At 60.3% G+C, this 57,671-nt stretch carries 48 protein-coding genes and 1 pseudogene (1 of these 49 running past the window's edge); 17 read left to right on the plus strand and 32 right to left on the minus strand.

The window, feature by feature from the left end; translation table 11 throughout:
• Positions 1-786 precede the first annotated feature (786 nt).
• The 10 genes from JMA46_RS10860 (at position 787) to JMA46_RS10905 (ending at position 11,973) form a co-directional block, all read left to right on the plus strand.
• On the plus strand, positions 787-1,617 hold the full coding sequence (locus JMA46_RS10860; protein ID WP_207345353.1) for an SDR family NAD(P)-dependent oxidoreductase: 831 nt from the start codon (positions 787-789) through the stop codon (positions 1,615-1,617).
• Positions 1,605-2,246 carry a hypothetical protein gene (locus JMA46_RS10865; protein WP_207345354.1) on the plus strand — a complete coding sequence of 214 codons (642 nt, stop codon included), beginning with the start codon at positions 1,605-1,607 and terminating at the stop codon, positions 2,244-2,246. The genes JMA46_RS10860 and JMA46_RS10865 overlap by 13 nt, the downstream gene beginning before the upstream one ends.
• 1,205 nt (positions 2,247-3,451) lie before the next feature.
• Positions 3,452-3,949: a hypothetical protein gene (locus JMA46_RS10870; protein ID WP_207345355.1), complete on the plus strand. Its 498-nt coding sequence runs from the start codon at positions 3,452-3,454 to the stop codon at positions 3,947-3,949.
• Positions 3,950-4,736: 787 nt separating this feature from the next.
• Entirely contained in the window at positions 4,737-5,213 is a 477-nt protein-coding gene (locus JMA46_RS10875; protein ID WP_207345356.1) for a hypothetical protein, read from the plus strand.
• Positions 5,210-5,851, plus strand: a complete 642-nt coding sequence (locus tag JMA46_RS10880) for a gluconate 2-dehydrogenase subunit 3 family protein (protein WP_207345357.1) — start codon at positions 5,210-5,212, stop codon at positions 5,849-5,851. Before JMA46_RS10875 ends, JMA46_RS10880 begins: the two co-directional genes overlap by 4 nt.
• The gene (locus tag JMA46_RS10885; protein WP_207345358.1) at positions 5,848-7,494 is read left to right on the plus strand and encodes a GMC family oxidoreductase; all 1,647 of its coding nucleotides are present in this window, start codon (positions 5,848-5,850) and stop codon (positions 7,492-7,494) included. The genes JMA46_RS10880 and JMA46_RS10885 overlap by 4 nt, the downstream gene beginning before the upstream one ends.
• Positions 7,491-8,594, plus strand: a complete 1,104-nt coding sequence (locus JMA46_RS10890) for an enolase C-terminal domain-like protein (protein WP_207345359.1) — start codon at positions 7,491-7,493, stop codon at positions 8,592-8,594. The genes JMA46_RS10885 and JMA46_RS10890 overlap by 4 nt, the downstream gene beginning before the upstream one ends.
• Positions 8,595-8,621: 27 nt before the next feature.
• Positions 8,622-9,539, plus strand: a complete 918-nt coding sequence (locus JMA46_RS10895) for an aldose 1-epimerase family protein (RefSeq protein WP_207345360.1) — start codon at positions 8,622-8,624, stop codon at positions 9,537-9,539.
• 84 nt (positions 9,540-9,623) lie between these two features.
• Positions 9,624-10,907 carry a DUF2254 domain-containing protein gene (locus JMA46_RS10900; protein ID WP_207345361.1) on the plus strand — a complete coding sequence of 428 codons (1,284 nt, stop codon included), beginning with the start codon at positions 9,624-9,626 and terminating at the stop codon, positions 10,905-10,907.
• A 55-nt stretch (positions 10,908-10,962) separates the two neighbouring features.
• On the plus strand, positions 10,963-11,973 hold the full coding sequence (locus JMA46_RS10905; protein ID WP_207345362.1) for an SDR family oxidoreductase: 1,011 nt from the start codon (positions 10,963-10,965) through the stop codon (positions 11,971-11,973).
• 119 nt (positions 11,974-12,092) lie between these two features.
• Here the strand turns inward: JMA46_RS10905 and JMA46_RS10910 are convergent, their stop codons facing one another.
• The 5 genes from JMA46_RS10910 to JMA46_RS10930 form a co-directional block, all read right to left on the minus strand.
• Positions 12,093-13,865 carry a glycoside hydrolase family 15 protein gene (locus JMA46_RS10910; protein ID WP_207345363.1) on the minus strand — a complete coding sequence of 591 codons (1,773 nt, stop codon included), beginning with the start codon at positions 13,863-13,865 and terminating at the stop codon, positions 12,093-12,095.
• A gap of 46 nt (positions 13,866-13,911) precedes the next feature.
• The gene (locus JMA46_RS10915) at positions 13,912-15,753 is read right to left on the minus strand and encodes a thiamine pyrophosphate-requiring protein (protein WP_207345364.1); all 1,842 of its coding nucleotides are present in this window, start codon (positions 15,751-15,753) and stop codon (positions 13,912-13,914) included.
• Positions 15,754-16,292: 539 nt separating this feature from the next.
• Positions 16,293-16,661: a hypothetical protein gene (locus tag JMA46_RS10920; protein ID WP_207345365.1), complete on the minus strand. Its 369-nt coding sequence runs from the start codon at positions 16,659-16,661 to the stop codon at positions 16,293-16,295.
• A complete protein-coding gene (locus tag JMA46_RS10925) occupies positions 16,648-17,475 on the minus strand; it encodes a family 1 encapsulin nanocompartment shell protein (RefSeq protein WP_207345366.1) in 828 nt (275 codons plus the stop codon). Before JMA46_RS10925 ends, JMA46_RS10920 begins: the two co-directional genes overlap by 14 nt.
• Entirely contained in the window at positions 17,472-17,864 is a 393-nt protein-coding gene (locus JMA46_RS10930) for a hypothetical protein (RefSeq protein WP_207345367.1), read from the minus strand. Before JMA46_RS10930 ends, JMA46_RS10925 begins: the two co-directional genes overlap by 4 nt.
• 134 nt (positions 17,865-17,998) lie before the next feature.
• On the opposite strand from JMA46_RS10930, the gene JMA46_RS10935 reads away from it, so the two are divergent.
• Positions 17,999-18,157 (plus strand): hypothetical protein, encoded by a 159-nt coding sequence (locus JMA46_RS10935; RefSeq protein WP_207345368.1) that lies wholly within the window; start codon positions 17,999-18,001, stop codon positions 18,155-18,157.
• Here JMA46_RS10935 and JMA46_RS10940 read toward each other — a convergent pair.
• The 6 genes from JMA46_RS10940 to JMA46_RS10965 form a co-directional block, all read right to left on the minus strand.
• Positions 18,154-19,023, minus strand: coding sequence for a GAF and ANTAR domain-containing protein (locus JMA46_RS10940; protein ID WP_207345369.1), 870 nt, complete (start codon positions 19,021-19,023; stop codon positions 18,154-18,156). The genes JMA46_RS10935 and JMA46_RS10940 overlap by 4 nt on opposite strands.
• A 902-nt stretch (positions 19,024-19,925) precedes the next feature.
• On the minus strand, positions 19,926-21,368 hold the full coding sequence (locus JMA46_RS10945; RefSeq protein ID WP_207345370.1) for a glucose-6-phosphate dehydrogenase: 1,443 nt from the start codon (positions 21,366-21,368) through the stop codon (positions 19,926-19,928).
• Positions 21,369-21,670: 302 nt separating this feature from the next.
• Complete coding sequence (locus JMA46_RS10950; protein ID WP_207345371.1) at positions 21,671-23,134, minus strand: sugar porter family MFS transporter; 1,464 nt, start codon at positions 23,132-23,134, stop codon at positions 21,671-21,673.
• Between the two features lie 433 nt (positions 23,135-23,567).
• On the minus strand, positions 23,568-25,958 hold the full coding sequence (locus tag JMA46_RS10955; RefSeq protein WP_207345372.1) for an excinuclease ABC subunit UvrA: 2,391 nt from the start codon (positions 25,956-25,958) through the stop codon (positions 23,568-23,570).
• Between the two features lie 15 nt (positions 25,959-25,973).
• A complete protein-coding gene (locus JMA46_RS10960; RefSeq protein WP_207345373.1) occupies positions 25,974-26,516 on the minus strand; it encodes a GNAT family N-acetyltransferase in 543 nt (180 codons plus the stop codon).
• 134 nt (positions 26,517-26,650) lie between these two features.
• Complete coding sequence (locus tag JMA46_RS10965) at positions 26,651-29,446, minus strand: aconitate hydratase (protein ID WP_282099587.1); 2,796 nt, start codon at positions 29,444-29,446, stop codon at positions 26,651-26,653.
• Between the two features lie 190 nt (positions 29,447-29,636).
• Here JMA46_RS10965 and JMA46_RS10970 point away from each other — a divergent pair, with 190 nt between their 5' ends.
• Together JMA46_RS10970 and JMA46_RS10975 are read left to right on the plus strand one after the other, a co-directional pair.
• Positions 29,637-30,284 carry a peptide deformylase gene (locus JMA46_RS10970; protein WP_207345375.1) on the plus strand — a complete coding sequence of 216 codons (648 nt, stop codon included), beginning with the start codon at positions 29,637-29,639 and terminating at the stop codon, positions 30,282-30,284.
• 54 nt (positions 30,285-30,338) lie between these two features.
• On the plus strand, positions 30,339-31,223 hold the full coding sequence (locus JMA46_RS10975) for a putative RNA methyltransferase (protein ID WP_207345376.1): 885 nt from the start codon (positions 30,339-30,341) through the stop codon (positions 31,221-31,223).
• Positions 31,224-31,257: 34 nt separating this feature from the next.
• On the opposite strand, the gene JMA46_RS10980 is transcribed toward JMA46_RS10975, so the two are convergent.
• Positions 31,258-31,926: a hypothetical protein gene (locus JMA46_RS10980; RefSeq protein WP_207345377.1), complete on the minus strand. Its 669-nt coding sequence runs from the start codon at positions 31,924-31,926 to the stop codon at positions 31,258-31,260.
• A 184-nt stretch (positions 31,927-32,110) separates the two neighbouring features.
• Between JMA46_RS10980 and JMA46_RS10985 the strand changes: the two genes are divergently transcribed.
• The 3 genes from JMA46_RS10985 (at position 32,111) to JMA46_RS10995 (ending at position 34,194) form a co-directional block, all read left to right on the plus strand.
• Positions 32,111-32,596, plus strand: a complete 486-nt coding sequence (locus tag JMA46_RS10985) for an NfeD family protein (protein ID WP_207345378.1) — start codon at positions 32,111-32,113, stop codon at positions 32,594-32,596.
• Between the two features lie 85 nt (positions 32,597-32,681).
• The gene (locus JMA46_RS10990) at positions 32,682-33,617 is read left to right on the plus strand and encodes an SPFH domain-containing protein (protein WP_207345379.1); all 936 of its coding nucleotides are present in this window, start codon (positions 32,682-32,684) and stop codon (positions 33,615-33,617) included.
• A 235-nt stretch (positions 33,618-33,852) separates the two neighbouring features.
• A complete protein-coding gene (locus JMA46_RS10995; protein WP_207345380.1) occupies positions 33,853-34,194 on the plus strand; it encodes an RNA polymerase-binding protein RbpA in 342 nt (113 codons plus the stop codon).
• Positions 34,195-34,256: 62 nt separating this feature from the next.
• On the opposite strand, the gene JMA46_RS11000 is transcribed toward JMA46_RS10995, so the two are convergent.
• The 20 genes and pseudogenes from JMA46_RS11000 to JMA46_RS11095 all read right to left on the minus strand — a co-directional run bounded on the left by JMA46_RS11000 (position 34,257) and on the right by JMA46_RS11095 (position 57,402).
• On the minus strand, positions 34,257-34,988 hold the full coding sequence (locus JMA46_RS11000) for a polyprenol monophosphomannose synthase (protein WP_207345400.1): 732 nt from the start codon (positions 34,986-34,988) through the stop codon (positions 34,257-34,259).
• Positions 34,989-35,407: 419 nt separating this feature from the next.
• A complete protein-coding gene (locus tag JMA46_RS11005; protein WP_207345381.1) occupies positions 35,408-37,093 on the minus strand; it encodes an amidohydrolase family protein in 1,686 nt (561 codons plus the stop codon).
• Between the two features lie 72 nt (positions 37,094-37,165).
• Complete coding sequence (locus JMA46_RS11010; RefSeq protein ID WP_207345382.1) at positions 37,166-40,048, minus strand: DEAD/DEAH box helicase; 2,883 nt, start codon at positions 40,046-40,048, stop codon at positions 37,166-37,168.
• Between the two features lie 19 nt (positions 40,049-40,067).
• Complete coding sequence (gene tatC / locus JMA46_RS11015; RefSeq protein WP_207345383.1) at positions 40,068-40,862, minus strand: twin-arginine translocase subunit TatC; 795 nt, start codon at positions 40,860-40,862, stop codon at positions 40,068-40,070.
• Positions 40,863-40,921: 59 nt separating this feature from the next.
• Complete coding sequence (gene tatA, locus JMA46_RS11020; RefSeq protein ID WP_207345384.1) at positions 40,922-41,233, minus strand: Sec-independent protein translocase subunit TatA; 312 nt, start codon at positions 41,231-41,233, stop codon at positions 40,922-40,924.
• A 21-nt stretch (positions 41,234-41,254) separates the two neighbouring features.
• Positions 41,255-41,626, minus strand: a complete 372-nt coding sequence (locus tag JMA46_RS11025) for a hypothetical protein (protein ID WP_207345385.1) — start codon at positions 41,624-41,626, stop codon at positions 41,255-41,257.
• A 9-nt stretch (positions 41,627-41,635) separates the two neighbouring features.
• On the minus strand, positions 41,636-43,681 hold the full coding sequence (locus JMA46_RS11030) for a WYL domain-containing protein (RefSeq protein WP_207345386.1): 2,046 nt from the start codon (positions 43,679-43,681) through the stop codon (positions 41,636-41,638).
• Between the two features lie 110 nt (positions 43,682-43,791).
• Positions 43,792-44,187: an FKBP-type peptidyl-prolyl cis-trans isomerase gene (locus JMA46_RS11035; protein ID WP_207345387.1), complete on the minus strand. Its 396-nt coding sequence runs from the start codon at positions 44,185-44,187 to the stop codon at positions 43,792-43,794.
• A 41-nt stretch (positions 44,188-44,228) separates the two neighbouring features.
• Positions 44,229-45,203 (minus strand): FKBP-type peptidyl-prolyl cis-trans isomerase, encoded by a 975-nt coding sequence (locus JMA46_RS11040; RefSeq protein WP_207345388.1) that lies wholly within the window; start codon positions 45,201-45,203, stop codon positions 44,229-44,231.
• Between the two features lie 216 nt (positions 45,204-45,419).
• On the minus strand, positions 45,420-46,451 hold the full coding sequence (locus JMA46_RS11045; RefSeq protein WP_207345389.1) for an FKBP-type peptidyl-prolyl cis-trans isomerase: 1,032 nt from the start codon (positions 46,449-46,451) through the stop codon (positions 45,420-45,422).
• A gap of 102 nt (positions 46,452-46,553) precedes the next feature.
• Positions 46,554-47,927 carry a Pup--protein ligase gene (pafA, locus tag JMA46_RS11050; RefSeq protein WP_207345390.1) on the minus strand — a complete coding sequence of 458 codons (1,374 nt, stop codon included), beginning with the start codon at positions 47,925-47,927 and terminating at the stop codon, positions 46,554-46,556.
• Between the two features lie 94 nt (positions 47,928-48,021).
• A complete protein-coding gene (gene prcA / locus JMA46_RS11055; RefSeq protein ID WP_207345391.1) occupies positions 48,022-48,786 on the minus strand; it encodes a proteasome subunit alpha in 765 nt (254 codons plus the stop codon).
• Positions 48,786-49,622 carry a proteasome subunit beta gene (gene prcB / locus JMA46_RS11060; protein ID WP_207345392.1) on the minus strand — a complete coding sequence of 279 codons (837 nt, stop codon included), beginning with the start codon at positions 49,620-49,622 and terminating at the stop codon, positions 48,786-48,788. Before prcB ends, prcA begins: the two co-directional genes overlap by 1 nt.
• Positions 49,623-49,628: 6 nt before the next feature.
• Entirely contained in the window at positions 49,629-49,835 is a 207-nt protein-coding gene (locus JMA46_RS11065; RefSeq protein ID WP_207345393.1) for a ubiquitin-like protein Pup, read from the minus strand.
• A 140-nt stretch (positions 49,836-49,975) separates the two neighbouring features.
• Positions 49,976-50,752, minus strand: a complete 777-nt coding sequence (locus tag JMA46_RS11070) for a hypothetical protein (protein WP_207345394.1) — start codon at positions 50,750-50,752, stop codon at positions 49,976-49,978.
• 37 nt (positions 50,753-50,789) lie between these two features.
• The gene (gene dop, locus JMA46_RS11075) at positions 50,790-52,367 is read right to left on the minus strand and encodes a depupylase/deamidase Dop (RefSeq protein ID WP_207345395.1); all 1,578 of its coding nucleotides are present in this window, start codon (positions 52,365-52,367) and stop codon (positions 50,790-50,792) included.
• Positions 52,368-52,381: 14 nt separating this feature from the next.
• A pseudogene (gene arc / locus JMA46_RS11080) lies at positions 52,382-54,055 on the minus strand (proteasome ATPase); the annotation flags it as partial.
• Positions 54,056-54,293: 238 nt separating this feature from the next.
• Positions 54,294-55,394 carry a tRNA (adenine-N1)-methyltransferase gene (locus JMA46_RS11085; protein WP_207345396.1) on the minus strand — a complete coding sequence of 367 codons (1,101 nt, stop codon included), beginning with the start codon at positions 55,392-55,394 and terminating at the stop codon, positions 54,294-54,296.
• A gap of 107 nt (positions 55,395-55,501) precedes the next feature.
• Positions 55,502-56,668 carry a M50 family metallopeptidase gene (locus tag JMA46_RS11090; RefSeq protein WP_207345397.1) on the minus strand — a complete coding sequence of 389 codons (1,167 nt, stop codon included), beginning with the start codon at positions 56,666-56,668 and terminating at the stop codon, positions 55,502-55,504.
• Positions 56,665-57,402 carry an HAD family phosphatase gene (locus tag JMA46_RS11095; RefSeq protein ID WP_207345398.1) on the minus strand — a complete coding sequence of 246 codons (738 nt, stop codon included), beginning with the start codon at positions 57,400-57,402 and terminating at the stop codon, positions 56,665-56,667. Before JMA46_RS11095 ends, JMA46_RS11090 begins: the two co-directional genes overlap by 4 nt.
• A 143-nt stretch (positions 57,403-57,545) precedes the next feature.
• Between JMA46_RS11095 and JMA46_RS11100 the strand changes: the two genes are divergently transcribed.
• Positions 57,546-57,671: the start of a PAC2 family protein gene (locus JMA46_RS11100; protein ID WP_210768707.1), read on the plus strand. Its footprint extends 720 nt past the window's final position; only the first 126 of its 846 coding nucleotides appear in the window; it begins with the start codon at positions 57,546-57,548; the stop codon falls past the right edge of the window.

The raw sequence follows: 57,671 nt of genomic DNA on the forward strand, positions 1-57,671 counted from the left end.
CTGATTCACCATAGTGAATGGACCCTGGCACTGGTGCAAGGAACGCCCTGCTTCACCGCCCCGTACCTAATCGATCCCACCCAAACACCACGGCGCAACACCTACCACCACGGCCTGAGCAAAAACAGCCCCAACACCCAAAACTGACAACACACCCGATCGGCAGCCAACAAGGCTGAAACCAAAAAAGCTAGACCACTCCGTTGAGAACTGCACGAAATACCAGCGACTTGTTGCCGGGCAAGTATCAGCATTCCTAAAAAGTAAGGGCATTACTGGACTTCGGCACCAAGCTGGTCGGGCAGCCGCCGATGGATCGGTCTTTTAGCAAAGACAGCCTGCATGTCCTGGACAATTTGGGTGAGCGCATGGGGAAGCTCGTAGTTTAGTTGCTGAATCATTTCCCCCGTTGTGATCCATTCAGCTTACGGAAAATGGGTCCAAAAATTGTTGTTTGGCTGTGAGTTCAACTGTGCTAGCGGTTATCTAAACGAAGGAAACTTTTCACGAACCCATCCTTCTTCAGCGAGCTGATGGTCCGAGTCATCGCGGGATGAGGCCCTACTGATCTGGCAGCCAGGTCCCCTACTTTTGAGGTCACTGACACACGTTCGAGGAAAGACCGCGGGAAGAAGCTGCCAAGGATTGGTTCCTGTTTTAGGCAGCTGGACTAGATATCTAGCCAATGGTGTAGGCAGGGCATGAATTACGGAAGTCCAGCTTGTAGTCTGAAAACAATGAACTTGGCTGTGTCTGACACCTACTGGAAGAACATGAAGATATCCCATGGACCAACGCACCATCATTGTCACGGGCGCCAGCAGTGGCATCGGGGAAGCAGCCGCGCGAATGCTGGCACAGACCGGCGACAGGATCGTTGTCATTGGACGTTCGGCGAAGCGGACCCATGCAGTTGCTGCGGACATTGGTGCAGATTGCTTTGTGGCGGACTTTTCGAGTCTGGAGCAAGTACATGTGCTGGCGACAGCACTCAAGGAGACCTATCCGAGGATCGACGTGCTTGTGAACAACGCCGGAGCGATTATGGGTCGCCGAGGGCTGACCGAAGACGGTCATGAAAAGACGTTCCAGATCAACCACCTGGCACCGTACCTGCTGACGAGGCTTCTGGAAAATGTGCTGCTTGCCAGCCACACCAAGATCATCAACACTTCCAGCGTGGCTCACCAAATATACGCGAGACTTGACATTGACGATCTTGAATCTGCCCAAAAATACTCATCCAACCGGGCTTACGGCAACGCGAAGCTCGCCAACATCCTCTTCACAACGGAACTCCACCGCCGCTTCAACACCCGGGGTTTGTCGGCCGCAGCCTTTCATCCAGGCGGGGTGGCCACTAATTTTTCTGCCGGTTCTGGAAGCTACTTGCGCTTTATCTACGGCAGCGGGATGCGTTCTTACATGCTGACTCCAGCTCAGGGCGCCCAAACACTTGTCTGGCTCGCCATTGGCGAACCGGGACTTGACTGGTCATCTGGAGGCTACTATGCCAAAAGCAGGAAGGCCAGAACAAGCCGACAAGCCAAAGACCCCGAATTGGCTTGCCAATTGTGGCAACGTAGCGAGGAAATGTTGGGCACATGGTTGCCGTAACTGGTCACTGGGTGTTTCAGGGGCACATCGCCGGGTTTGACACCGAATCAGGACTGCGCGCAGTGGTGGGAATCTGGGCGGCTTCGCCTTTTGGGGCCTTCGCCGATGCCATGGTCGAATTGCTGTCAGGCCAGAGACTACTTTTGGCTCCGCGACCGGACATCGCTGATTTTATTCAAACGACTTACACCTTCGATGATGTTGTGCTGGAGCCGGTCCAGGCTGCTCTCTTAGCGAACCATGGGGGAGGGCAGCTGTTGACGGTCCAAGCCGGTCCGCTGAGCATCGAGGCTCGGATTGGAGGACCAACCCGACTTGGCCGATTCATGGCCTTGGTGCCGCCCGCACTGGCGGTACACCCCTGGTGGTTGACGCTGATCAATCCCGTGGCGGCTGTATTGAGTCCGGGCGTGAGGACGGCAGGGATGGCCTCGCAGGGACGGCGGGAGTTCTATGGAGTTACAGCTTTGAACACAATCAATACTGCATCCATTGCGTGGAAAGGTTGCGACGCCGGCCAGTTGGCAGATATATCACCCGGAGTACGTTTTGGCTTCAGCAGTGTTCCGGCCACGCCAGCCCTCGCCACGGTACAGACCACCATCACGGGTGTCCACCAGAGGCCCTAGGGCAGTGCGATTGAACCGGGGCCCAGTGTCGAGGGTACTGATTCCCGAGGAACCCCACGCGACCCAATGGTGCCACCGCAGTGGGACGACTTCAGCAGGCTCTCCAAGTCAACCTAGAGGCCTCTTGGGTGCGCATGCCAACTGATAACTGATCCTCCCGTTCATCTAAGTGGACTCGGTGGAGCCTGTCGGTGACAGTTGGCGTTCATCAGGGGGACGCCGATGAAGGGCCCTGCGTTTAACGTGAAACGTGCTGAGAACCTCTCGTGACACAGTGTCCAGGCCAACGGCATGTCCATAGAATCCGTCACAATTCATACACGTATAGCTGATTTCCAGGCTTTCACTGCGGATCAACCAGGCTCGCTCCACCCATTCGATCAAAAGGTATTCATCAGTTGTACATTGACTGCACCAAGGACGATCAGTGACCCTCCTTGCCTCCCGAAACCGGAGGCGAGTGTCTGGTGGGCGAACCACAGCTACACCGCCATCCGGTTTCTTGATTGACCCCACCAAGCATCTCTTGGCCAAGACGCTACCCAGCAAACTGCCAACGGGCCAGTTCGCAGATGCAGGATTGAACACGCAGTCCCTGGACAGCGTTGCTCTTGTCTCCACCACGGAATCAGAAGAGCCATACGATGGCCATTACTGCTATGACGATGACTAATATGTTCATGTTGAACACGAGCCATTTGGTTGTGATGCCGTGACGCAAGCCGTAGGTGCGACTTGGCGCTGGGAGTGAGTGAGCAGCCGATCGTCCGTTCATGGGTTGTCTCGGCAAACACAGCTGTGTCCACAGTCGATATGTTCTTCATGAAGTAGCGAGTGAAACAGATGTCCACGCTGTCACGGGCTGCATGCCGCTCTGGCAACAAGTGCATTGAACCCCCACGTGCGAACCTATCAAGGCGCTACCGGGTCTGGGGCAACAACTGCTGTATCAAAAGTATAAATCTCAATGCCCCACCTTGTCACGGAAAATCTCTCGTTGGAGCTGCAACCGTACCCCTTCCATTCGATTGGAACTATTGCCTCCATGGACGGTGCATCGTACCGTGGAGGGAAGACCTTGGGAGTCGGGCCCGCGAAGCCGGGCCTCAAGATGGGTGTGTGAAAGCAGCTGGCTGAGCAGCATATTATGCCGCTGATTCCGGTCTTTGGACAATGATGTCCGCCGAGTAGATCCGGAGACCGCGATGACAGATTCGAGCAGCAAACCAGTAGAAATCTCTGTGCACTTTGGCCCTGACGAATGGAACGAAACGGGTTTGGCTGCGTTGGTGGCTTCCTATCAGGACATGATCCAAGCCATGGGAGCACCCATGAAGGACACTGTTACACACGTCGACAAACAGGAGGACGGGTCCGTCCGCATTCGCGTCAGCTGGGATCGCCGAGGCACCGTCATACAAACGATGACCGGGAAGGACGCAGCGGGCAGGCTTGTTCCACACGGGAACGAGCCTGGCCTCATCATGTACACGGAAGAAGACGGGGCCACGTACCTGGAGCTTCCGGGCACGCAACCCCCTACCCCACCGATCCCCGTTGTCCCGGCTCCTGGACCTGACCCAGCAAACCACCCGGAGAAGAAGTCTTCGGTTCCTTGGACTTGGTTTGCGGGAATTGTTGCCGGCCTGCTGGCAGCCGTTGGGGGTATTGGCTGGTTCCGACGCAAGACCAAAAACAACTGATCACAGCCCAGCACTACTAGCCTTGACGCGTCTTGATTGCCGGCCCATATTCTCCGATGTGCGCCATGCTTCCTACATTCTCGTGAAGCCCTGTGTGGACTCAACGTTGTTCCTCAACCTATATTCACTCGATAGATCATGAGCGCCCGACTCTACCCAAGGAATACCCCCGCTATCCGAATGCTGCCAACTCGACTTCTTGGCGTTTACTGTGACTTTCCCGGGTGTATGTGGGACATCTAGTTTTTCCCTTGACCGCTTCCTTGGATGTGGCTAGGGTCAAAAATAGGTGCTGAGAGGGGTATGTCTGCCCCGGCCCCAGCAGTGTTGCCTATGGACTTGATACGGCGTAAAGGGGCTTCTGGCATGTATCAACAACAACGACAGGATCTCGTTCCACACCGCGCCCTTCCACACAGCACCGAGAGTCGCAGGTGCCATCTGCACGGTTACGCGTTCCAGGAACGCCCCATGCACCGATCGCCAGACACTGACTGCACCACGGCATTGGAACACTATTCATTGAACGCGGCGAAATCAAATGAACCAGCCACCTCTCCGATCATGATCGATGGCAAGGCCCTTCAGAAATACCCGGGGATTCGACGGCGGTCACTCTGGCCGTGTTGTCGAAAAAGGCATCCCGGCAATCGCCTTGTTCACCCTAAATCGCTTCCGAACCCCAAATTACGTGACGCAGAGGCGCAGACGAACGATCGATTTCCTCAAACAGAGTCTGAGTTTGACTGACGGTGTCCTTGCATGACTAAGCGAAGAAGGATGAAAAATGTTTAAGCGACCACGCAGTGAAGCGGCCAACGATGTTGCGGCCGTTGTCTATGGGATCGACCGGATGGTGAAGAACGTCGAGACGGGGCGCTTCGAGCGGAGTTTGGCGGGCTTGAGCGCTATTGGAGCACTGGTTACCTCAGCCGAGATTTATTTTGAACACGACAGCGCCAGCTTTGGCAACAAGTGGATGTGGGTTCCTGTTGCCCTCGGTCCGGTAGGGGCAGCGGCGGGCTTCGCCGGGGTATTTAGCCGCCGTATGGCAAAGACCGTGCTGCCTGTGGTCTCTGCGATTATCGTTGCCAACGGTCTGCAGGGCACTTATCTGCACGCACGAGGCATCCACCAAAAGCCTGGGGGCTTCAAGAATTTTCGCTACAACATGGAGATGGGGCCACCTTTGATGGCGCCGCTGTTGGTAACCATGGTGGGCGGGATGGGGATTCTGGCGGCGGTTTTGAGGCGGGAAAAGTGAGCAGCCTCCCATTGGACCCCAGTGCCGGGGGAGGACGGTTCCCGGGTTTCGATGTGATGGGCCAGGAAAAGCATTGGGATGAGGTGACAAGCGCCGTCGTCGTTTCGCGGTTGGGCATGCCGCCGGATATCCGCTTCTTTAACGCCGCCGAGGAGGCGACTGCCACGGCCCTGTGCGATCAGTTACTTGACCAGCGCGAACCGCCACGGGTGCCGGTGGTCAACATGGTTGATGCGCGGCTGGCTGAGGATCAGACGGACGGTTGGCACTACGAAGGGATGGCCCCCGATGGGCAATCGTGGCGCGATTCCCTGTCCGCGCTCGACGAGGATGCCATGGCGCACAGCGGTTGTGCCTTTGCTGAGGCTGCGTGGGAGACCCAGACAGCAATTCTTCAGGCAGTCCAAGATTTGGGGTCCGAGGATTGGCATGGAATCCCGGCATCACGGGTGTGGAGTCTGTGGACCCGCTACGCATGCACAGCGTTCTACTCCCACCCGTGGGCGTGGGAAGAGATAGGATTCGCCGGTCCCGCCTATCCGCGCGGCTACAAAAATATCGGCGTGAACAAGCTGGAACCGTTCGAGGTCGCCGACGCCCATCCTGCTCAGGACCCACTGCGAAAGGGAACCTCATGAACCGCGTCCGGGAACGTAACGAATCGGCTTGGCTGCTGCCGGCCGGGCCCGGCATCAACCACCGTCTGCGTGATGACATGCGCATATTTGATGACAGCGACGAGGTTGACGTTGTCATTGTCGGCTGTGGTGCTGGCGGCTCAACGATGGCGCAGCGTCTGGCCCGGGCTGGCTGGAGTGTTGTGGCCATGGACGCTGGCCCGTTTTGGGATCCGGAGAAGGATTGGGTCTCGGACGAAGCAGGTTCCCACCACTTGTATTGGACGGAGCCGCGTGTGATCGGTGGGGCGGATCCGGTGCCGCTGGGGTCCAACAACTCCGGCCGTGGGGTGGGCGGTTCGATGATTCATTACGCCGGCTATGCTCCACGGTTCCACCCCAGTGACTTTCGCATTCACAGCACAGACGGAGTCGGGGCAGACTGGCCGCTGGAATACAACGACCTCAAACCGTACTACGCGGACATTGAAGAGGAACTGCCGGTGGCCGGAGATGACTGGCCGTGGGGGGACCCCCACTCATACCCGCAGCGTCCGCACCCGGTGTCCGGCAATGGCGACATGTTCCTCCGCGGCGCCCTCGCGTGCGGGATCACCGCCAAAGTGGGGCCTGTGGCTATCAGCAACGGCCGTTTCGGCAACCGTCCGCACTGCATTTACCGCGGTTTTTGTTTGCAAGGCTGCAAGGTGAACGCCAAAGCCTCTCCACTGATTACGCATATTCCGGATGCGCTGGCGCATGGGGCCGAGGTCCGTGCGGACTCGATGGTCACACGGATCGAGGTGGATGAGCACACCGGCAAAGCGACCGGCGTGCACTACAACCGGCGGGGGCGCCAACGCTTCCAGCAGGCCAAGACGGTGGTTGTTGCAGGCTACTCGATCGAGACACCGCGGCTGCTGCTCAATTCAACATCCACCCGATTCCCCGAGGGCTTGTGCAACGACTTCGACTTGGTGGGCCGCTACTTGATGGTCCAAGGAGCACCGCAGACCGCCGGACGCTTCGATGACGAGGTCAGGATGTTCAAGGCGCCCCCGCCGGAAGTCAGCACCGAAGAATTCTACGAAACGGACCCTAGCAAGGACTACAAGCGGGGCTTTTCGATCCAAACGGTGTCACCACTGCCCATCACCTGGGCTGAGCATGTCGCCGCACAAGGACACTGGGGCGCCGGGTTACGCCAGTACATGAGCGACTACGTGCACTGGTCCTGCCTCGGGGCACTGTGCGAGTTCCTGCCGCTGCCCGAGAACCGGGTTGTGTTGTCCAGCGAGTTGGACCGCCATGGGCTGCCCGTGGCCCAGTTCAACTACTCCCGGTGCGAGAATGACCGGGCGCTGATGAAGGCAGCCCAATCCGTGATGGAGGAAATGCTGAAGGCTGCCGGGGCGGATGAGGTCATCACCATCAACCGCTATGCCCACCTTGTCGGGGGGGCACGGATGGGAGCCGATGAACACAGCGGCGTGGTCGACGGCGACTGTCGCAGCTTCGCCGTACCGAACCTGTACATCACCGATGGAAGCGTGCTGCCCACTGAAGGCAGCGCGAACCCGGCGCTGACCATCATGGCCATCGCGGCCCGAGTCGCCGACAGGATGAGCACCGGCAACCATGCAACGCAAGGAGGCCGGTCATGATGGACGCCATCATCGACCATGCAGAGACCAGTGTGTACACGGTTCCCACCGACAGTCCTGAAGCGGACGGCACCATCGCGTGGGATTCGACCACCATGGTGCTGGTGCGTATCAGCTCAGGCGGCACTACCGGAATGGGCTGGACCTATGGTGCGCCGGCCTGCGGGCAGGTCGTCAGCGACGTTCTGGCACCAATCATCACGGGACGAAGTGCGCTGGACATTGGTGGCTGCTGGGAGGCAATGGTCAAGGCGGTGCGCAATAGTGCCCGGCAGGGCGCCATTGGATACGCTATTTCCGCAGTGGACATCGCACTGTGGGACCTGAAGGCACGGTTGCTGGAACTGCCACTGCACAAACTGCTAGGCGCTGTCAGGGACAAAGTCCCGGTCTATGGCAGCGGCGGCTTCACCACCTACACACCCCAACAGTTGGAAGACCAGCTGGGCGGCTGGGCCCATGAACAACACATCCCCCGCGTGAAAATCAAAATCGGTGAATCGTGGGGCACCGAACCGGAACGGGACCTCGCCCGAATGCGCCAGGCACGGCACGTGATCGGCGAGGACGTTGAACTTTTCGTCGACGCCAACGGCGGCTACACACGCAAACAAGCCATCCGCGTTATGGAAGCTGCCAACGATCTTGATGTGCGCTGGTTTGAAGAGCCCGTCTCCTCGGATGACTTGGCTGGGCTGCGTGAAATCCGTGATGCGATCAGCGCTGACGTCACGGCCGGTGAATACGGGTTCGATCTGGTGTATTTCCGCCGCATGTGCGATGCGCAGTCCGTGGACTGCCTCCAAATCGATGCCTCCCGGTGCGGAGGCATCACCGAATGGCTGCGTGCAGCCGCCGTTGCCGCCTCCCACGGGTTGGAGGTGTCCGGGCATTGCGGCCCCCACCTCCACGCCCACGTCGCCGCCGCAACACCGAATCTGCGCCACCTTGAGTGGTTCCACGACCACGTGCGAATCGAGACAATGTTCTTTGACGGGACCTTGAATCCCCAAGGCGGCACCATCACCCCCGACAGTTCAGCCCCGGGCAACGGACTGACCCTGCGTAGCAGCGACATCGAAGAATTCCGGGTGCGATAGGAACGCAGCAACCAGCAAGGAGCAGCTATGAAAACGGCACCCTCAGGACGCCAAATCGAACTCCGCCGCGGCGAGCAGCGGGTCGTCGTGACCGAAGTGGGCGCGGGTCTGCGAACGTACATGGCAGGCACACGCCCGGTCATCGACGGCTACCAGGAGAGCGAACGGTGCACGGGAGCGCGCGGGCACTCGCTGATCCCTTGGCCCAACCGCATCAAGGCCGGAAAGTACAGCTGGAGGGGTGTCGAACAGCAACTTGACCTCACCGAACCGGCGTTCAACGGCGCCATCCACGGCCTCACCCGTTGGGCCGCCTGGCAGCTGCTCGAGCACGAGGACGACCATGCCTCCTTCGGACACGTCCAGTACGCCTGCCCTGGCTGGCCGTGGGTGCTTGAGTGCCGGATTGACTACAGCCTGGATGACACCGGATTGACAGTGCGCACCACCGCAACAAACCTCAGTGATAGTCCGGGCCCGTACGGCGCCGGCGCGCATCCCTACCTCAGCGTTGGAACCCCGAGCATCGACATGGCGCAGGTACGCGTTCCCGGCTCGCTCTACCTTCCCGTGGATGAGGTGGGCATTCCCACCGGACGGGAACCTGTTCAGGGCACCCACTACGACTTGCGTAACGAGGAGCTGTTGGGCGGGCGGAAAATCGATGTGGCCTATACGGATTTGGGACGCGACTCCGACGGCCGAGCCCGGGTCAGGCTTTCAGTGCCCGACGGACCGGCCGTAGCGCTGTGGGCTGATGAGGGGTACCCCTACCTTGAAATCTTTACCGGCGATTCCCTGCCCCAGCCCGGGCGCAGGCGTTCCGGCCTCGGGGTGGAACCCATGACGTGCGCGCCGAACGCTTTCAATTCCGGGGATGGTCTGCTTACTCTTGAGCCGGGCCAGGAACACAGTGCATGCTGGGGGATCGAACCCTATGCTTAGGAACACAGGGCACACCGGACCCCGCCACGGGTGGGATTAACCGTGGGCAGCCGGGAGCCGGGCCTATTCACTTCGGCGGAACGCTTGCGAGACAAAATCCGTTCGACGTTCTGGGTCGTGCCGGGACTCTGTGTCCTCGTCTCGATTGCCTTTGCGCTGGTCCTGATCACCGTGGATCAGTGCCTGGACACGAACAACGGTGCCGAGTTTTTTTACCCTGGGGGACCCGACGGCGCACGCAGCCTGCTGTCCTCCGTCGTGACGGCCATGATTTCCTTTACCGGGTTGGTTTTCTCCATCACTATCGTGGTGCTCCAACTCACCAGCGGACAGTTCTCCCCCCGCGTGCTGCGGTTTTTCCTGCGGGATAGGACCGTAAGGTTCTCGCTTGGCATCTTTATCGCCACATTTGTCTACGCCATGATGGTGGAGCGGTCGGTGGTGGGGGCCACCGGACAAGCGCCTTTCGTACCGCGGATCGCCGTGAGCACCGCGTTCATCTTCGTGCTCGCCAGTGTATGTTTCTTCATCGGCTATCTGGCCCGGATTGCCAACATGGTCCGGGTGGCGACCATCGTGACCGAGCTCGGCGCTGAAGCGCGACACACCCTGGATGAACGCTATGGCCCGAACCCACGCGCCGCGGCCTCCTCCGCAGCAGACCCCGCCTCCGGAGTCGGGGAGGTGAAGGCGGCTGCCGGGCACAAGGTTGTGGTGGCACTGGAGGCCGGGGTGGTGGTCGCAGTCAATGAAGCCCGACTTGTGCAGGCCGCCGAACAAGCAGGGTGTTCGCTGGCCTTGACCGTTCGCATCGGCGATTTCGTCCCAGCCGGAGCGCCTCTGTGTGTTGTCACCCAAGGCCCGGGCAACACGGTTGGGGAGACGGCCCGCCGTGGGCACTCGCTCGATGAGCAAATTCTCGAGCACATAGCCCTGGACTCCGAACGGACCTCAGAGCAAGACCTGGCTTTTAGCTTTCGCCAGCTGGTCGACATAGCAGAGCGGGCTCTGTCCCCAGCTGTCAACGACCCCACAACGGCGTGTCAATGCTTAGATATCCTCCACGACCTCTTACGCCGTCTGGCCATCCGCCAACTCCCCGACGGACGGTGGGCCGATTCAGGCGCAGTGGTTCGGTTGGTTATACCGCAATATCACTTTGTCGATTTTCTGGATTTGGCCGTCGGCGAGATTTGGCACTACGGTTCCGGAGCCGCCCAGGTGCCGCATCGATTGGCTCTTCTGTTGGAAGACCTCAGCACCGCAGCCCTGCCCGAATACCAGCAGGATCTTCAGCGGTGGGCAGCGCACATATACCCGAACGCTCATGGCTTGGACCCCGTCCCGGACCATGCCAAAAGCCCATAAACCATCACGTACATCCCCTCGTGCTGGCGGATAGCCGGCAGAAAGCAGGTACACCATGAAGACGCCACAAGTTGTTGTGATCACCGGGGCAAGCGCCGGCATCGGTCGGGCGACGGCGCAGGCCTTCGGGCGCCGTGGCGCCAAGATCGGATTGCTCGCCCGGGGCCAGGCAGGGCTGGACGGGGCAAAGAAAGACGTCGAGACCGCCGGCGGTCAGGCCCTGACCATCCCCACCGACGTCTCGGACTACGCACAAGTGGAAGCGGCCGCCGATGCCGTCGAAAAGAAGTTTGGGCCGATTGATGTCTGGATCAACGTGGCCTTCACCTCCGTCTTCGCGCCCTTCCTGAAGATTAGGCCGGAAGAGTTCAAACGCGTGACCGAGGTCTCCTACCTGGGTTTCGTCTATGGTACCCATGTGGCACTCTCCAGGATGGTCCCGGCCGGGCACGGCACCATTGTTCAGGTCGGATCCGCGCTGGGTGCCCGAAGCATCCCGCTACAATCTGCCTATTGCGGAGCCAAGCATGCCGTGAACGGCTTCACGTCCACGATTCGGACCGAACTGCTCCACGATAGATCTGCCGTGCACATCACCATTGTACAAATGCCGGCCGTGAATACACCGCAGTTCTCCTGGGTGCTCTCGCGGCTGCCAAATCATCCACAGCCTGTGCCGCCGATCTACCAACCTGAGGTCGCGGCCCGCGGGGTGGTGTTCGCAGCCGACCACCCCCAGCGAAAGCAGTATTGGGTCGGCGCGTCCACGGTTGGCACTATTTTTGTCAACAAGTTTGCCGCACCAGTGCTGGACCTGTATCTGTCTCGGACCGGGTTTAAGTCCCAGCAAACCGATAGAAAAGCTCCTGCAGACGCTCCCCAGAATCTCTGGGAACCGGCAGACGGAGCTGCCGGCCGTGATTATGGTTCCCACGGAATATTTGATGACAGGGCACACACCCACGCACCCCAGTTGTGGTTCTCTCACCATGCTCGTCTGTCAACTGGTGGTGCGATCGCCGGGGTGGGACTTACGGCCCTGTTAGTGCGCCAGCTGTGCCGATGACACGAAACAAGGACATTGCCTGTACTCGCACTTAATTGCTGCGTGGTTCCGGCTGGGCTCACAGCATGGCACACCGTTGGCCGTGTGGCGGCCAGCGCCAGTGTGCCTGCTCTGCTCGTCTAAGTTGTCTCCCATGGCTTCGCAAGCCTGGCCGAGCACTCCAGCATGAGCGCATGGACAAAGGCCTGTGGAAGATTGCCGCGCAGCTGGCGCTGGGTCACGTCGAATTCTTCTGAGTACAGGCCGGGAGGACCGCAAGCGGCCCGGTTCCGTTCAAACCAACGCGTCGCGTCGACTTCACGACCTTGTTGGTGCAGGGCCAGCGCCATGGTGAATCCACAGAGCAGAAAGGCACCCTCGGCATCCTCCAGCGGTCCAGCATCCTGACGGAAACGGTAGAGGAAGCTGTCCACACCGAGTTCTTCCTCCAGGCTTTGCAATGTCACCAAAGTTCGGGGGTCATCCGCCGCGAGCCCTCCGCGAATTGGCGGCAACAAGAGTGCGGAATCGTTGCGTTCATCGTCGGGGGCCCGCTGCCATCGTCCGGTGGAATGCGTTGAGGTGGCGGCGGTCTCCGCGAGAATCCCCTCGGCCAGTGCCAGCCAGCTGCCGATGCGCCCGCTGGGTGCACACTGTTTGCTGATCGCCCGCAGCCCGGCGACGCAGATCAGCCGGCTTTCCGTCCAGTTCTTGTCATCCAGTTCCCATATTCCTGCCTCAGGATCCTGCCAGCGGGCAGCGATGGCGTTGGCTGCTGTCTCAGCTGCTCGCCAGCCTGCGGCATCAAGATGATCGTGGCTGGCTGCGGCTGAGAACAGCAGCAAGGATTCGCCCAACGCATCAAGTTGGAACTGTGCGTTGACATGGTTGCCAGCGATATCCGATCCACCGGGGTAGCCGGGCAGCTTTAGCATCCGTTGGTCAGGGACAGGACCGCCGAGAGTGGTGTATGCCGGCTTCAGGTTGGGTCCGTCTTCCAACAGGCGCTTAGAAACGAACCGGACCGCATCATCGAGCAGCGGGTGCGGGCCGGCGGCCGCGACGGCTTCCCCGGTGAAGCACTGGTCCCTGATCCACACATACCTGTAGTCGTAGTTGCGGCCCTGTTTTGCACGCTCCGGCAAACTCATGGTCGCGGCAGCGACCATGCCGCCTCCGCAGCTGGTCAGCCCGCGCAGGACAGCGTAGGCGTGGCGGGAATCGCGGGGAGTAAGAGTCTCGGCAAGGTCGGGGACCGCGTTCTTCCAGGCAGCCGACGTGGCTTCCCAGACCGTGTCTGGATCAACGGGTTCATCCGGCAGCGCGGCTTCTCCCAGTTCAAGCACAAAGTCATGGCGTTCACCGGCCCGAACAGTGAGATCCATGGACAGGGCCGGTGATCCGTTGCCGGTGGCTGGGTGGGCATCGCCGGCCCCGAGCCAACGCATCCTCAGGTTTCCTGTGCGTCCCGTCCAGATCCCATCCTCGCATGCCAAGGAACGAAGGCCGCTGTGGCCAAACCCAGCCCTGGGGTCCAGGACAACGCGGACGTGAGCATCGCCGTCTACCGCCACAACCCGGCGCAGCACCACAGCCCGGCCAGGCTCTGCGGGAAACGCCAGCGCCTCCCGGCACTCGATAATGCCGGTCTCGGTGACCCACCGGCTATGCCAGACCAGTGTCCCTTCTTCGTAGTAGCCGCCCCAAACGAACCGGCCACGGGGCGTGATGGCGTAGTTGCCATGGCCGCCTATTAGGGAGGAAAAGACCGCATCGGAGTCCCAACGCGGAACACACATCCACACAAAATCACCTTTGGGCCCGACGAGGATCCCACGTTCCCCGTCGGCTATCAGCGCGTACTCCCGCAGCACGTGTGGTGCGAATTGCCAGTCTTCTTTCGACTTCACCACTTTGATTCATCCTTGCTTCCGTTGTTCCCGTGAAATGCCACTCCTGCTATTTGTCATGGTCTTCGTGCTTGTTTCCTTGGCCGATGTGGAGTTTGCCCTTGACGCGTTCAATGCCTTCAGACACGAGGGCTTCCGCGGAATCACGGATGACGCCGAGTTCAAACGGGTCCCCCTTCAGGAGCGCTTCACCGGTATTTTTCGCATATTCGGCCGTGATGTGCGGTGGAAGCGGAGGGACGCTCCTGCTCGTGTAGGCATCGATGAGAGTGATGCCACGGTGCGCGAATGCCGCATCCCAGGCCGCCGCCACGTCGTCGTCGTGTTTAACACGGATCCCCTGAAACCCGAGCAGTTCCGCCCACCCGGCGTAGTCGATGGATTCGACATCTTGGGAGGTCTCCCACACCGGATTCGCATCCTCAGTGCGCATCTCCCAGGACACCTGGGTCAGATCATTGTTGTGCAGGACCATGATGATCAGTTGGGGGTTGTCCCATTCCTTCATGTACTTCTTAATCGTGATGAGTTCGTTCATCCCCAGCATCTGGAACGCCCCGTCACCGATGGTGCAGATGACGGGCCGCTCAGGATAGGCGAACTTTGCCGCCACCGCGTACGGCATGGCGGCCAGCATGGTTGCGAGCCGTCCGGAAAGATCCCCCATCATGCCATTGCGGAAGCGAATATGGTGACCATACCAATCGGCAGTGCTGCCAGCGTCCGCCGTGACAATGGCCTGCGGGGGCAGGCGTTTGTTCAGCTCATGGTAGACACGCCTCGGATTGACCCCGTCCTCGTAGACCAACATCGCCTGGGCTTCCATCTCGTGTTCCCACTCGATCATCTCCTTGGCGACGTTTTCCTGCCACGAAAGATCCGTCTTCGCCTCCAAATGCGGGATGAGCGCCATCAATGTTGCTTTCACATCGCCCCAGAGATTCAACTCAGTAGGATAACGCAACCCCATTTGTTCCGGCTTCAGATCGACCTGGATCGCCCTGGCCTGCCCGCTCGGCGGCAGGAACTGGCTGTAGGGGTAGTTGGTCCCCAGGAAAACCAGGGTGTCGCAATCCTTCATCTGGTGCATGCTCGGACGGGTGCCCAACAGACCCAACTGCTGGCTGTGGTGCGGAACGTCCGAGGGCACCACCTGCTTGGCACGAAGCGTCGTGATCAGCCCCGCGCCGGCCAGCCGTGCCGCTTCAAGGACTTCATCGGTTGCGCCGTTAGTGCCATGGCCCACGAGGAACGTCACCTTAGCCCCCGCATTGATGATGGCCGCCGCCTTCACGATCTCGCTCTCAGGGGGAGCGATGGAAAGCGAGGGAGCCACAGCGCTGGAGCGCGATACCCAGTTGGCCGGGGAAAGCTCCGCCATCTTCATGCCCTGGACATCATGGGGAAGGATGATCACAGCTGGCCCAAGCCGGACCCGCGCCGTGCGGAACGCAGTGTCAACCACAGCCTGGGCCTGCTCCGGTGAAACGATGGTCTGAACGTACACCGCCACATCGGACAAGGTCCGCTCGAGATTGCTCTCCTGCTGCGTGAACGTCCCCAACGAGGGAAGGCCCTGCTGCCCGATGATGGCGACAACTGGCTGGTTGTCCATCTTCGCATCGTAAAGCCCATTCAACAGGTGAAACGCCCCCGGGCTGGAGGTGGCAATGCACACCCCCACCTCACCGGTGAACTTGGCATGCGCCGTGGCCATCAGCGAACAGATCTCCTCATGGGTAGGACGAATATACTGCAGTCCATCGCCCTCACGTTGGGCCTTGCCAAGAGCACCATCAAACTCCCCAATCCCGTCACCAGGGAACGCGAAAACCCGGCTCACACCCCAGTCCCGAATCCTCTGGATCACAAAATCGCTTACCGTATCCATCTCACACCACTTTCACATTGAATTTCAGTTCCGGCACTGCACAACAGCGCGACTGGCGTAGCTAGGGCTGGCATAAAACGACCCGTAGCCCTCGAGTTGGATACGCTCGACCAGGACGCTGACGGACATCGCATTTCTCGTGATTGGCCCAGCTGCCCTGTGAGTTGCCGCACCCTCCCCGGCAAACCCGTTCCCTACCAGTTTTCTCTCCCACGTGTCAGGCCGCATAGGGTTTGAATGGGGGAATAGTTTGGAGACAGAATCTGGTATCACCGGATCAGCATCGGTATTTGGGGGAAGGGAAGAGTGCGATTGTGGATACATGCGTGAAGCCCCTTTCCACTGTGTCAAATTCATAGGCAACACTGCCGGGACGGGGCAGACATACCGCTGACAACACTTATTTTTGACCCTAGCCACATCCAAAGAAGCGGTCAAGAGAAAAAGGAGATGTACAACATACACACGGGAAAGTCACAGAAATCGCCAAGAAATCGTGTTCACTTCTGCATCGGACAGGGGCGGGAAGACGCACCGAGTCAAGTGGCGCGGGATGGTTTGCCGTGTTTGCTTGGCGGCGCACTCGACAGCAGCTCGGCTGTTGCAAAGAAGCAGGCGACGGCGGCGTCAGCGAAGGCGGCCTTGCGCCGTCGTCCATCGCTGAGCGCCAGAATGACCATCGTCGAGGCATGCAACAAGTCCACAACGGCGCCAGCCCGGTGGAGGAAAGTTGAACGGGGAGCCAAGCCGATGACCGCGGCTTGAAACAGGTGCCGGGCCCCAAGCACTCGGACAACCACTGTGGCTCTGCTGTCGAGCCGGTGCCGGAGAATTCTGGCGGCGATGAAGTCCGGCCTAGTCAGTTGGCACAGACCGTAACCCGCACGCAGCGGCTCAAGGTACGTCATCAATTGAACCTGTTAGCCAGACAGCTGCTTCGGGGGTGGCAACCCGGAAACTGAAGGACTGTTCGAGATAGAGGTGGACAGAATCTGCGTCGTGGTAGTTGTATCCTACGGACAGGTCTTGGCCGGACTCAAAGAGGAAGTCACCGCCGCGCAGGCTGATGACGATCGCACCACTGACTCCGGGTGCCCAGACAAGAGGACCGCCAAGGATGTTTCGCAGATGCTCGGAAAGCAGGTAGCCGCCGCGTTCGGTGAATTCCATGACGGCTGTGTAGTGGCCAGGGCCCATGGCCATCCCAAACGGTCCGGCAATCCCATTTCGTAGGAGCATGGCCACGGCTTTGGCCGCTCGTTTCGGGTAGTCATTGAAGTCCTTGACCCGCGGTATGTGAGGATTCGTCGACGCGTCGGTGACTCCTGCGAAGGAGGCTTGCGGCCAGCCGTGCAGTACGGCAATGTTCTCCGTGCTGGCCATGCGGACTGCTGCGTCGTCAAGGCTGTGAAGATCGACGTCGGCTGCGCCCGCATCGTTCGCCGACAGTTCACTTCTGTCCACACTAAAGTCCGAACGAACCTCAACCAATGCCAAAGTGCGGCGACGGTGTGCAGTTATGCCGCTTCCGAAAGGGCCCTGGATCGGTTCGATGCGACCCAAATTGGTTGCCGAGTGTTCCCATCCCAAAGGGCCGGCGAAGTCGACCAGCTTCCTGGCGCCCAATGCCACCATCAAACGCTCTCGGGCTTCCTTGTCCAAAAGCTCCCAACCTTTGTCGGAGATGGGGGCATGTTCGCGAAGCAGGTGGTTTTGAGTCATGGTCGGCACTCCCTCAGACTTCCGATTCCCAGTGACGCGTCTGCGGGCGACGGCGACTCCGTGGTCGAGCTGCCTGACGCCGCTGCTGCCTCGGCAGCCTCGCCATTTACAACAACGTCGCCTTCTTGGAAAAGGATTCCTCGGGCTATGCTGCGCCACTTCGGTTTGGTTCGCAGCAGGAATTCCAATTCCATGCTGAAGTGTTTGTACTCCTCGCCCAATGAATCTTCCATGATTGCCCGTGACGCTGCATCAGTTTCCACAGATATACGTTGTTCGTACCAGCCGATGGCCTCAGCCTCCTCTGTGAGGTTGGCACACATGCGGGCAAACGTCCGCGTTTTGGCGGAGAGTTCAGCTGGCGGTTCGTGGTATTGGTCAAAGCCCATCGGTGGCCCTCCTCAATGTCCCTGAATTCCGATCATACGCCGCGGAGGCGCTCAGCGTCAGCAGCGATTTCGTGGGTACTTTGGCGAACCTTCTTGAACGTCGGACATGCTGCTATGCCCAAACCGTCGAGTGAATGGTGTTGTTGATTCAAGCACTCATCTTTGAGTTCAACCAGTCGTGTTCTCCGCGTGCGACCGGCATGGTGTCCGTGGCGTACAGTTGCGGAATGTGCGAGGCCTTCTTCGCCCATGGAGCCACTGTGGAGAGCGTTGCCAAACTGCTGACCAACTAGTCCTGTGCCATCGAACCCATTGAGTCCATGTCCTCCAACATCCTCGTCGGAAACCAGCGCTCGAAGTGTGTCTCCACAGCATGCACATCCACATTGTGCAGCAGATTCTCGGCGACATCGCGCAGTTTCTGGTTGCGGGATGACGCAGCCCTGCTGAGAAGCTCAAATGCATCGGCCTGTGAGCAGTGCTGCTGACCCATGATGATCCCCACAGAAAGATCGATGGCTGTCCGCGAATTCCTGGCCTCATAAAGCTCGTCAACCAGCTGTTGCTTAGAACCGATTCGCACGGCCAGACGCAAGGCCTTTTGTGCTTGGGCAGCGTACTGCTGAGCCCTGACAACCAGGCCTTCGTTAAAGAAGGACGTCTCAGACGAGAAGAAATTGAGTGATGCACTTGCCTCATGCCCCAAGGAAAGTGGAACGGACAGAACGCTGTGCACGCCCTCCTTCAGCAAGGTCTGGGCGTATTCGGGCCACGTTTTGTCACTCGCGGTATCCGAAATGACAACGGTGCGTCCCTCACGCAGCGCTGTCATGCAGGCACTATGTGCCATGTACTCCTGAATCTCATTCAAGGCCCGCGCGCGTTTAGTGTTTCCTGCTCCTGTCGGCACCTTTCTGCGGCGGTACAGAGTGATGGCACAGTCCAATCGCGGTTGACCGTTGAAAGCTGCAAGGCCCCCGGAATACTCAGCGAGCTCCTGAAGGAAGTCGCCAACGTCAAGGCTGTCCAAGACCATGTCCTGCAGTTGTGTGGAGATCGTTGGACCTGCGTTGTCATGGGCTGGCCACAAGGGTGCGCCCAGCCTCCCTGAAGTCTGATCCTGCTGCGGATGTCTAACCTCGGATGCCATCGTCCTCATTTGCAATCCTTTGTCCAGTGAACGATGTTCATTCAATCGTGTCGATCGGAACCAACCCTTGCGGACATGGCCGAGCGAACGCCGGGCAAAGGGGGAGGGCCGACGGTGCCGTCACAATGATTTATTAATGGACGTTGCACGGACCAGATTTGTCGCACGTACGGAGGCAACGATACTGCCGTCCTGCAGGCTGGTCAACGCAGTTCTGCCGATATGCCGTGCCAATGAGAGATTGACGTGCACTGAAAAACCCAGCGAACTGCAACGCCGAATAAGGGGGACTAGAGCGGCGCAACTGTCAGGGGTTAGGCAGCCGGTGACTTTTAGTTCCGCCCACCGAATATCTAGGCCCAAGGAAGCAATGATTCGTAGTCTGTGGAACATGTGAACCCCCAGGTTTCAGTGTCAACGTCGTTGATAGCACTGCCGGGTCCGGGGCAAATACGCTCAAAATGGCGTATGTGTTTTAGTCACACTCAACTCGCATGCTAGAGAATTCAAGATTGTTCTGTTAATGAGGAAGCAGGATTGGTTTGAGCAGCAGTCTGTCGGACACCACGTGATCCGTTTGCCCAGTATTGGACTTACCATGATGGATGGATTGCGGGGGAGGGTCTGCGGACCTCGCCTATTCACAGTACGCGTCCGTCAGTTGCTGACGAGCGACGGCGATGGATAGTTCTCAGGTGCCATTGTCTTCCAGCGTTCCACCTGTTTTCATGCTGATACGGAACTTCGTTTCCTTAGTGCCCGATTAGTGGTGGCGGACCGTGAGCAGCCCGACGCTTACGACGCTGTGGTGGCTCAGCACAGGTTAGCACTCTTCCATGTAGCCAGTCAGACTGGCCGCGTGCGTCAGGTGTTTGCCGTCTACTGTATTGGTGGACTATGCGGGGGAACGCCTACAGCGGTGTATCTTCACGAGTGGTTTCCCAGTCTTCCGGACCATTGGAACCTGCAGGGTAGTCCTCCAACGGCACATCATTGTCGGCCCAAGCCTTAACCACCGGTTCGATGATCCGCCAGCACTCCACAGCCGTGTCGCCGCGGACAAAGAACATGGCGTTGTCAGTCAGCACGGCCTTGAGCACTTCACCATAGGGGAGCAGATTACTGTCATTGAGTTCAGCCTTGAGCTCGGCACGGTCCAAGCTGTAGATGTCCCCGGGTCCATTGACGTCGATGTCGAGTTGAAGTTTCGCTGGTCCCACACCCATGCGAATCCGCGTCGCTGTGGGAGTTCCGGTGAAACCGGTGGGCAGGTGGGGGATCGGCTTGAACGCGACAATGACTTCCATCTTGTCTTTGCCGAGTGATTTGCCCGAACGAAGGATGAAGGGGACCCCGGTCCACCGAGAGTTGTTGATGTTGACCTCGATCTCCGCGAGTGTCTCAGTGTTGTTCTTGCCATCCACCCCCGGTTCGTCAACATAGTTGGGAACTTTTCGGTCACCAATCTGTCCGGCCGTGTACCGGGCCCGGCGGGTCGTCTTGGAATAGTCCGGGCCCACTTCGGCTGCGCGCATAACTTCCGCAATCCGGTCCCTGACGTCGCGTTCGTCCAGAGTGGCCGGTTCATCCATGGCGATGAAGGCCATGATCTGCAGAAGGTGGCTTTGCATCATGTCGCGTAGGGCACCGGTGGAGTCATAGAAGCCGGCGCGTCCTTCTACGGTGATGTTCTCATCAAAAAAGATCTCCACCTTCTCGATGTGCCGCATATTCCACACCGGCTCTAGGAAGTGGTTTGCGAACCGCAGACCCAAGATGTTGAGGACGGTTCCGGTGCCGCGGAAGTGGTCCACACGATAAATGTGGTTCTCGGGCAGCAGCATCTCCAATGTTTTGTTCAGCTTCCGGGCTGATTCCGGCCCGGAGCCAAAGGGCTTTTCCATCACAAAACGGGTGTGTTCCGGGAGATCATCAGCGCTGAGCAGGTCGCACGCCTTCTCGGTGATGGAAGGTGGCAATGCAAAGTAGACGGCGACAGGGTGTTTGACGGACTTCAGAACAGTAGAGAGTGCGCCTTCTGCAGTAACGTCCACTTGGTGGTAGCTGCTATTCTTGGCCATCGCATCCAACGCGTGTTGGGCCTTGTTGCCAGTGGGAGCTTCGTCCTCTCCAGAACTGGCGTCAAAGGATTTCTTCACCTGCTCACGCCATTTATCCTGCGACCACTCGTCATAGCCAGTGCCCACCAGCTCAAGACCTTTGGCACCGCCCTGAGAGATCAGGCTGGCCAGCCCAGGCAACAACAGTCTCGCCGTAAGGTCGCCGGATGCCCCGAGGATCATGAGAGTCTTTATCTCGTTGCTGTGCTGTTGGGAGTTCTTTGAGGGGTTCATGTTTCCGCCGTCCTAGTAGCTGGTGAGCCGATGCCAATAGCTGGTGAGCCGATGCCAACCATGCTAGACCGGCCGTTGATCAGGTGGCTAGACGGACGGGTTGACGCCGGGGGAGTGGTGGCACATGTGACCAGTGCGCACCTCCCTTGCCGCCCGAAATTGGATTCGTACAGTTTCCCATACCATTGCTCGTCTCTTTCCAGCGCGTGTGGCTTACTAAAAAGTGAAATATCCGACGCTGGGATTTAGACGCGCGGGGGAGCCGCCCCTATTTGCAAGATAGACGTGGGGCGGCTCCATCGTTATGCAGTGGTTGGTTTGTGGCGAGTCACGAGCTTGTTCTTGTCTTCCAACTCCAACCCGCTTACTTCCGGGAGCAGTGCCTTGACGAACCAGAACGACAGGACGGCGAAGAAGGCAAACCCGGCATAGACGAAGCCAAGGCCGACGGCAGCACTCATGATCGGGAAAAGCAGAGTGACAATGAAATTAAAGATCCAGTTGAAGGCCGTTGCGATGCCCAAGGCCAAGCCGCGAATCTTGTTCGGGAAAACTTCACCGAGGACCACCCACATCACCGGGCCCCACGTGGCGGCAAAGAAGATGACAAACAAGTTGGCACCGACCAGGGCGATGGGTCCCCACGGTGCAGCGAGGGTCAGTGAATCCCCTGAACCAGTCGCTTGGGAGAACGAGATCGCGGCGGCAACAAGCCCCACGAACATGCCTGCCGAACCCACCAGCAGCAGCAACTTGCGCCCGACTCTGTCAACGAAGAAGATGGCGACAAAGGTCAGGGCCACGTTGATGATGGAAGTGATGACGGACGTCGTGAAGGAGTCTTCCTGGCTGAAGCCCACCGACTGCCACAACGTGGTCGAGTAGTAAAAGATGGCATTGATGCCGACCAACTGCTGAAAGGCAGCCATGCCGATGCCGATCCACAGGATGGGTTGCAGCCCAAACGCGGTGCCACGCAAATCACGGTAGGTGGACCGCTTTTCGTTTTCCAGGCTCTCTTCGATTTCCTTCAGACGCTGCTCCGGATTCACCGGGCTGGTGACACGCCGGATGACAGCAAGGGCATCCTTGCTCCTGCCCTTCCGGATCAGGAAATGGGGGGACTCGGGAATGGTTAGGGACAGGAGGCCGTAGACGACGGCAGGAATGACTCCAACCAGCAGCATCCACCGCCACGCAGGCATGCCCCACCAGAGTTCATTGCCGGCACCTCCAGCAGCCCTTGCCAGACCGGCGTCGGAAAGCAGCGCCAGAAAGATACCCAGCGTGATGGCCAGTTGCTGGAGTGAGCTGAGTGCCCCCCGCAGCCGTGCAGGGGCCATCTCACCGATGTAGGCAGGAGCGATGACGGAGGCGATGCCAATAGCCAGCCCGCCAATGACCCTCCATGACATGAGGTCCCAAATGGCGAAAGCGTAGGCCGAGCCGATCGAGCTGGCCACAAAGAGAAGAGCCGCCAACACCATGACTGGCTTGCGACCCCAGACATCGGCCAGTTGGCCAGCGAACCACGCACCGATGGCGCATCCGATTAGGGTGATGGCAACGGTGAACCCGATCGCTGCCGAGCCGAGATTGAAGTCGGACTGGATCGAATTGACGGCCCCGTTAATCACTGAGGTGTCAAAGCCGAACAGGAGTCCACCCAAAGCGGCCGCCATGGTGATGATGATGATTTTACCCAGATGGGGCGTTTTCTCCGCCCCGGGATTTGAGTTCGGCTGCTCTGCTGGACTTGTACCCATGGTGCACCGCGATTCTGGCCCCTTGGTGGTCAACTGCGCAAGCGGGCCGTGCTTGAGCTGTTGCCGTCAGTTGCCCTGCGGCTCAGCAACCTTGTGTGGAAATCTATCACTTTGACTAGCAAGGCAACAGGCCGTTCGGGGATTCGACCATCACCTTAACGCTAGGAGGCCGTTTTAGTCTCTTTTGACTTTACTTTACATAATGTGGATTATCGGCGTTCCATTGACAGTTGCTCGGAAGTGCCTTGTACCGCATGTCACCGCGGCATCGAGAACGCTTTCAACGCGTTGATCCACTGTTCAAACTGGTCCAGGCCGGTGGCTAACGAACGCATTTTCCTGTTCATCAGCGAACGTCCCTTTGTCTGCGTACATCACCAGCGCCTCCCCCGCAGCATCGGGGCGTCACTCGAATTAATATTCGATCGTTTCGTCATGCCCCGACGTAGGCCGCGAGATGTTGGCCGGTCAGGGTTGATTTGTCGGCCACGATTTCTGCAGGCGTGCCCTCGAAAACGATCGTGCCACCGTCGTGCCCGGCCCCCGGGCCAAGATCGATGATCCAGTCTGCGTGGGCCATGACGGCCTGGTGGTGTTCGATCACGATGACCGACTTCCCTGAATCCACCAGTCTGTCCAGCAGCGCCAGAAGTTTTTCGACGTCAGCCAGGTGCAGCCCGCTGGTTGGCTCGTCCAGCACATAAACCCCACCCTTCTCCCCCAGGTGTGTGGCCAGTTTGATGCGCTGGCGCTCACCGCCGGACAGCGTTGTCAGCGGCTGGCCCAGCGTCAGGTAGCCAAGTCCGACGTCGGCCATTCGCCGCAGGATGGTGTGTGCAGCAGGCAGCTTGGCATCCCCGTCGGCAAAGAATGCCTCTGCTTGGTCGACAGACATGGCCAGGACTTCGCTGATGTTGCGTCCGCCCAAGTGGTATTCGAGCACTGTGGCCTGGAATCGCTGGCCTTCGCATTCCTCGCACACCGTGGACACACTCGCCATGATGCCCAGGTCCGTGTAGATCACGCCGGCGCCATTGCAGGACGGGCAGGCGCCTTCTGAATTCGAGCTGAACAGTGCGGGCTTGACGCCGTTAGCCTTGGCGAAGGCCTTGCGGATGGGTTCCAGCAGACCCGTGTACGTTGCCGGGTTGCTGCGCCGCGAACCACGGATGGCGCCTTGGTCTACCGTGACCACGCCGTCGCGCCCGGAAACAGATTCACGGATGAGCGAGCTCTTTCCCGAGCCTGCAACTCCAGTGACCACTGTGAGCACCCCGAGCGGGATGTCGACGTCCACGTCCTTGAGGTTGTTCGTGTTGGCGCCGCGTACGTCCATGGAGCCTGCCGCAGGGCGCAGCGTGGCTTTGAGGCAGACCCGGTCATCAAGGTGCCTGCCCGTCACGGTGCTGCTCTTCCGCAGCTCGCCAACGGTGCCCTCGAACACCACTTCTCCGCCGGCAGAGCCGGCATGCGGCCCTAGATCAATGACGTGGTCCGCAATTTCGATGGTCTCCGGTTTGTGTTCGACCACCAAGACGGTGTTGCCTTTGTCGCGCAATTGGAGCAGCAGCGTGTTCATGCGTGCAATGTCATGAGGGTGGAGTCCAATGGTCGGTTCGTCAAAGACATAGGTGACATCCGTCAGGGAGGAGCCCAGGTGGCGGATCATCTTCGTCCGTTGCGCTTCACCTCCTGAGAGCGTTCCGGAGGGGCGCTCCAGGGAAAGGTAGCCCAGTCCGATCTCCACGAAAGAGTCAAGGGTGTCCCCCAACGCCCCCAGCAGCGGTGCCACCGAAGTATCCGAAAGGCCGCGGACCCACACGGCAAGGTCGCTGATCTGCATGGCGCAGGCATCGGCGATGCTGATTCCTGCCACCTTGGACGAGCGAGCGCCCTCATTCAGCCGTGTCCCGTCACAATCGGGGCAGGTGGCGAACACAACGGCGCGCTCCACAAACGCACGAATGTGCGGCTGTAGGGAGTCCACGTCCTTGGCCAACATGGACTTTTGCATCTTCACAATGACGCCCTCATACGTCAAGTTGATGCCGTCAACCTTGATCTTGACCGGCTCCTTGTGCAGCAGGTCAGCCAGTTCTTTCTTCGTGAACTTGCCCAGTTTCTTGTCCATGTCAAAGAAGCCGCTGCCGGCAAAGATGCGTCCATACCAGCCGTCCATGCTGTAGCCGGGGACGACCAAGGCGCCTTCGGCCAGTGACTTGCTGGCGTCGAAGATCGCATCAAGGTTGAAATCACTGACCTTGCCCATGCCCTCGCAGCGCGGGCACATACCGCCGGTGATGGAAAAGCTGCGCCGTTCCTTGACCTTCTCTCCCCGGCGTTCCATGGTGACCGCCCCGGCACCACTGATGGAGGCCACGTTGAAGGAGAACGCCTGCGGGGAACCGATATGCGGCATCCCCAGGCGGCTGAAAACGATGCGCAACATGGCGTTGGCGTCAGTGACGGTCCCCACCGTGGAGCGCGGGTTGGCGCCCAGCCGCTCCTGGTCCACCAGAATAGCCGTCGTCAGCCCCTCCAAAACATCCACGTCGGGACGGGCCAGGGTGGGCATGAAGCCCTGCACGAATGCGCTGTAGGTTTCATTGATCATGCGTTGGGACTCTGCGGCGATAGTGCCGAACACCAGCGAGCTCTTACCCGAACCTGACACCCCCGTGAACACTGTCAGACGGCGCTTGGGAATCTCAACGCTGATGTCCTTGAGGTTGTTCACCCTGGCACCCTGGACTCGAATGAGGTCGTGGCCGTCGGCGGCATGCCCCCCGGCGCGTTCCGGTGCAGCCTTTCCAGCAGTGCTCATCAGTGTCCCTTGTCTTTAGGAAATTGCGGGCTTTGTCACCGTAAAGAATTCACAGGTGGCGTTGTAATAATCCTCTGTTTGTCCCTGATGTTCCATGCCTATGCGTCGGCACACACTTTGCGAGGCCTCGTTGGCGGGGTTCGTCACGGCGACCACCTGCTCCAGTCCTGCTGCGAAGGCATGCTCGAGCACTGCAGCCGCCGCCTCTGTAGCGTAGCCGTTGCCCCAGTGGTCAGGGTGGAAGTGCCAGCCAATTTCGACGTCGGACGAGGCTTCCAGCGGTTCCTCGCCTGAGGCAGGAATCGGCTTGAGCAGCAATGTGCCCACGGGAGTGCTGTCTTCCTTGCGCGTCACTGCCCAGATCCCGTGAACCGGGTGGTCGATGCTTTGGAATCGTGCCACCTTGTCCAACGCTTCCCTGCGACTGTTCATGACGGCCGGTTCATTGCCAATGAAGCGCTGCACCACCCAGCGCGAATACAGGTCAAAGACAAAGTCAACGTCGGAGTCTTCCCACGGACGCAGGGCAAGTCGTTCAGTGTTAATGGCTTGAGTCATTCGTTCATTATGCATGGTTGGTGCGTTCTGAGCCCGGTGCAGCCCCACCAGGGCAGCTGCCAACGTAATATTTGCGCACGCCAACGGCCCTGGTTCCGCCCCACAGGACGCCACCAGGGCCGCAGCCGTAATACCTAGGCGTCCAGCAGCTGGCGCAGCACGTACTGGAGGATCCCGCCGTGCATGTAGTAGGACTCCTCCGCCGGGGTGTCGATGCGAAGGGTGGTAAGAATCTCCCGCGTGTTCGCCCCGTCTTCAACACGCACGGTGACTTCCCGAGGCAGCGGACTGACGCCGGCAATCCCCGTGATCGAATACGTCTCCATGCCCGTGAGGCCCAAGGATTCGGCAGTCTCGCCGTCCTTGAACTGCAGGGGCAGCACGCCCATGCCGATCAGGTTTGACCGGTGGATGCGCTCAAAGGACGTGGCGATCACGGCCTTCACGCCCAGCAGCACGGTGCCCTTGGCCGCCCAGTCGCGGGAGGATCCGGAACCGTAATCGCTTCCGGCAATGACCACCAGCGGGGTACCCTCGGCCAGATACGCAGTCGAAGCGTCGAAAATGGTTTCCACCTCCCCGTCGGCAGAGCGCTTCGTGAAGCCGCCCTCGACGCCGGGCACCAGCAGGTTGCGCAGCCGGATGTTCGCGAACGTGCCGCGGATCATGACGTTGTGGTTGCCGCGGCGGGAGCCGTAGGAGTTGAAGTTGGCCTGCTCCACACCGTGCTCAAGCAGGTATTGCCCAGCCGGGGAGGACTTCTTAATGCTGCCTGCCGGGGAAATGTGGTCTGTGGTGACCGAATCCCCCAACAGGGCCAATACCCGTGCGCCCACAATGTCTTCCACAGGAGCAGGCTCACGCTGCATCCCGTCAAAGTATGGCGGCTTGCGCACGTACGTGGAATCGTCGGACCAGGCGAACATGTCCCCCTCGGGAACGCTCATGCCGCGCCAGTTCTCGTCCCCGTGGTAGACATCCGCGTAGCCGTCCTTGAACATTTGTGCCTCGAGGCTGGCGTCAACCACTTCCTTGATCTCCGCCGTCGTGGGCCAAATATCCTTCAGATAGACGGGCTTGCCGCCAGTGCCCTCGCCGAGCGGTTCCTTCAACAGGTCCACATGCATGCTCCCCGCCAGGGCGTAGGCAATGACGAGCGGCGGGGAGGCGAGGAAGTTCATCTTCACCTCGGGGTGGATGCGGCCTTCAAAGTTGCGGTTGCCGGAAAGGACAGCCGCAACGGACAGGTCGCTGGCGTTCACTGCCTGGCTGACTTCCGGGATGAGCGGGCCGGAGTTGCCAATGCAGGTGGTGCAGCCGTAGCCCACCAGTGCAAAGCCGAGCTTCTCCAGATAGGGGGTCAGCCCTGCCCTGTCGAAGTAGTCGGTCACTACGCGGGAGCCCGGTGCCAAGGTGGTCTTCACCCAAGGTTTGCTGGAGAGCCCCAGCTCCACAGCCTTCTTGGCCAGTAGCCCGGCGCCGATCATGACGGACGGGTTGGAGGTGTTGGTGCAGGACGTGATGGCCGCGATGACCACATCACCGTGGTCAAGGGTCAGTTTCTGTCCATCAATGACCATGTCCGTCGGGTCGCTGGGCCAGTCGAGGTCAACGCCGTCGTCCTCGAAAATACGCGGCGGGTCGTCCCGCTCGATCCGGGAACTGATGGCGACGGGATCGCTGGCGGGGAAGGATTCGTCCCCTGCATCGTCCAGCCCGCCGGCACGCACGGCCACTTCCTGGGACTCCCCCGCCAAAAGGCCGCGGATTGCACGCTTGGCGCTGCGCAGCGGGATCCTGTCCTGCGGGCGTTTGGGACCGGCTATGGAACTTTCCACCGTTGCCAAATCCAGTTCAACAACCTGGCTGAACTCCGGCGTATGGTCCGGGTCGTGCCACATGCCCTGTTCCTTGGCATAGGCTTCCACGAGGCTGATCTGGTGCTCGCTGCGTCCCGTAAGGCGCATGTAGCTGAGGGTTTCGTCGTCGATCGGGAAGATGGCGCAGGTTGAGCCGTATTCCGGGCTCATGTTGCCCAAAGTTGCCCGGTTGGCCAGCGGTACATTCGCCACGCCGGGACCGAAGAACTCAACAAACTTGCCCACCACGCGCGTCTTGCGCAACAGTTCGGCAACCGTCAGTACCAGGTCGGTGGCCGTGGTGCCTTCGGGCAGTTCACCGATGAGCTTGAAGCCCACCACTTGAGGAACCAGCATGCTCATGGGCTGGCCCAGCATGGCGGCCTCTGCCTCGATGCCTCCCACTCCCCAGCCCAGCACACCAAGGCCGTTGACCATGGGGGTGTGCGAGTCAGTGCCGACGAGGGTGTCCGGGTAGGCCTGCTTCACGCCGTCGAGCTCGCGGGTGAACACCACCCGGGACAGGTATTCCAAGTTCACCTGGTGGCAGATCCCTGTATCCGGCGGGACCACCAGGAAGTCATCGAAGGACTGCTGTGCCCAGCGCAGCAGTTGGTAGCGTTCCTGGTTGCGCTTGAACTCAAATTCGGAGTTGATGGAGAACGCGCTGGGAACGTTGAAGACGTCGGCAATGACTGAGTGATCAATGACCAGCTCGCCGGGAATCAGCGGATTGATTTTGGTGGGGTCACCGCCAAGGTCCGCCATGGCGTCGCGCATGGCCACCAAGTCCACAACGCAGGGAACACCGGTGAAGTCCTGCATCAGCACGCGGGCCGGGGTGTACTGGATCTCGCGACTGGCTTCCGCCGCAGATTCCCACTCCGCCACAGCGCTGACTTGTTCCGCCGTGACAAGGCGCCCGTCCTCATTGCGGAGCAAGTTTTCCAGCAGCACCTTCAAACTGTAGGGCAGCCGTGCCGACCCGGCAATCTTGTCCAATCGGTAGATTTCATAGTCTTGACCATCAACGGTCAGTGAACTGCGTGCGTCGAAACTATTTGTTGACATGATCATCCCTTTTCTCGGCGTGCCCCTTCTAGCCCACCATAGACCGCAGGACAGGGAAGGCAACAGGGGTGCCGGAAGGATTGGCAGCCAAACGTAGAGGCGTGTCGGCAAAGACGTGAACGTGCATTGCCACCAACCGGGCAGTGACTTGGCACAATGGAAGCGAACCGAATCCCCAGGAGGGCCCCGCATGACGAACGTCCACGGCATGAAACTCGACGCCGGCTATCTCGAGCAGGCACTTGCCGCCGTCCTTGAGTCGGAGCAACTGCCACCGATCGTCCAGGCTGGGCACCCCGTGCTGCGCGCCCAGGCACTGCCCTTTACAGGCCAGCTCAGCGCCGCCGAGCTGGCCCGGCTGATCGAGATCATGACTGAAACCATGCGGGCTGCACCCGGCGTGGGCCTGGCAGCTCCACAAATCGGCATACCCCTGCAACTCGCGGTGTTGGAGGATCAATATGAGGTTGACGCCGACAATGCCGCTGCCCGCGACCGCATGCCGTTGGAACTGTTTGCCATCTTGAACCCGCGCTACACGCCCGTCGGCACCGTTCTAGCCAGCCACTACGAAGGCTGCCTGTCGATGTCGGGCTGGCAGGGCGTGGTTGACCGTCCCACCACAGTGGATTTGGCGTACGACGACGAACTGGGCACCGTGCGCACCCGCCGGTTCACAGGGTGGCAGGCACGCATTGTCCAACACGAAACCGACCATTTGGCAGGGATGCTGTACATCGACAAGGCGTATACGCGCTCGCTGGCAGCTACCGCCGAGTACAGCGCACATTGGGCCTATCCCGATATCGCCGAGGCACGTGCTGCGTTGAAGTTCTAGCGCAACATGCAGTTTCAGGCCCTCGTGCAGTTTCAGGGCGCCTAAGATCATTAGATGGAATTCTCTGCTGTCAAGGCCCTGCGCTGTCCCCATTGCGGACAAGGATTTTCCACACCGCAGGCCATGGACCATTCACTGGCCTGTGACTCGGGCCATAGCTTCGACATTGCACGCCAGGGGTACCTTAACCTGCTCACTGGCCCTGGCACCAAGTTCGTCCCCGACACGGCAGCCATGGTGGCTGCCCGCGATGCCTTTCTGAACGCCGGGCACTACCAACCCCTGAGCGACGCACTGGCCAAGCAGGTAGGGCAACTGCTTGCCGGGCCTGATTCGCAGCTCATCGTCGACGCCGGAACCGGCACCGGCCACTACCTGCACCAGGTGCTTGCGGCGTTCTCCCTCAGCGCTCGCAGGCCGGCGGCCGTGGGCCTTGACATCTCGAAGTTTGCTTTGCGCAGAGCCGCGCGACTAAACCCGGATGCTTTGAACATTGTGTGGGACCTGTGGCGCGAGTTGCCGTTGGGAACCGGCACTGCCGACGTCGTGCTTGTCATATTCGCCCCGCGCAATGCCAGCGAATTTGCCCGCATCCTGAAGCCCTGCGGCGCATTGGTTGTGGTGACCCCACTGCCAGAACACCTGGCGGAAATCGCTGCTGAGGTGGGCATGCTCGGCATTCAAGACGATAAGGAATCTGCGTTGGTGGCGGCGATGGAGGGCCACTTCAGGCCAGTTCAAACCCAGGAGATAGAGACCGAATTGCAGCTGAGCCCAGCCGACGTTGAAAACGTGGCGCTCATGGGCCCGGCCGGACACCATCTGGACCCCTTGGTGCTTCGAGAGCGCCTGGCCCGGCTGCCGGAGCGCACAGCTGCGACGGCAGCGTTTCGCATTTCCGTCTTCCGCCTACTGCCGGTCGGCCAGGTTGCTGATTGACCAGCTTGCCGCCTAACCCGGTTAGACGGCTACCTCAAGGGCGGCCTGAGGGATCAGGCTCGAGCGGCAGCTCCACCATGGTTGCCCGCGGAGTCTTGGCGTACAGGTCAACATGCAGCCAGCGAAGCGTCACCTGCGTCAGCGGCCCCACCCCCAAGGCGAAGGCAGCCGTCCCCGCACCGACTACACCGCCGAGAAAAAAACCAGCCCCCACGACGGACAGCTCAATGCCTGTCCGGATGAGCCATACCGGCCAGCCGCTGACGCGAACCAAGCCCGTCATGAGCCCGTCGCGCGGGCCCGGACCCAGCCCGGCACCAATATAGAGGGCAGTGGCAAACGCCAGTAGGAATAATCCGCCCGAGAACAGCAGCACTTGCGGGATCAGCTGGCTGGCCTGCGGAATGACAGCCAAGCCAAGGTCGGCAAAAACACCCACCAGCACCGCGTTGGCAATGGTGCCAAATCCGGGCCACTGTTTCAGTGGTATCCACAGCAGAAGAACCGCGCCGCTGATGGCAATGGTGCACAACCCGAAGGAGAAGCCGGAGGTTCGGGACAGGCCCTGGGCAAAGACATCCCACGGCGACGCGCCAATATTGCCGCGGATCATCATGGAGATAGCCAACCCGTACATGGCCAGACCCAACATGAGCCGGACAACACGAATGCTGAGTCGGCTGGAGCCAAGGAACAAGAGCATTCACCCAGTTTAGTAGGGCTCCACCTGTGGCGATGGGCCATTGCACCAAAAGAGCTGGACTGCGCACTGCGGCACGGGTTTCTACCCGCTGGGAATCCCATGAGAGACCGTCTTCTACCCAGACTTTCCCAGCCCCGCGTAGTAGGCTCGTATATACGCCAAATAAGTCTCTAAGGGGGACTCAATGCTTGAATGGATTAACGACTTTGGCTGGATACTCTGGCTTACAGTGTTTCTGCTGTTGGCCGTTGCTGAAATGCTGACGTTGAACCTTTACTTCATTTTGATGTCCGTGGGAGCCTTGGCTGCCTTGGTGGCATTCTTGTTCCATGCGGATCTGTGGCTGCAGATCGTCATCTTCTGTGTTGTGGCCCTTGCCACTACGGTCTTGATCAGACCACTTGCGCTGTCCCATTTGCGCCGTGGACCAGCTGACCAACTCTCCAACGTGGACCGGCTGATCGGCCACAGGGCGGTTGTCCTGGAGACTGTTGGACTCGGCGGCGGTCTGGTGAAGATTGGCGGGGATATTTGGACTGCCCGGGTCACCGGCGGAGCAGACATTCCTGTCGGGGCAACTGTGGAAGTGGACGCCATCGACGGAGCCACCGCCATCATCAGCATGCCTTCTGCGCATAAGTCGGCAGGAACAGCAACAACAACAGCTTAGGCACCACGGCACGGCCGCTGCACGTTTATGGTGCGCCGTTGCGACTGTGCTGCATCAATTCTTGACATAGAAAAGAGGGGATTTCATGGGAGACGGAGCTGGCACACTTGTGTGGCTGTTTGTAGTTTTAGTCCTACTGATATTCGTAGTAATAGTTCTTGTACGTGCAGTTCGCATTATTCCGCAGGCCCGTGCCGGCGTCGTGGAGCGTTTGGGTAAATACCAGCGCACCCTCAACCCTGGCCTCACGGTCCTGATTCCTTTCGTGGACCGTCTGCTGCCGCTGCTTGACTTGCGCGAGCAGGTTGTATCATTCCCGCCCCAGCCTGTGATCACGGAAGACAACCTGGTGGTCTCCATTGACACTGTGGTCTATTTCCAAGTGACTGATCCGCGTGCCGCAACGTACGAGATCGCGAACTACATCCAAGCAGTTGAACAGCTGACCACCACCACTCTTCGTAACGTGGTGGGCGGATTGAACCTTGAAGAGGCACTGACCTCACGTGACCAGATTAACGGCCAGCTGCGCGGCGTCTTGGATGAAGCCACGGGCCGCTGGGGTATTCGCGTCAGCCGTGTTGAGCTGAAGGCGATCGACCCGCCACTGTCAATCCAGGACTCCATGGAAAAGCAGATGCGTGCCGAGCGTGACCGTCGTGCTGCAATTCTGACCGCTGAAGGAACGAAGCAGTCGGCTATTTTGACTGCTGAGGGTGAGCGCCAGTCTTCCATCCTGAAGGCTGAAGGTGATGCCAAAGCCGCAATCCTGCGTGCAGACGGTGAATCCCAGGCCATTCAGAAGGTGTTCAGCGCCATCCATAAGGGAAACCCCACGCAGAAGCTGCTGGCCTACCAGTACCTTCAGACGCTGCCCAAGATCGCCTCGGGAACCTCCAACAAGCTGTGGATCATTCCCAGTGAAGTCGGCGATGCCCTCAAGGGAATCGGCAACGTGCTGGGCAATACCTCCGCAGAAACGGACGACGCCGTCGACGCCGAACTGGACTCCGGCCTGTAAGTCACACCACAGCATCATGCACGCGGCCAAGCACGTATAATAGGTGCTTGGCCGCGCGGCGTTTTGCCCGGCCTCTTCAAGGCATTCCAACGGTGCAGGAACAACTGCCCGTTGCTATGCGTTGAGTCCATAGACGTGAAAACCTTGGCTCACCGGCACTTGGAGCCGGCTGACGAGGAAACGAAATACTGTTCCATGATTGGCTTGGGGCAGGGAACAACTTGAGGGAGAAGTCATGAGCGATCGCAGCCTGCGTGGCATGCGCTTGGGCGCACAAAGCATGGAGACGGAATCAGGCGTGGAGCCGGCTCCCCGCCAGCGTGTGGAATACCGCTGTGCCGACGGTGAAGCGGTATTTGTCATGTTCTCCGCTGAGGCGGACGTCCCGGCAACCTGGATGTCCAAGACCGGCAAGGAAGCCTTGCTTGTGAACGGTGAGGCACCGGATACATCCAATGACAAGCCCGTGCGCACACACTGGGACATGCTGCTTGAACGCCGCAGCCTGCCGGAACTGGAAACCATTCTGGCTGACCGGCTGACCTTCCTGCGTCAAAAGCGCGGCGAAAAGGTCTAAGACAGAAAAGGTGGGCTGCCCGTTGAATCGGGCAGCCCACCTTTTTTGTGCAAAAAATCCTGCTACTTGGTGCGGCCTGTCAGTTTGTTCCATCGTGCGGACAAACCCCACTTGGTAACGTTCAGCATGGCTTCCTGCACAATGTTGCCGCTCATCTTGGACGCACCAAACTCGCGTTCAACAAAAGTGATGGGGACTTCCACCACCTTCAGACCTTTCTGACACACACGCCAGAGCATGTCGACTTGGAATCCGTATCCCACCGATTCGACGGCGTCCAAGTCCAGTGCTTCCAGGGTGCTGCGGCGGAACGCCCTGTATCCGCCGGTGACGTCCCGAATGGGTATGCCCAGCAATACACGTGAGTACAGGCTCCCGCAGGTGGAAATCACTTTGCGGTGCAGCGGCCAGTTGACCACTTTTCCACCAGGGACCCAGCGTGAACCCAGCACTAGGTCAGCACCCTGGTCAATGGCATCCAAAAGCAAAGGCAATTGCTCAGGCTGGTGGGAGCCGTCGGCATCCATCTCCACAATGACGTCATATCCAGCAGCAAGTCCCCAAGCGAACCCCGCCAAATAGGCTGCGCCGAGGCCTTCCTTGCCGGCACGGTGCAGAACACGGACCTGGGTGTCGGTGGCCGCGAATTCATCCGCCCACACCCCGGTACCGTCGGGGCTGTTGTCATCGGCAACGAGTACGTCCGAGTGGGACACTGCAGCCCGCAGGCGTGTGAGTGTTTTAGGAAGTGACTCAATTTCGTTGTAGGTGGGAATAATCGTCAGGACACGCAGCAATTGGTGCCTTTCCGTGGTGAAGGTAAAAGTCAGTGGACCTGCGTTGCCTGGGCCGGATCGGGAACCTATTTTCCACTCACGGCAGCAGCGCAGCTAACGCCAAATCACCATTATAGGCGAAGAAGAGGAGGCAAAAGATGTGCCCACGCACCTTCGGACCAAATATGACTGTGCGCAAAACCCAGTGCATGCTTGTTTTCTACTGGTGCGTGGGCTCATCTGCCAAGCGCCGACGGAACGGTAGTCCTTGCCGACCGGTACCCTCACATTAGAGGTTCACCGCTCCCCCAAAACTAATGGCCGCGAGGCCCGGCTGTCAACACGACCCTGACCTGCACCGATGGGCATCATCGCAGGTCAGCGCCGTGTTGATCGACTATACGCGTTAGTAATTTGGGTGCAAGGCTGGCATTGAATTACGCTTGATCTTCCACCTCGACAAAGTCCTCGCTGGCGTACAGTTCCCTGCCTTTATGCACAGTTTGCAGGCAACGCGGATCGTTTTCCGTGTCGAGCGCAGGCAGCAGTGGCGTACGTGCCCGGGGGTCGGTAGACCATGACTGCACTCTTTCATCGGCAACCTGAACCATGAGCTCTTCAACCTCCCACACGGCGAAACTAGCCGGGGCGCCAGGCACCAGCTGACCGGCCAAGGGATTTTCAGACTTGGCTGCTCGCCAACCTGCCCTGGTATGGCCGATGAATGCCGCCCGCGCGGAGATCCGTGCGCCCTGATTGTGGTGGTTTAGTGCCGCACGCACACCAGCCCACGGGTTCAACGGCGTGACAGGAGCATCAGAACCAAAACATACCGGCACGCCCGCATTGTAAAAGCGCGCCAAGGGGTTCAGCTCCATGGCCCGCGTGGAACCGAGTCGTTGTGCGTACATACCTGTGGGGCCGCCCCACAGCGCGTCGAAGGCGGGTTGAACGGAGACCGTGACAGCGTGCTTGGCCAAAGCCGCCATGGCTGATTCGTCCACCATTTCAGCGTGCTCCAAGCGGTGTCCTGCAGCTCTTACGGCTTCGATACCCACTTGTCGGGCTGCCTGCTCAAGCCCTGCCACAGCAATGTCCATGGCTCCATCGCCAATAACGTGGAATCCCCCACTCAATCCCAGCTTGGAGGTGGCGGCAAAGTGCAGTGCCACTTGTTCGACGCTCAGCTGTGCCGCTCCAAACTGTGGTGTTCCACCGGAGGCTGGGGTGTCGGCATAGGGTTTGCGCAGCAGTGCAGAGCGGGATCCCAGGGACCCATCTACGTTGATGTCCCCTGCCAGCCCCAGCACCGGCACCCCCAACCCGTTGAGCACTTCACGGGCCTCATCGACGCTGGCAACCAGCTGTCCCCAATATGGCAAGACTTCCGGCAGGGCTTCTAGCGTGTCACCGGCACCACCCATTCCGGCACCGCTTGTTAGAGCCATGAGTGCAGCCAAGTCTGCTGGGGATCCGACATGGGGTGCTCCCATTTCCGCAAGCGCCACATAGCCGTTGGCGCCAGCATGGCGCAGGGCCCGTTGCTGCACCATGGTGAGCTGTTTGTTCGTCAGTTCTCGGGCTGCATCCCTGGCCGTTGCGTGCGCCAGGCCGCTCACAAGCCCGTCGCCATCCCATCCTGGAAGATCGGCAAGACCGCAGCGCCCGGCCAGCGACGCAGACACCAGCCCGGAGTGCACGTCGACCCGAGCCAGGTACACCTCCCGCCCACCGGATGCCCGCTCCAGTTCGGCGGCAGTCGGGAGCTGCGGATCAGCCCACTGCGAGTTGTCCCAGCCTTGCCCAAGCAACACGCCGGCGCGGGCACCATTTCTGGCAGCTGACGCCACGCTGTCCAACAACTCCTGTGCGCCGTGCACCCCTGTCAGATCAAGCGAAGACAGCGCTAAACCGGTTTCGGTCACGTGAACGTGGGAGTCGACAAAGCCCGGAGCCACCAGAGCCCCGCCTAGATCCACTACGCGCATGCGGGCATCCAAAAGCGAGCTGGCGGCGTGCTCGGAGCCCACCCAAGCCACCACATCCCCGTCCACCAGCATGGCCGTGGCAAAGGGGTCGGCAGCGCTGTAAATGGAACCGTTGCGGTACAAAGTCAATGACATGGAAAAGCTGTCCTTTCAACAAAGCTAAACACAGAGATGATAAAAACCCATGGCCACAGCGGCGAAGGGAAACTAGTTCACAAGGGCCGAATACGCCACCACGCCCCGGCGTACAAGGTCCATGGCAGAGTGGCACGTCTTGGCGAAGCCGGGTGGCAGTGACGGCACCTGGGCCAGCTGGCCCAACAAGTCAATGACCTGCTTTGACCAGCGCACAAAGTCCCCCGCGGCAAGGTCCGTGCCGTGAAGCGCCTCTTGGAGGCTGCGCCCCTTCGCCCATTTGTACATGGGCCACATCAAACCGAATTCTGGTTCACTGGTCAGCGGCAGCCTGTGCGCCGCCTCGGCATCCTGCAGTTTGGACCACAGCACCACTACGTCCTCCACGGCCTGTTCCAGCCCCACACTGGGCATCCGCGGGCGGGTACCCTCGGCGTCGCGCTTGGACTGGTACACCAGGGCGGTGGTGAAGGAGGCCAATTCTGCCGCGTCCAAGTCCGCGAAGGAGCCCTGGCGCAAGGCCAAAGCCACCAACAGGTCCTTTTCACCGTACACACGGCGAAGGCGCTGTCCGTCGTCGCTGGGACGGAGCTCACCGGCGTCGTTTGCCACCACAAATCCGTAGCTGGCCAGCAAATCGATGACTCGGTCAAAGGTGCGCGCGATCGTGTTGGTGCGGGCTTGAATGGCCCTGACTATGCCGTCGGTTTCACGGCGCAGCTTCCACCAGCGTTCCGACCAGCGGGCGTGGTCTTCCCGCTCGCTGCAGCCGTGGCACGGATGTGCCCGCAACTTCCTGCGCAGCGCAGCAAGGGCCTCATCCTCCCCCGCGGCACCTTCTTGGTAGGTAAACGCGGACGAGCGGTGCGGACGCTGCTCAGCAGTGTTCTCGATCTTCTCCTGCACGGCTGCCAGCAGGTGCCGCTTGTCCTTGGGAATCTTTGCATTGAAGCCCTTCGGCACGCGCACCCGCGCCACGGCCGCAACGGGGCCGCTGAGTTCCTGCACGCCCAGCCGGCGGTAAACACGGTCCATACCCACCACACCCGGGCGTGGCTGCCGCGTGCTGGTGTCTGCCTCAACCACGACGGCGTACCCCGGGTTCCGCCCGGCCGTCACCATGATCACGTCCCCGGACCGCAGGGAGGCCACGGATTCCAGTACGGCCTCGCGGCGCTGCTTCGCCTTGGATTTGGAGGCACCTGATTCTTGGTCGGAGAGTTCCCGGCGAAGCTTGGCGTACTCGTTGAAATCGCCCAAGTGGCACGTCATGGATTTTTCGTAGCCAGCCAGGGATTCCTCCCGTGACCGTACTTGGCGTGCCAGATCTACCACTGAACGGTCTGCCTGGAACTGGGCAAAGGACGACTCCAGGATTTCACGAGTACGTCCTCGGCCGAACTGGGCGATGAGATTGATGCTCATGTTGTAGGTGGGGCGGAAACTGGAGTTCAGGGGGTAGGTGCGCTTGGAGGCGAGGCCACCCACGGCAGCAGGGTCTGTGCCAGGCTGCCACAACACCACAGCATGACCCTCCACGTCGATGCCGCGCCTGCCGGCACGGCCAGTTAGCTGGGTGTACTCCCCCGCAGTAATGCCCACGACGGCTTCACCGTTAAATTTCTCCAGCTTTTCCAGCACCACGGTGCGGGCTGGCATATTAATGCCCAGTGCGAGGGTTTCTGTGGCGAAGACGGCACGGACCAGGCCGTTGACAAACAGGTCCTCCACCACTTCCTTGAAGCTGGGCAGCATGCCCGCATGGTGTGCTGCCAGGCCCCGCAGCAGCCCGTCCCGCCATCCCCAAAACCCTAGGACGTCCTTGTCAGAGTCTGGCAGTTCGGCGCAGGCACTGTCCACGCGACGGGCGATCTCTTCACGTTCGGCCTCAGTGGTGAGCCACAACCCTGCCGCTGCGCACTGCTGCACCGCTGCGTCGCAGGCTGCTCGGGAAAAGATGAACGTGATGGCCGGAAGCAGTTCTTGGCTTCCCAGCGCACGGATCACCTGCGGCCGAGAAGCCGCCCGGGCAGAGGACCGAAGCTCGTGTGCATGCCCGCCTTGTAACTGGTTGTTCTGTGCCTGACCACTGAAATCTTGGTAACGCCGGCCGCGTGCTCCCCCGCCCCGGCGCCCATAGTTGGACCCGCGCCCCGTGGTGACGGTCTCCGAGCGTGCCAACTTCAACAGTTCCGGGTTGATCGCAGGTGTCTTGGCCGCGGCTCCGCCGCCGGATCGGGCGACTTCGTCAAAAGCCACGTCCTCGGCAAACAAATCGACGAGGTCCCTGCGGACCATGACGTGCTGCCACAGCGGAACGGGGCGGTGTTCGGAGACCACCACGGCGGTGTCGCCGCGGACAGTGCCCAGCCAGGCACCAAACTCTTCGGCGTTGGAGACGGTGGCGCTCAGTGAAATGACACTCACTTCGCTGGGCAGGTGGATGATGACTTCTTCCCACACAGCCCCGCGGAAACGGTCTGCCAGGTAGTGCACTTCATCCATGACCACATAGGCCAGTCCGGCAAGGGTGTTGGAGTCGGCATAGAGCATGTTCCGCAGCACTTCGGTGGTCATGACCACCACGGGTGCCTCGGAATTAATGCTGGTGTCCCCGGTTAACAACCCGACGTTCTTGGCACCGTATTTTGCTGCAAGGTCCTGGTATTTCTGGTTGCTCAGTGCCTTGATGGGCGTGGTGTAAAACGCCTTGTACCCCCGCTGCAGGGCCAGGTGGACGGCAAATTCCCCCACAATGGTTTTGCCCGCTCCCGTCGGAGCAGCAACCAAAACACCGCGGCCTGCCTGGACGGCACGGCACGCGGTGTTTTGAAAACCGTCTAATTCGAAACTCAGCCCGGCCGTGAACTCAGCCAGGTCGGTGCCCCTGTCCCGGGCCCGCTCCTTGGCTGCCAGGTAGCGTTCGGAAGGACTGGGAATATCAGGGGTGGCCATGGAACAAGACTACGTCAGCTCACAGTATCTCGAGGTCCTTCGAGGGCGTGGCAACATCTGCATTGGCCTCGGACTCCTTGACCTTCTTCGCTGCCCGGCGGTCCCTGCGCTTGTCATTGATCATGCACAGCCCAATGGCGCCGAAGTACAGCACCAGCAGGGGTGCGGCCAGGAAGAACATGCTCATGACATCTGAACCAGGCGCCGCCATTGCCGAGACGATCGTCACACCAAGGATGGTGAAACGCCAAGCCTTCAAATATGTTCGGCCGCGCACCAAACCAATGGCGTTCAGCGCGAAGAGAAGCACCGGCACCAGGAAGGCAACACCCATGAACAGCATCAGCTGTAGCGCAAATTGCAGGTAGTCAATGGCCTTCATGATGTTGCTGCCGCCAGTGGGCGTAAAGGACGTCAAAGCCCTGACGATGTTGGGCCAGATGATCCAGCCAACAAAGATGCCAGCGAGGAACAACGGCACGGAGGCGAACATGTAGGAAAGCGTGTAGCGGCGTTCTTTTTTGGTCAGCCCCGGGGTAATGAACGCCCACAGCTGGTAGATCCACACCGGCGAGGCGATGATCAGGCCGAGGATGAGTGAAATTTGGATCTTCAGGTCAAAGGACGTTGTCACGCCCTCAAAGTTCAAGGACGCATTGATGTGCCGGATTTCGCTAATTTCGCGCAATGGTGCCGTGAGCGCGTACATCAGCGGATCATAAAGGATCCAGCCGATGATGATGCCTGGAATCATGGCCAGGGCGCTCTTGAAGAGACGGTTCCGAGCCTCAATCAGGTGCGCTTTGAGCGGCATCCTGCCTTCAGGATTGGCTTTACGGCCCTTTGTGGCACCCACCGTTTCCGCTACCGTTTCTATGACTGAGCGCCGGTACCGGTTCCGGTACCGTCGCCCTGCGTGTACCCCTGTGTCGGGTTGTTGACGATCTTGCCCTCAACGGGTGCTTCAGGGGCGGGAGAAGGCGCAGGTGCAGGTGAGGGTGACGGAGTCCCGCTCTTCGCGTCTTCCTTGCCGTCGTTCTTCATTTCCTTGACCTCGGACTTGATGATCCGCATGGACTGGCCCAGGCTACGGGCCATGCCGGGCAGCTTCGGAGCTGCAAAGAGCAAGAGAACAACAATGATGATGATGGTGATAGCCCAAGGGCTCTCAAAAAGTCTTCCCACGGTAACGCCTTTCCTTTTGTTTCATCCTAAGTAGTGCAGTGCTTCGATGTCGCGCAAGGACTGGAGCTGTCCGCGTTCTTTCCTGCGGGCGACGCGCTTTTGAAGGCGGGCGAAACGCCGTTCTTCTTTTGCAGCTAGGTAATCATCCTTCATTTTTTCAGGCGTTGCAAAAACCGCACTCCCCGGCACCGTTGCCCGTGGTTCTGTGACGTGCGCAACTGCGGCCCGTTCCAGGCTTTCATCCCAGTACGTCCCACGTTCTTCCGACACATCGGCGAACGTACGTGCCGTGGCCGAAGCGCCGCGCCAAACTTTAAACGCCAAAAAGGCGATGAACAGCAGGGACAGCGCGACGAGCGCCACCCAAATGAGAATCCAAGACCACCAAGGCATTTTTTGAGTCTAACCGTCCACGCTGGGAACAGGCCGGACAGTTTCGCCCACAGCGTCATAGCTGCATGTCGCCTCGGACAGCCATGCGGCGGCAGCTTCCCGGGCGGAAGCAGGTGAAACCACCTGGGCGCGCCCTCCGAGACGGGCCATGAGCGGGCCGAGCATGGCCGTGTCCCCGACAAGGAACACCAACCCCGCCATTCCGTTTCCCAGATCGAAGAGTTCAGCATTGTAGGTCGGACCCAACCTGCGGGCCGTGGCGTTGTCAGCACTGATGCGTACCTGCACATCTGCACTGCCGGGGTCATATATTCCGCTGTCCGGTTCCCACGACACACGTCCTGACGGTTCATGTTCCTGCGTGCCGGCGTCGGACAGGTCCTTGATGTTTTCGACACGGAAACTGCGGAACCCGTTGGCCCTGCGGCACCACGCCCGCACGTACCAGTCTGAATCGATGGAAAAGAGTCTGCGTGGTTCCACAGTGCGTTCGCTGAGTTCGTCTCGATTGCGCACCAGGTACGTGATGGAGCACGCACGTGAGTTCACGATGGCTTGTTGCAGGGCCGCGATGGTGTCCATCTGCGCACCTGCAACCAATTCAAGGACGACGGCGTCGGCAAGCCAAGCGTCGTCCCCGGCCACTGCGGAGACGGAGTCGATGGCGTGGTGGAGCGACTGGGCCTGTCGTGTTCCCGGAACGGCCGTGAGTGCCCTCAACCCCACCAGCACTGAACACGCTTCTTCCTGGGTCAGCCGCAACGGACTGGCCAGGGTCTCAGCATCCCTGATGAACACTTGCCCGGCTGCGGTGGTGACGTCCATCAGGTCCCCGTGAAAGTAGCCAGGGAGCCCTGTGACGTTGAGGGTGTCCCGATCCTTCGCCCATTGTGCAGCGGATATCCCAAACTCCGCCAACACCTCGTGTTCTTCCACGCCCGGATTGGCCACCAGGTACGGCACCATGGACAACAGCCTCACGAGCCTGTCCCTGGTATCCGCCTGTTTACCGGAGTTACTAGGCAAGGGTGTGTTCCAGTCAAGTCCCTGCACTTCCTGGGTGGCCGTGTCGGCGGCCTGTTGCAGACGCGCTGCCACGGCGTCACGCAGTGCGGGAGGGTCCAGAACCAATCCAGCGGCTCCCATGGCCGCAACGTCGTCGGCCATGAGTTCGGCCTCGCGATAGCTCACACGCAGGACTTCCCAGCCTGGCCTGCCCCACGGTGAATCGGTGAGTATCCTCGTGCCGTTGCGGCTACGCAACCAGTGTGCGGTCCCCGTCGGTACGGCAATGTTTGCGGTGGCTGGCGTTTCCGTGCCCAGCCTGCCCAACACGGGAACCATGCTGAAGTCTGCAGGACGGTCAAACGTTTCGCGTGCGTGGACGGCCACCTCGGACGTGATGCGGCTCAGCCGGAAACTGCGTTCTTCATTCTTATGCACATCGAACGCGGAGAGGTACCACTGCCCGTATTTGCTGCCCAGCCCCCATGGTTCAACGGTGCGCTCCGTACTTTCGGCTGAACCGGCGTTGCGGTAGCGAAACGACACGCGGTGGTGGCTGCGCAAGGCATTCCATAATGGTTCAAAGGCTGTTTCGGCCGTGCGCACCCGTGACTGGGACGTGGTTTCGTCCTCGTACCAGGGGGTTGCTGCGCGTGCTGCAATCTTGCGCAGCGCAGCCTGGGCGGCACCGGCGAGTGTGGCACCGGCCCAGAGGTTCGCGGCAAGGGACACCAATGCCATCGCGGTCTCATCCAAGCGGATGGCGGGGACCCTGTAGTCGTCGGGTTTGATGCGGTACAACACCTGATCGCTCGGATCCGTGCCGGGCAATCCGTTGTGGGTGATGGGGATGCCCAGTTCCAGCAGCACCTTTTTGTCCCGCTCAAACATGCGTTCAAAGGCAGCGTCCGCCTTATCCGCCGCAGCCACGGAACCGGCATAGCCGTTGATGGTTTTGCGGAGGTGGCTTTTGCTGTAGCCGCGACGGGTTCCCAGCAGCGCGATCACCAGGTTCAGCAGGCGTTCAGTGGCATCAATTTTTGTGGACACAGTGCCCACAGTACTAGGCCCAGGGCCCCGCACTTAAAGCACAGCTTAAAGCCCTGCGGCCCCGATTCCATGATCGGGGCCGCAGTAGCTGGTAGAAATCCTTGGTGTGCTTAGCGCACCCCAACCAGGTCCACCACGAAGATCAGTGCTTCGTTGGGCGCAATGGCACCCGCGGCGCCACGTGTTCCGTACGCCAGCTCAGAGGGGATCTCCAGGCGGCGGCGGCCACCAACCTTCATGCCCAGCAGGCCCTGGTCCCAGCCCTGGATGACCTGGCCGACGCCGGCCCTGAACTCCAGCGGCGTCCCGCGGCCCCATGAGGAGTCGAACTCTTCGCCGGTGGAGAAGGCAACGCCCACATAGTGGGTGGAGACGGTGTTGCCAGCGACCACTTCGGTTCCGGTGCCCTCAATCAGGTCCTCAATGATGAGTTCCGTGGGGACGGCGTGGTCCGGGAAGTCAATCTCGGGCTTGGTGCGGTCAAAGTTGCTGTTTCCGACAGACATGGTGCTCCTTAGGTTGGTAATAGAGTTGAAATTGCTGATGATTACTGAATGCCAAGAATATCAACGACGAACACGAGGTCGCCCTTCGCCTTGCCCTGCCCCCCGTCGCCGTAGGCCAGGGCCTTGGGGATGACGAGCAGTACCCGGGAGCCCACCGTCTTGCCGGTCAGGCCCTGTGTCCAGCCCTTGATGACGTTGCTGAGCGGGAATGTGGCAGGGGTGCCGCGGTCAAAGCTGGAGTCAAAGACTTCCCCGCCAACAAAGTTCACGCCCACGTAGTTGGCCACAATAGTGTCCGTGGCCTTCAGTGCGGGCCCGGTGCCGGTGATCAGATCCTGGACCACAAGTTCCGTGGGAGCCTTGGCATCGCCGATGGTGATCTGCGGGATGCCCTTGTCGTTGTCCTTGACGGTGGGCAGACCCGCCGGCGGGGTCACCGTTTTGCCTTCAGGCTTGGTGAGCGGCTTGGCAACATCGGTGGTGGACTCGATTTGAAAAACGGTCAATGTGGCGGGCTGAGCTGGCTGTGCGGGTGCCGCGGTGCTGCCTTCCACTGCGGGGGTTCCGGGGAACGCATAGGCGACGAAGGAACCAACTTTTGCCCCGACGAACGTCGAGTACACGAGCGGGTTGGTGTTTTTGAACGCGGCGTCAAAGACCAGGCTTTGTCCAGCGGGGTCCGAGAAGCTGTTCCCGTTGCTGACTCCGTCTGCCGTGTTGAAGCCAATGGCCTGCAGAATGACTGCCTGGCCGGCCTTCACGGGCTCACCCTTGCCCTGCGTGACAACCTTGATCGATTCGGCCTTGACCTCAAGTGGATGGTCAAACGTTACTTTGGGGGCCTTTCCCTTGCCCTGGTCCTCAACCTTTACGGAGGCAAGGGCTTCCGCGTTCGACGGCGGAATGCTCGCCGAGGCGCTGGCTGACGCATCGGGCCCGGAGGCGTTGGGCGAGCCTTGGGAACACGCACTCACAAGGAGCAGCAGGGGAAGAAGCAGTGCAAGAAGTCGGCGCACAGAAACACTTTCGATGGCTGGATCATGGGCAATGCCACTCAGCCCGCACAGTGCGGGCCTTGCAACGGTGGTACTAAAGATTTTTGGCGATGCATCCGGCCACGGTGGGCACTACAAGCATTGGGCCGCCAACAGCTTATCCGCTGAAGCTGGAGAAAAGCTGTTGGCAGCCCGAGCCTGCCGATCCAGTGTGGAGATTGGACTCCTCAGGAGTTTCTACACCTTGGAAACGATCTTGACCACAAACACCAGTGGTCCGGCAGGCCTACTCAAACTTCCGGCCTGATAGTCAAACAGCATCTTGGCAGGGACGGTCAGCTGTACGGTGGAGCCGACCTTCTGGCCTGTCAGCCCAACCAGCCAGCCCTCAATGACACTTCGGAAATCGAACGTGTCGGCAACACCACGGTCGTAGGCGGAATCGTACTTGTTGCTATCAGCCCACGTCCAGCCCGTATACAGGGCTGTGAATTTATCATTGGGTCGGATGGTTGCCCCGGTTCCCTCGGTCAGCACCTGCACGGCAAGGTCGGTCGGAGAGTCGGTGTCCGGGATAGTGATGCTGGGAACGCCGTTTGAGTCAAATGTTGCCACGGGCAGCCTCCCTTCGGCTGCTAGTGCAGCAACCTCATCCGCACTGAGGACCAGGGGCATGCTCGGTGCATCTTCAGCACTTTCCACCTTGTAAATCATCAAGGTTGCATGCTGGGCCCATGCAGGCGGGTTCTCGCCGACGTCGGGTTTGGGGACTGCTTCAGCTACGTAGGCACCTACCTTGGCACTGATGAACGCGTTCACCAGCATGGGGGACTTTACGTGGTAGCTGGGGCTGAGCATGCTTTCAAAGCCTGCCGGCTGGGTGAAGTTCTCCTGGACTACTTCCCCCGTGTCTGCATCAACGACGATTGAGCGGTGGAAAATCTTCTGGCCCAGTGCAAGCTGTGCACCGTCGCCATCAGACAGCACGCCAGCCGTCAGATTATCAACGGTCAGCGGTTTCTCGAAGATGATCTTGGGGACATTCCCTTCACCCTGATCGACAACCTGCACGGACGCGAGCACGCCCAAGGCCACCGGCGGGGAGCTCTGTGGCGTGGTGGCGGATGCAGTGCGCGAGGCGCTGGGCGGGGCTTCGGAGGATGGCTCGAGCGCTGTGGGTCCCGCGTCACCCGGAGGCTCCGGGGACCCTTGCGAACAGGCACTCACGAGAAACAGCAGGGAAACAAACAGTGCTAGAAGGCGGCGCATGGGAAACACTTCCTGTGGCTTGGCTGGTTCTAAGACAATGAATCCCATCAGCCTTGCACGGACGACTGACCCCGGCCACCCAAGGAGCCGAACCTTTACAGCTTAGTAACCGCCCTGTAATGAAGCGATCAGCGCGTCAACGCGCTCGTCCTCGTGCTTAAAGGGGTCCTTGCACAAGATGGTCTGGTGGGAGCGGTCGTTGAGTTTCAGGTGTACCCAGTCAACCGTGTAGTCGCGCCCGGAGTCACGGGCTGCGGTGACGAATCTTCCACGCAGATGGGCCCGGGTTGTGGCTGGTGCTTCGTCAACGGCTGCGGCAATATCGGCTGCAGTGACCACCTTGCGTGCCGATCCGCGCCGTTCCAAAATGTTGAACAGTCCGCGCTCGGCAGAGATGTCATGGTAGCGCAGGTCCAGCTGGGCAACTTCGGGGGAAGTCAGTTCCAGATTGTGTCGCGTGGCGTAGGAGTGCAGGAGCCTGCCCTTGATGGCCCAGTCAATCTCAGTGTCGATGCTTGCATGATCCCCGGATTCGACGGCGTTAAGCGTGCGTTCCCAAAGTTCCATAATCTGCGGGACAAGATCATGGTGCGCCCCGTGTGAGCTGATAAAGGCTGCCACTTTTTCAAGGTAGTGGCGCTGGATCTCAATCGCGGTCATGGTGCGCCCATTCGCCATTTTCACGGGATGCTTGCCGGTGATGTCGTGGGAAATCTCGCGGATGCTGCGGATGGGGTTTTCCAACCGCATGTCACTCATGATGGTTCCGGCCTCGACCATGCGCAAAATCAGGTCGATGGTGCCGACCTTTAGCATGGCAGTGGTTTCGGACATGTTGGAGTCGCCCACGATGACGTGCAGCCGGCGGTACAGCTCTGCGTCGGCGTGGGGTTCGTCGCGGGTATTGATGATGGGCCGCGAACGCGTCGTCGCTGAGGACACGCCTTCCCAAATATGGTCAGCGCGCTGGGAGAACGCGTACTTTCCACCTTGTTGGGCAGGCAGCACTCGTCCGGCGCCAGCGATCAGCTGCCGGGTCACCAGGAAGGGGATGAGGATGTCTGCCAACCGCCCAAACTCGCCCTTGCGGGTGATCAGGTAGTTTTCGTGGCTGCCATAGGAGTTCCCTGCGGAATCCACATTGTTTTTGAACAAGAAGATTTTGCCATCGTAGCCCTCCAGTTCTAGCCTGCTCTGGGCCTCCTGGACAAGGTCATTCAGGATTATCTCCCCCGCCCTATCGTGGGCGATCAACTGTGCGATGCCGTCACATTCAGCGGTGGCATATTCCGGGTGGGAGCCCACATCCAAGTACAGCCTTGAACCATTGGGCAAGAAGACGTTCGAGGAACGGCCCCAACTGACGACCTTGCGAAAAAGGTACCGCGCCACTTCCTCAGGGGACAGCGGCCGCGAGCCGGGCGCCGAATAAGCCACGCCAAACTCCGTTTCAATACCAAATATTCGCCGGTCCACCAGGCACGTCTCCTTAGGTTGTTCAGTCGTTCAGTGTCTATTACTGCGTGTCTATTGCTCAGTTGTTGCTTTGCTTGGCTGGTTGCCAGTGGGGTTATACCTCGCCCAGTTCAGCGGCCACCGCAGCAGCATCGAGGCGCCTAAACGCCCTGTGCGCACCACGCACCCGGGATGCGTTGCGGTCAAGCAGCGCCACTTCCAACGACCCGGCTCCCAGGTGCAGGGACGGAGTGGGCGCGTCGCTACTTCCGCTGGCCGTCGCTGCCGCATCCGCGCGGGTGGCGTCAACGCGGGGGGCCTCCAGCGCGGAAACTGCCCACCGCAGCACTTGGCGCAGGCTCGCCCCTGCCTCCCAATGCTTGTCCAAGTCAGCCTGCACAACATCGGCCTTGCCGCCCATGGCCAAAAAGCTCGATTCGTCGGCAATGGAGCCGTCAAAGTTCAGCCGGAACAGGTGGTCTTCGCTTTGGCGCACTCCCACCTCTGCGACGGCAAGTTCAACTTCGAACGGCTTTTGCTCCGCCGTGAACACCGTACCCAGACTTTGGGCGTACACGCTGGCCAGCCCGCGCGCCGTTACATCCACCCTGTCGTAGGAGTAGCCGCGCACATCGGCGTACCGTACACCTGCTTGCCGCAAGCTTTCAAACTCGTTGTATTTACCCACGGCAGCAAACGCGATTCGATCGTAAATCTCGCCGATCTTGTGCAGTGTCGGTGACGGATTTTCAGCTACGAGGGCGATCCCACCCAAGAACGAGGCAACCACCACGGACTTGCCCCGGGCAATTCCCTTGCGGGCAAAGTCCGCCCTGTCCTTCATGACCTGTTCGGGGGAAACATAGAATTGCTGCGCCATTATGACTCCCTGCGTTCCAAGCTGCGCCGCGTCACCATGGTTTGCACAACCGTGGCCAACGCGTCATCGCCCACCCTCGTGGCGCCGTCGTACGTCACCACGTAAACCACCGGCCACAGCCGCCGCACAAGGTCCGGCCCGCCTGTGGCGGAATCATCGTCCGAGGCGTCGAAAAGCGCCTCGATGGCCACCTCCACAGCCTGCTGCGCAGTCAGCCCCGGGTGCCACAGCTTTTTCAACGCGCCGCGGGCAAACACCGAACCGGAGCCGACGCTGTGGTGCTCAAGCTCTTCATACCGGCCGCCGGTGACGTCGTAGGAGAACAGCCGCCCAACAGCCTGGTCGGTTTCAGGCCCGCCCGTTTCAATGCCGGCGAACAGCGGCACCACCGACAACCCCTGCAAGGCCATGGGCAGGTTCGCGCGGACCATGGCGCCGAGCCGGTTGGCCTTGCCTTCAAGGCTGAGCAGCGTGCCTTCGATCTTCTCGTAGTGTTCAAGTTCCACCTGGAACAGGCGCACCATGTCGATGGCGATGCCCGCCGTGCCGGCAATGCCCAGTACCGAGTATTTGTCTGCAGGGAACACCTTTTCGATGTGCCGGTTGGCGATCATGGAGCCCATGGTGGCGCGCCTGTCCCCCGCCATGAGCACGCCGCCTTCGAAGGAGAGCGCAACGATGGTGGTCCCGTGAGGGGTTGCAGGCATGGTGCCTGCGGGCAGTGTGCGGCCAAAAGGCAACAGCGCCGGGTTGTTGCGGCTCACGTGGTCCAGGAACGACGACGAGGAGCCTGCGCCTTCCAGCGCCGGAAATTCACTCCTGCTGTGGGCGTCCATGGAAGCCTACTGTCCGCCCTTTTGAACGAACCCGCGCACGAACTCTTCGGCGTTGGACTCCAACACGCCATCAATTTCATCAAGGAGGTCGTCAACGCCCATGGTGGCGGCCTGCGCGGCAGCTGAATCGGCGCTGGGGGCGGGCACCGGAAGGTCTTCGATATGTTCCTCTTGGGGCCGGGAGGAGACGTTCTTCTGTTCCTGTGAAGCCATGATGCGTCCTTCTTACGTATTTCCCAGTGCCGGGTTCGGCACCTGATCCCATCCTGTCACGGACGTGCCAAGAATGTGCTGCCCAGGTGCGTTTGCGAAGATCACATCAACGCCTGAACGTAATAACCGGTGCGCAGAGTTTAGGACGCTGCGAGCACTTTGTTCACCAGCGCGCCAAGTTCCGGCGCCGCACCTTCGTCCACAGCTGGGCCCAGTTTGGCCACAGTCACCACCAGCCCGCCCTGCAGTGCCTCCACCATGGCTGTGTGCAGGGACGTGTTGTTGGGCAGGTCTTGGCTGATCAGCATTGCCGTTTCCGTGTCCGCGTTGGTCTCCACGGGCAGTTGCTCCAGTGTTGTCTGCACCGTTTGCCCGGCAACGGTCAACGAGAAGCTTGCACAGTCGGGGCGGTTCTTGGTGCTTTCGGCCAATTTGGCGGCCAGTACGGACGGATCGGCACTCATCAAGGTGACGACCGTGGCGGTTGCTGTTGCCTCGTCCTGCCAACTGCCTGCGGCGTAGACGCTGCCCGCTGGGAGCTCGGCGTTGCTGGCGGCAAAAACGCGGCAGGACTCGGGAGTGATCCCGGCCCCATCCAAAGCCAGCTTTTGCATCCGCTGCCCCTCTGCCATGTCAGTGGCGGAAATCATGGACAACGGCTCTCCGGCGTCGTTCTTCAAAGAGGCAAGGATCGCCTCAAGTGCCACTTGGTCCATCTGCCGTGCCGGTGCGCGGGTGGTTTTGGCTGCTGCAGGTTCCGAGCTGGTCGGAGTTGCAACGCTTTGCGGGCTTGCACCCTCCTGCGCCTGGCTTGGGGCTTCTTGTGCCGGTGCCGGTGCCGGCCCAGCGCAAGAAGCCAGCGCCAGAATGGCCGCAGTTGCGAGCGAAAAAACGGTTGAAAAACGTGAAATTTCCATCGTGTCCCCTACGATCGGTTGAATCAAAAGCTACGTCTTAGTGTGTGTCGGCCAGCAACTGGGTCAGGAAGTCCTCCAAGCCGGAATTCCTCTCAAAAAGATCCGCCGTGAGTTCCTCCGTCCCGCGCAGTGGTTCCTTCGTGGAAACTCGTTGCAGGCGGCGCAACTGCGGCACCTCAAAGATGACGGAATCCCAACTGGCCCCCACCACATGGGGACCAAAGTCCTGGATGCACCGGCCACGAAAATATGCGCGCGTGTCCACCGGCGGTTGCAGCACGGCTGCAGCAATTGACCCGGCACTGACCACTCGCTGCATGCGTCCACGTTCCAGCAGTTTGTAGTACAGGCCCTTTTCTGGGCGGATGTCAGACCATTGCAGGTCGATAAGTCCCATGCGGGCATCATCCCATTCCAGGCCGTCGCGGTTCCTGTACTGCTGGAGTAAACTCAGCTTGGCCACCCATTCCAGCTGGTCGGCAAGGCTCATGGGGTCAGTGCCCAGCGCAGTGAGCACTTCCTCCCACTTTGCCAGCACCGCCGCTGTGTGGCCGTCACCCGTTTCAGGGTCACTTGAACCGTTGGCTTCGGCGTGGGCACGCGCCGCCTTCAGATAGCGCCACTGAACATCCAAGGCCGTGACACGGCTGCCATCTTTGAGCAGGTGTGTCTGCTGCTGTTCCCAGTCGTGGCTGACCGCGCGCAACGAAGCGACGGGGTCTGCGAACTGAAGCACCGGTGCCGTGCCATGTTCAATCATGTCCAGTACCAGCGACGTGGTGCCGAACTTCAGGTAGTTGGACACCTGGCTCAGATTGGCATCCCCAATGATGACGTGGAGGCGGCGGTGCTTCTCGGCCACCGCGTGCGGCTCGTCGCGGGTATTGATAATGGGGCGGCGAATGGTGGTTTCCAAGCCCACTTCAGCTTCAAAGAAGTCCGCCCGTTGGCTGATCTGAAAGCCGACTCCGGAGCCGTCCTGGCCGATGCCGACGCGCCCGGCCCCGCACATAATTTGGCGCGTGACAAAGAACGGCGTCAGCCCGGACACAATATTGGCAAAGGGCACGCTGCGCGGCATGAGGTAGTTTTCGTGGCTGCCGTATGACACCGCTTTGTTGTCGGTGTTGTTTTTATACAGGTTGATCTCGGGTATGCCGGCAGTGGCAGCTATCCTACGCACGGCCGCCAGCGCCACAAGGTCCCCTGCCGCATCCCACCGCACTGCGTCCAGCGGATTCGTCACCTCGGGTGAAGAATATTCCGGGTGAGCATGATCCACGTACAGCCGGGCGCCGTTACCCAGCACCATGTTCATCATCAATGGCATGGTCGTGTCCCCGCTTTCACCGCCTTCCAAAGCAATCTGAGCCGCCGTGAGATTCGGTTCGACGTCGGTGAGCTGGCTGGGGTGTGCTGCTTCGCGCGGCATGGACCAGCCGCGGGCATCTGCCAGCGGATCCTCGTCGGTATAGTCCCAGCGGGTCTCCCCACCCGCAGCCGCACGGTGGTTCGTTTCGCGTGAATAGGCGTGCACCACCTGGGTGGAGAGCCACGTGGCGTTGTACTGCAAGGTGCCCGGAGAGTGGATGCCGTACTCCGTTTCGGCACCCATCACCCGCACAACACTCACAAGTACTGCCCGGTGTTGGGAAGGGTTTCCAGCGTCTTGCCGGGAACCTGGCCTTCCTTGCTTTGCACGATGGTGCGAATGTAGGTGATCCGTTCACCCTTCTTGCCGGAAATACGCGCCCAATCATCGGGGTTCGTGGTGTTGGGCATGTCCTCGTGCTCGCGGAATTCGTCCACAACGGCCCGGAGCATGTGCTCAATCCGGATGCCCTTTTCACCACTGGTCAACAAGTCCTTGATGGCGTACTTCTTGGCCCTGTCCACCACGTTTTGGATGACGGCACCAGAGTTGAAGTCCTTGAAGTACAGCATTTCAGTGTCGCCGTTGGCGTACGTGACTTCCAGATACTCATTGGACTTGTCCGTGGCGTACATGGCCTCGACCGTGCGCTGGATCATAGCGTCCACCGTCTCCTGCAGACTTCCGTGGTTGGCGGCGAGGTCGTCGCTATGGAACGGCAACGTGGTGGTGACGTACTTGGCGAAAATATCAGCCGCCGCCTCCGCATCAGGGCGCTGGATCTTCACTTTCACATCCAGCCGGCCGGGGCGCAGAATGGCCGGATCAATCATGTCTTCACGGTTGGAGGCACCAATGACGATCACATTGTCCAACCGTTCCACGCCGTCAATCTCGCTGAGCAGCTGCGGCACGATGGTGGTTTCCACATCTGAAGAGACGCCGGTGCCGCGGGTGCGGAACAAGGAGTCCATCTCGTCGAAGAACACCACGACGGCGCTGCCGTCGGAGGCCTTCTCACGTGCCCGGCTAAAGATCAGTCGGATCTGGCGTTCAGTCTCCCCCACGTACTTGTCGAGGAGTTCAGGGCCCTTGATGTTCAAGAAGTAGCTCTTCTGGTCCTTGACCCCTGAGCGTTCACGGGCCCGTTTGGCGAGCGAGTTCGCCACTGCCTTGGCAATCAGCGTCTTGCCACAGCCGGGAGGGCCGTAAAGCAGGATCCCCTTGGGTGCCTTGAGCCCGTGCTCAAGATACAGGTCTGGATGCAGGAACGGGAGTTCCACCGCGTCACGGATCTGCTCAATCTGTGAACTCAATCCGCCGATGTCGGAGTAGGAGATGTCCGGAACCTCTTCGAGGATCAGGTTTTCCACCTCGGAACGCGGGATCTTCTCCAGCGCATAGCCGGTGCGCCCGTCGATGGTCAGGCCGTCACCTACTTTAACGGCGCCGCCTTGCAGAACTCCAGCCAAACGGACAACACGTTCCTCATCCGCGCGCCCAATGACCAGTGCACGGGAGCTTCCCAGCAGTTCCTTCACCGTGGCAAGTTCGCCCACGCGCTCGTAACCAAGGGCGGCAATGACGACGAAGGCCTCATTGAGCAGGACTTCCTGGCCAACGTTGAGCTCATTCAAGCGCAGCAATGGACTCAGACTCACCCGCATTTTGCGCCCCGAAGCGTAAATGTCAAGGCTTTCATGCGTGATCGCTGCGGCCTTGCCGGAAAGTGCCAGCGGCTTGTTGATGGCGATGATCGTGCCGAAGCCATACGGCGGTTCACCGTCATTTTCCAGCGCGGAACGCAGTTTGAGGATTTCACTCTTGGTGGTCTCCAGCATGGCGACGAGCTTGGAGTTGTTTTGCGTGGCCGATGCCAGCTGCCTGTCCAAGTTCCGGGCCTTGTCACGGAGCACATTGAGCTGCCGTTCTATGACGGCCTGCTGCCCGGGGCCGGTAACGTAGCTGTCCCCGTGCGACCCCGGTGCGGGGTTGGCTGAAGTGGGGTTGCCCTGGGCAGGGGTGCCTGAAGTGGGGGTGCCTGGGGAGGTGTGCATTGCGTCGTTGCTCATGACCATCTATCCTTCCGCGGCCGTGAAGGGCCGCTACTGCCAATTTTAGTGCTTATGCGCCGGGGAGCCAGTTCACTGGCCACCCAGCCGTTTCCGTCTAGCCGTTTGCGTCGCCGGCTGTTTTGTCTGTTGCCTTGTCGGTGACTTTGCCGGTGGGGGCGTCCGTGTCCTTGTCCTTGCTCTTCGTGCGTTTCGTTTGCACGGTGGAGGAGGCATCCCGGGCCGCTCGGCGAAGCTTCCGGACCGACACTGCCCTCTCCCCCACGGCTGCCGGAGTCCACGCATCAAGGTCTTCCTGGGCGAAGTCCGTCTTGGACGCACGGCGCTTGGGCGACATGCCCGTCACGCCGTCCGCCAGGCGCCGGGTCACCATGAGGAAGCCCGTGTGGGCCACCATGCGGTGGTCCGGGCGCACGGCCAGGCCTTCAAGGTGCCAGCCGCGCACCATGGACTCCCATGCGTCCGGTTCGGTGAAGCGTCCGTCGGCGCGGATGGCCTCGGCTGTGCGCGAGAGCTGGGTTACTGTGGCGACGTAGTTGATCCATACGCCGCCAGGAGCCAGCACGGTGGCCACCGCGTCGAGGCATTCCCAAGGAGCGAGCATGTCAAGGACCACGCGGTCAATGCTGCCAGCGGCTTCCTGCGCCACCACTTCGTCCTGGAAGTCGCCCAGGGAGATCTTCCAGGCAGGGTGCGGGCCGCCAAAGATGGTTTCCACGTTGCCGCGGGCAATGTCAGCAAACTCTTCACGGCGTTCAAAGGAATGCAGGTAGCCTGCGTCGCCCACGGCACGCAGCAAGGAGATGGACAGCGCTCCTGAACCCACACCGGCCTCTACGACTCGGGCTCCGGGGAAGATGTCCCCCATCGTGATGATCTGCCCGGCATCCTTGGGGTAGACCACTGCGGCCCCGCGTGGCATGGAGAGTACAAAGTCCGAGAGCAGCGGGCGCAATGCCTGGTACTGCTGGCCCACGTTGCTTTCCACCATGGAACCCTCTGGTGAGCCAATCAGCAAATCGTGGTTCAGGAACCCCTTATGGGTGTGATAGGCCGTACCGGGTGTCAGCGTGATGGTGTTCATGCGACCCCGCTCGTCTGTCAGCTGCACTCGTTCGCCGGCGCGGAACGGCCCGCGGCGCTGTGCGGCTCCGTGCGGTGCCTGGGCGGGTTCTGTGGTGGAACCGGGGTGATTCATGACTAAATCCAATCGTATTTGTTACTCGCAGAAAGGTTGTGCGGCCCATGAAGTTGCGGCCGGTGCTGTTGCAGCCGGGGGGGGGCATCCAGTCACGAAGACTGACGTCAATGGACCGGCTTGCCGGTGATGGCCGCAACCACTTTGGCCTGGCTGAGCAGCCCAGTGACCCTGCCTTCGAGGTTGATGACGGCGTACTCGGTGTCGGGAAGTTTGGCCAGGTAGGCCACCAGTTCCTCTCCCGCAGCCGCCTCAGGTACGTAGGCACCCGTCGAAAGTGCGCGTGCCACGGCACTTGAGGGGGTGGATTGGGCAGCCTGCGGGGGGACGTTGGCGAGTGCGTTTTCGTCGACGACGGCGGCGGGGCGGCCGTCCGCGCCATAGAGCACTATGGGCTCAGCGCGGTGTTCGGCCCGCAGCGTCCACAACTGCGCCACCGTGCACTGGCTCGAGGCGCTCACTGCAGGAACGGCCAGCGCCGAGGCGCTGATGGCTGGCAGCCGCAGCCTGATGCTGGCCGCCTTGATGGAGGAAGATGCTCCCAGCCACAGGAAGCCCGCCAATAAAATGACGATGAAGGACGTGGTCAGATCAGGCTGACCACCCATCATATAAGGTACGGCCAGCACAGCAACCACAAGGATCACCACGATGATCCGGCCGGCCCAACCGGCTGCGATGGTGCCTTTTTCCTGGACACCTGTGGCCTTCCAGACGATGGACTCCACCAGACGCCCACCGTCCAAGGGAGAGCCGGGCAGCACGTTGAACAGTCCAATCAGAAGGTTGGCCCAGATGAAGATGTTCACCAGCAGCAGGGCAATGGAGCCCCCCATGGTGATTTGGTCCGCGGTTGTGGGCGAAGGAATCGCCGTCTTGACGAGCCAGCCGAGCCCAGCCAGCACAAAGTTGGCGACGGGTCCGGCAAAGGCAACCATGAGTGCCTTGCCTGGGGTGGCCTTGCTAAAGTCGAACTCGGTATGCCCGCCCCACAGATTCAGCACGATCTTGTGGGTGGTCCAACCGAACATTTTTGCTGTCACAGCGTGGGCCAGCTCATGGATGAACACGGAGAACAGCAACAAGAGCGCATAGGCAAAAGCCACCGGATACGCCCAGCTCTGAAAACTTCCCTGCAACTGCGGGCCGAAGATCAGCACCGTCACGGCGGCAATCAAGAACCAGGAGTTGGCCAAAATAATGGGCGTGCCCTTGACTGAGCCAAGAACCAGCCCCTCGCGACGCTTCGGAGCGCCGTGTGCGGGATCGCTCACAAAGCAGCCCCGGCGGAAGCTGCGTGGGCAGCCAAAACTGTTGCAACGTCGTCGTACGTCCGCCCGGCCAACGTGGTCCACAGGGTGCGGCTGGGATCCGCAGGCAGGGGGACGGCGTTCGGAACCGCAATGGTGGCAACTCCGGAGGCCACCGCCGAGGCCACGCCGGGCACGGAATCTTCGATGGCGACACAATGGTTGCCGGTCAGTTCCGGATCGGTTTCACGGAGGCGCTCAACGGCCATCAAGTACGGCTCGGGGTGGGGTTTGCCGTTCTCCACCTCGTCTCCTGTGATCATGAATTCGAAGTAGTCGCTGTCGAGGGCGTTCACCACTTCACTGGCCAAGTTGCGCTCGCTCATGGTGACAAGCGCGCAGCGCACGCCCCGGCCATGAAGTTCTGCCAGGAGTTCGCGAGCACCCGGGCGCCAAGGCAGTTCCCTGCGGACGCCGGCAATGACGGAATGGGACAGGTGGTCCACGATCTCACGCACCGACAGTTGCACACCGGCGTCCTGGAGGACGGCTGCGGTGGATTCCAGTGCATTGCCCACCAAGCCCATGGCCTTTTCCACGTCCCAGTGGCCGCCGTGTTCGGTCACGAGCCCAATTTCGGCCGCGATCCAATAGGGCTCGGTGTCAACAAGGGTCCCGTCCATGTCCCATAACACGGCTTTGAGCGATGGTGGGGTCGTAGTCGCATCGGGCACAGCGGCTGCAGAGGGTAAAAGCATGCCTCCAGTCTACGGGTCACGGACAGCGGAAAGGATTTCGGCTCCGGATGCGCGTGGTGCATGGTGCAACCCGCGCCGGTGCGCCGTAGGCTGGGCGTGTGAGCAGATTTGACGAGGGACCCTCCGGCGAGCCCGGACGGTGGCTGCAAAAGGCACCCGGCGAAGACCGGGTGACCGTGCTGCTTGCCGCTTTCGAAGGCTGGAACGACGCCGGGGAGGCGGCCAGCGACGCGTTGAAATACCTGCACAAACTGTGGGGCGCCAAGAGG

Origin of the sequence: Arthrobacter sp. E3, assembly GCF_017353415.1 — a bacterium.
GTDB lineage: Bacteria > Actinomycetota > Actinomycetes > Actinomycetales > Micrococcaceae > Specibacter.

Coding starts and splice junctions, on each gene's coding strand:
- JMA46_RS10860 (WP_207345353.1), top strand. CDS start 787: ATGGACCAACGCACCATCATTGTCACGGGCGCCAGCAGTGGCATCGGG.
- JMA46_RS10865 (WP_207345354.1), top strand. CDS start 1,605: ATGGTTGCCGTAACTGGTCACTGGGTGTTTCAGGGGCACATCGCCGGG.
- JMA46_RS10870 (WP_207345355.1), top strand. CDS start 3,452: ATGACAGATTCGAGCAGCAAACCAGTAGAAATCTCTGTGCACTTTGGC.
- JMA46_RS10875 (WP_207345356.1), top strand. CDS start 4,737: ATGTTTAAGCGACCACGCAGTGAAGCGGCCAACGATGTTGCGGCCGTT.
- JMA46_RS10885 (WP_207345358.1), top strand. CDS start 5,848: ATGAACCGCGTCCGGGAACGTAACGAATCGGCTTGGCTGCTGCCGGCC.
- JMA46_RS10890 (WP_207345359.1), top strand. CDS start 7,491: ATGATGGACGCCATCATCGACCATGCAGAGACCAGTGTGTACACGGTT.
- JMA46_RS10895 (WP_207345360.1), top strand. CDS start 8,622: ATGAAAACGGCACCCTCAGGACGCCAAATCGAACTCCGCCGCGGCGAG.
- JMA46_RS10905 (WP_207345362.1), top strand. CDS start 10,963: ATGAAGACGCCACAAGTTGTTGTGATCACCGGGGCAAGCGCCGGCATC.
- JMA46_RS10915 (WP_207345364.1), bottom strand. CDS start 15,753: ATGGATACGGTAAGCGATTTTGTGATCCAGAGGATTCGGGACTGGGGT.
- JMA46_RS10920 (WP_207345365.1), bottom strand. CDS start 16,661: ATGACGTACCTTGAGCCGCTGCGTGCGGGTTACGGTCTGTGCCAACTG.
- JMA46_RS10925 (WP_207345366.1), bottom strand. CDS start 17,475: ATGACTCAAAACCACCTGCTTCGCGAACATGCCCCCATCTCCGACAAA.
- JMA46_RS10930 (WP_207345367.1), bottom strand. CDS start 17,864: ATGGGCTTTGACCAATACCACGAACCGCCAGCTGAACTCTCCGCCAAA.
- JMA46_RS10935 (WP_207345368.1), top strand. CDS start 17,999: ATGGTGTTGTTGATTCAAGCACTCATCTTTGAGTTCAACCAGTCGTGT.
- JMA46_RS10940 (WP_207345369.1), bottom strand. CDS start 19,023: ATGAGGACGATGGCATCCGAGGTTAGACATCCGCAGCAGGATCAGACT.
- JMA46_RS10945 (WP_207345370.1), bottom strand. CDS start 21,368: ATGAACCCCTCAAAGAACTCCCAACAGCACAGCAACGAGATAAAGACT.
- JMA46_RS10950 (WP_207345371.1), bottom strand. CDS start 23,134: ATGGGTACAAGTCCAGCAGAGCAGCCGAACTCAAATCCCGGGGCGGAG.
- JMA46_RS10955 (WP_207345372.1), bottom strand. CDS start 25,958: ATGAGCACTGCTGGAAAGGCTGCACCGGAACGCGCCGGGGGGCATGCC.
- JMA46_RS10960 (WP_207345373.1), bottom strand. CDS start 26,516: ATGACTCAAGCCATTAACACTGAACGACTTGCCCTGCGTCCGTGGGAA.
- JMA46_RS10965 (WP_282099587.1), bottom strand. CDS start 29,446: ATGTCAACAAATAGTTTCGACGCACGCAGTTCACTGACCGTTGATGGT.
- JMA46_RS10970 (WP_207345375.1), top strand. CDS start 29,637: ATGACGAACGTCCACGGCATGAAACTCGACGCCGGCTATCTCGAGCAG.
- JMA46_RS10975 (WP_207345376.1), top strand. CDS start 30,339: ATGGAATTCTCTGCTGTCAAGGCCCTGCGCTGTCCCCATTGCGGACAA.
- JMA46_RS10980 (WP_207345377.1), bottom strand. CDS start 31,926: ATGCTCTTGTTCCTTGGCTCCAGCCGACTCAGCATTCGTGTTGTCCGG.
- JMA46_RS10985 (WP_207345378.1), top strand. CDS start 32,111: ATGCTTGAATGGATTAACGACTTTGGCTGGATACTCTGGCTTACAGTG.
- JMA46_RS10990 (WP_207345379.1), top strand. CDS start 32,682: ATGGGAGACGGAGCTGGCACACTTGTGTGGCTGTTTGTAGTTTTAGTC.
- JMA46_RS10995 (WP_207345380.1), top strand. CDS start 33,853: ATGAGCGATCGCAGCCTGCGTGGCATGCGCTTGGGCGCACAAAGCATG.
- JMA46_RS11005 (WP_207345381.1), bottom strand. CDS start 37,093: ATGTCATTGACTTTGTACCGCAACGGTTCCATTTACAGCGCTGCCGAC.
- JMA46_RS11010 (WP_207345382.1), bottom strand. CDS start 40,048: ATGGCCACCCCTGATATTCCCAGTCCTTCCGAACGCTACCTGGCAGCC.
- tatC (WP_207345383.1), bottom strand. CDS start 40,862: ATGCCGCTCAAAGCGCACCTGATTGAGGCTCGGAACCGTCTCTTCAAG.
- JMA46_RS11025 (WP_207345385.1), bottom strand. CDS start 41,626: ATGCCTTGGTGGTCTTGGATTCTCATTTGGGTGGCGCTCGTCGCGCTG.
- JMA46_RS11035 (WP_207345387.1), bottom strand. CDS start 44,187: ATGTCTGTCGGAAACAGCAACTTTGACCGCACCAAGCCCGAGATTGAC.
- JMA46_RS11045 (WP_207345389.1), bottom strand. CDS start 46,451: ATGCGCCGCCTTCTAGCACTGTTTGTTTCCCTGCTGTTTCTCGTGAGT.
- prcA (WP_207345391.1), bottom strand. CDS start 48,786: ATGGCGCAGCAATTCTATGTTTCCCCCGAACAGGTCATGAAGGACAGG.
- prcB (WP_207345392.1), bottom strand. CDS start 49,622: ATGGACGCCCACAGCAGGAGTGAATTTCCGGCGCTGGAAGGCGCAGGC.
- JMA46_RS11065 (WP_207345393.1), bottom strand. CDS start 49,835: ATGGCTTCACAGGAACAGAAGAACGTCTCCTCCCGGCCCCAAGAGGAA.
- JMA46_RS11070 (WP_207345394.1), bottom strand. CDS start 50,752: ATGGAAATTTCACGTTTTTCAACCGTTTTTTCGCTCGCAACTGCGGCC.
- dop (WP_207345395.1), bottom strand. CDS start 52,367: ATGGGTGCCGAAACGGAGTACGGCATCCACTCTCCGGGCACCTTGCAG.
- JMA46_RS11085 (WP_207345396.1), bottom strand. CDS start 55,394: ATGAATCACCCCGGTTCCACCACAGAACCCGCCCAGGCACCGCACGGA.
- JMA46_RS11095 (WP_207345398.1), bottom strand. CDS start 57,402: ATGCTTTTACCCTCTGCAGCCGCTGTGCCCGATGCGACTACGACCCCA.